We start from the raw sequence: 54,504 nt of genomic DNA, 5'->3' as shown, positions 1-54,504 counted from the left end.
CGCAGCATTTCCACCGATTCAATGTCCAGCAGGTTCGATACCGCCCAGGCATTGCGCGGCTGGTACACGCCGTCGATAAAGATGGCCACATGCGGATCATCGAAACTTTCGATGCCCGATGTGCCAATGCCGCGCACGGTGAAGGACGACGCGTTGTGGAACAAGCCCACATGCTGCAACTGCACCGCCGGGGCCAGCTTGTTCAGGTCCTCGAGGTTGACCGCGAACTTGCGCTCGATCGCCACACCCGAAAACGCGGTGACCGGAATTGGCACTTCCTGGACCGATTCCTGCTTCTTCTGCGCCGAGGAGATGACCGTCTCGATGCCGCCACGTTGCGAGAACAGGCTGCCATCACTGGCTTGATCCTGAGCCGGCGGATCCTGGGCGTAGGCCGCTCCCGCCCACAGGGCGAACAGCGGTATTGCACATGATGTTAGCTTCTTGTGTTTCATATCTGGGCCTCCCCTGGATGCTGCGGCATTCCCCGAAGCCGCAACCTGATTGATCGCAGAACCTGCAATTGCAGACTTTGTCATACCGCCCATCCAAGCTGAATAAAAAACAACAATGTCTGTAACAACACACGTCGTTTGTTTTTTATGTGTGTCTTCGTGGTCTCACATCGCCGCTGGTGTCTATGGGCCGAAGGAAACCGGGACGCACACGCATCGCTTGTCGGCAGTCAAGCGGCACGGTCGCATACCGTGATTTAATTTCCAATTAAAACAGCACGGTTGCTTTTTAAAAGCCCGGGATACTTTATCCGGCCGGCCATGACACTGCAGGTGACCGGGCAGCAACGAAAAAGCGCCGGCGTTGCCGCCGGCGCTTTCCGTTCAGGAACCGTCCCGGTTATGCGCCGGGACGGATTAGCAAGTCTGCGGTCCTAGAAGTCGGCCGTCAGCGTGATGCCGTAGGTCCGCGGCGTGGTGCCCTGCTCGAACGAGAACAGGTTCGACACCGGGGTAACCGACAGGCGTTCGATCTCGTTGGTGAGGTTCTTACCCCAGACCGAGACGCGGTACATGCTGTCCGGCGATTCCCAGGAGATCTGGGCGTCCACCAGCAGCATCGAGCGGCGATCCGACCGCGGCAGGAACACGCCGGCCGTGGCCATCTTCGAGGTATAGCTGAAGCTCTGGCCGATGCTGATGTTACCCATGTTCCCGATCGGGAAGTCATAGGTCCAGCCCAGATTGGCGATCAGCTTGGGCGCGAAACCGAGCTTCAGGTCGGAGAAGTCGGTGAACGCGATCCAGGTCCCGTTGGGAAGCTGGGTCGCACCCTGGCCACACAACGCGCGGCCGTTTGCGGGACTTGCAGACGGCTCGGGGCCATCAAGGTCGGCGCAGTAGTTCGTATACTTGATGTTGTTGTAAGCCAGATTGCTGTTGATCGTCAGGCCGTCGACCGGGACCGCGATCACTTCCAGTTCGAGACCGTAGGAACGGGCGTCGGCGTTGTTGGAAATGAAGGTTTCCTGGCCCGATGCGTTATCGGCCGGACGGATGACCTGGCGCTGCAGGCCCTTCAGCTTCTGGTAGTAGAGGTTGGCGTTCAACTGCAGCCGGCTGTCGAACCATTCGGACTTGAAGCCGATTTCGAAGTTGTCGATCAGCTCTTCGCCATAGGGCGAGTCGACGAAGGTGGTGTAGGCCGACGCGTTGTTGACGAAGCCGCCCGACTTGTAGGCGCGCTGCCAATAGGCGAACAGCATGAAATCGTCGGCCGCTTTCCAGTTCACGCCGACGCGGGGCGCGAAGTTGTCCCAGGTGTCGCCTTCGTCGTTGGTCCAGTAGGCGATACAGGGGCTGGCGATGGTGCCGGTGGTGCCGAGGGGCGAGCACTGCGGCGCGTTGCCCAGCGGGAAGCGCGAGAAGTCCGACCCCGGAGGAATGCCCGTGGTGGCCAGCGGCGTGTTCGGGGTTTCGAAGATGTTGAACTTCTTCTCCCACGAATAGCGGACACCGGCGACCACGCTCAACTCATCCGTGAAGTGGACTTCAAACTGGGTGTAGGCCGCCCAGGTCTTCCGGTCCTGGCCGTTCTGGTAGTAGTTCAGCAGCGGGTTGTCGTAGGTGTGCTTGCCGGTGAACGGTGTCCAGAGAATCTGGCCCAGATGATAGCTGTCGAACAGGTAGAACAGGCCGGCGATCATGTCGACCGTCTCGGAGAAATCCGACACGAAATGCGTTTCGAACTGATACGTCTCGTAGGACTGAAACCGGGTCGACGAGAAGAAGTCGACGCTGGTGCCGTCGGTGTCCGTGTTGATCAGATCGCGCTGATGCTGGTAATTCGCCAGGAAGCTGAACGTACCGAAGTCGGTGGTGTAATCGACGTTCAGCGTGGCCGTGTAGCTGTTTAGTTCGCTGTTGTTGTAGGGCAGGCTGTAGCCGACCTCATACGGGTCGTTGCTTTTGTCCTTTGGGATGCCCTGCTCGGCATCGCCGAAATAATTCTTGGTCAGGCCGGGATACAACACTTCCATCAGGCTGGTGTTGCAATTGTAAGCCGTGGGCGTACCGGTTGTGCCGTCGCAAAGACTGTTGGCCGGTGTCCGCGGATCGTAGGACGGGTTGAGCGAGGTCGTGCCGTCGCCGCGCTGGCGGATGAACTCGGTGGTCAGCGTGATATCGAGCGCATCGTTCGGCGTCAGGCGGAAGCTGGGGCGGAAATAGACATATTTGTTGCCCTGGATTCGCGTGCCCTTCAGATCCTCGTCGATGTGGGTGAGGGTCTGGCCGTTCTCGACGCCGTCGACGATGACGCCGTCATTCTTGAAGAAACCGGAATCCTTGAAGAACTGGGTTGCCAGGCGCATGGCGAACTTGTCTTCGACGATCGGCACGTTGCCGATCAGGCCGACAACCAGCCGGCCGGGATTGCCATATTGCAGGCTGGCCTTGCCGCTGTATTCGGTGACGTCCGGCTTCTTGGTCGTGAGCGTGATCGCGCCCGAATAGGCGTTGCGGCCATAGATGGTGCCTTGCGGACCGCGCAGCATTTCGACTGTTTCGATGTCCAGCAGGTTGGACAGCGCCCAGGCGTTACGCGGCTGATACACACCGTCGATGAAGATCGCCACATGCGGATCATCGAAGCTCTCGATGCCCGACGTGCCGATGCCGCGGACGGTGAAGGACGAGGCGCCGTGGAACAGGCCCACATGCTGCAACTGAACCGACGGGGCCAGCTTGTTCAGGTCCTCGAGGTTGACCGCGAACTTGCGTTCGATCGCGACGCCCGAGAACGCGGTGACCGGAATTGGCACGTCCTGGACCGATTCCTGCTTCTTCTGAGCCGAGGAAATAACGGTCTCGATGCCGCCGCGCTGCGAGAACAGGCTGCCATCACTGGATTGATCCTGAGCCGGCGGATCCTGGGCGTAAGCCGCTCCCGCCGTCAGCATCGCGGCCATCACGGCCAGCGAAGTGGTTGATTTCATGAACTTCATAAGCGTCTCCCCCGGTTTGAAACTGCCTGAAGGCACCCTTTGCGAGCACCCCGTCCTGGCTCTGGACAACTTTGCGTTCTTGCCGGTTCTTACATCACGGTGCAGTCAATAAAAACAATAAACGTCTAGTCTGCTTTTAATCGTCACTGTCTGTGATATTTTTGCATCTCCTGCTGGTTTTTTTCTGATGGCCCTGCCGGTATCGACTGCGCACAAAAAAGCGCCGGCGTTGCCGCCGGCGCTCATCCGTTTCCGGTACCGGACCGGCTGACAGCCGATCCGGTATTATGGCTTGCAGTCCTAGAAGTCGGCGGTCAGCGTGACGCCGTAAGTCCGCGGACGGGTGCCCTGCTCGAACGAGAACAGGCTCGACACCGGCGTCATGGACAGACGCTCGATCTCGTTGGTCAGGTTCTTGCCCCAGACCGAGACCTTGTACTGACCGGTCGGCGATTCCCAGGAGACCTGGGCATCGACCAGCAGCATGGCACGGCGGTCGGCACGCGGCAGGTCCGCATTGGCAGCAACCGTCATCTTCGACGTGTAGCTGAAGCTCTGGCCGATGCTGACGTTACCCATGTTTCCGACCGGGAAGTCATAGGTCCAGCCCAGATTGGCGATCAGCTTGGGCGCAAAGGTCAGTGCCGTGTCGCGGTAATCGGTGGCAACGATCCAGGTGCCGTTCGCCAGCTGGGTCTGCGCACCGCAGACCGGACGCTGGCTGGCCGGGTTCATGGTCGGCTCGGGGCCGTCCAGATCGGCACAGTAGCTGGTGTACTTGATGTTGTTGTACGCCATGTTGGCATTGATCGTCAGACCGTCGACCGGGACCGCGATCACTTCCAGTTCGAGGCCGTAGGAACGGGCATCGGCGGCGTTGGAGATGAAGGTTTCCTGGCCGGTGGTGTTGTTGGCCGGACGGATGACCTGGCGCTGCAGGCCCTTCAGCTTCTGGTAGTAGATGTTACCGTTGAACTGCAGCCGGCTGTCGAACCACTCGGTCTTGAAGCCGCCCTCGAAGTTGTCGATCAGCTCTTCGCCGTAGGGCTGGACGAACGTCGTGTACTCGGAGGCGTTGTTGACGAAGCCGCCCGACTTGTAGGCGCGCTGCCAGAAGGCGAACAGCATGATGTCGTCGGTGGCCTTGAAGTTCAGGCCGATGCGGGGCGCGAAGTTGTCCCAGCTGTTGTCCACCGGACCCCAATAGGCGACGCACGGCGTACCGGCAGTGCCCTTGGTGCCGATCGGCGAGCAGAAGTTGTTGGGATCACCCACCGGGAACTTCGACCAGTCGGAGTTCGGGTCGAGGCCCTGGTTGGCCACGGTGTTGTTCGGCACCGAATAGACGTTGAACTTCTTTTCCCACGAATAGCGGATACCGGCGACGGCGCTCAGCTGGTCGGTGAAGTGCACCTCGAACTGGGTATAGGCCGCCCAGGTCTTGCGCTCCTGGCCGTTCTGGAACTGGGCCATCTTCGGATTGTCGTAGGTGAAGTCGCCACTGCCCGGCGTCCAGAGCAGCTGGCCGAGCTGGTAGGTGTCGTACAGGTAGAACAGGCCGGCGATCATGTCGACGGTCTCGGAGAAGTCCGACACGAAGTGGGCTTCGAACTGGTAGGTCTCGTAATCCTCGAAACGGGTCGACGAGAAGAAGTTGATGTTGGTGCCATCCGTGTCGGTGTTGATGGTCGACCGCTGGAAGGCGTAATTGCCGAGGACGCTGAACGTACCGAAATCGGTGGTGTAGTCGGCGTTGAGTGTCGCCATGTAGCTGTTCAGGTCGGAATCGTTGTACGGCAGGTTGTAGCCCACGCGGTACGGATCGGCGGTCTTGTCCCGATCGATGCCGACGCGGCCATCACCGAAATAGTTGCGGTTGAAGCCGGGATACAGCAACTCGAAGACGCTGGTGTTGCAGTTGTAGGCGGCCGGCGTGCCCGCAGCGTCGCCACAATTGGTGTTGGCGGGCGTACGCGGATCGTAGGACGGGTTGAGCGAGACCGTGCCGTCGCCGCGCTGGCGAATGAACTCGGTGGTCAGCGTGATATCCAGCGCGTCGTTCGGCGTGAACCGGAAGCTGGGGCGGAAGTAGACAAACTTGTTGCCCTGGATCCGCGTGCCTTCGATGGACTCGTCGATTTCGCCAGTACCGAGATCAACGATGCCGTCGTTCTTGTAGAAGCCCGAGTCCTTGTAGAACTGGGTTGCCAGGCGCATGGCAAACTTTTCCTGCACGATCGGCACGTTGCCGACGAAGCTGACGATCAGCTTGCCCGGATTGCCGTACTGCAGGCTGGCCTTGCCCGTGTAATCGTAAAGGTCGGGACGCTGGGTCTTCAGCGTGATGGCGCCGGAATACGCATTGCGGCCGTAGATCGTGCCCTGCGGGCCGCGCAGCATTTCAACGGATTCGACGTCGAGCAGGTTGCCCAGCGCCCAGGCGTTGCGGGGCTGGTACACACCGTCGATGAACACCGCGACGTGGGGATCGTCGAAGCTCTCGACGCCCGACGTGCCGATGCCGCGAACGGTGAAGGACGACGAGCCGTGGAACAGGCCGACGCTCTGCAGCTGAACCGACGGGGCCAGCTTGTTCAGGTCCTCAAGGTTGACGGCGAACCTGCGCTCGATCGCGTCCGCCGAAAAGGCGGTGACGGGAATCGGAACTTCCTGGACCGATTCCTGCTTCTTCTGCGCCGAGGAAATGACGGTCTCGATGCCGCCCTTCTGCGAGAACAGGCTTCCGTCCTGGTCCTGCGCATAGGCGCCGGCGCTGGTCGCAAGCGCAACCGCCGTGGACAAGGATAAGAGTGATACTGGTTTCTTCACGAAACTCCCCTTGGATTGAGGCTAGAGGAGCGCGTTGCGCCCCCCGCCGCCGGATGCGGATTTTCTGGTTTTTTTCGTTGGGGGCGGTCTTACACCGCAGTCTAAAATCTACAAAAAGAAAAAATAATTCTGGAAGCTTGTTATGGCCGGTTTCTCGATAGTGTGGCTTTTGCGCCACACGGCGCCTTGGCGCGAGCGGCGAGTGTGTACCGCGGCGCGGCGCCGCTGTCCAAGCCAACTCCCGGTCAGCGATGCCTTTTTTCTTTACCTTTGCGCGGTACTTTGTGGCGCGCTAGGCTTCGCCGCGAACCGAATGGATGGATCAGGGGAGACCGTCATGTCAGATGCCGCACAACGCGCGCTCGATCATATCGACATCTACACCACCATGTCCCGCTACTGCCACGGCGTGGACCGCTGCGACATTACCGTGCTCAAGTCGGCGTTCTGGCCAGATGCGACCTGCAACTATTCCGACCAGGACATCGACGCCATGACCTGGGCCGAGAACTGCGTCGCTGGCATCAGCCAGATGGAGCGCACCTTGCACACCATCGGCAACCACTGGATCCAGCTCGACGGCGACAGGGCGACGGGCGAGACCTATTGCCTGGCCTATCACCTGCTGAAGAACGAGCAGGGCGTGTTGACCGACATGCTGGTCGGCGGCCGGTACCTCGATCATTTCGAGAAGCGCGGCGGCGAATGGAAGATCACCAGCCGCCACTATGTCATGGACTGGAACCACAACATTCCGTCCACCGGCAACTGGACGACGGGCATGCTCGGCGGCCTGAACACCGGCGCGCGCACGCCGAACGATCACTACGACCGCATCTTCGGCTGATCCGATGGAAACCATCGATTGGTTTGCCTGGCGGATCATCATCGGCCTGGGCTGCATGTGGCTGGGCGGCGGCATCTTCATCGTCAAGGGTCTGCCGCGCCAGCTGAAGCCAGGCCCGCAGCCGACGGCGCCCAAGGGCACGCCGGAGCGGTTCGGCCTGTTCTGGCTGGACCAGTATTGCTACATCGGTCTGACCCTGCTGATCGGCGGCCTCGTGCTGGTGCTGGTCAGCGTGGTCGGCGGGCGCGGCTAGCGGCATGGATTTCGACTTCCGCACGCTCGAGCGCATGGACCGGTACAAGCTGCTGGTATCGTCCATCGTCCCGCGCCCCATCGCCCTGGTCACCACCGTCAGCAAGGACGGCATCGTCAATTCGGCGCCGTTCAGCTTCTTCAATGCCGTGAGCAGCGAACCGCCGCTGGTGGTGCTGGGGCTGGAGGTGACCGACTATGCGCCGCGCAAGGACACCGGCGACAATATCCGCGACACCGGCGAGTTTGTCGTCAGCCTGGTCAGCGAGGCCATCGCGCCAAACATGAATCTGTGCGCGGCGGACTTCCCGGCCGATGAGGACGAGATGGCCGAGAGCGGCCTGACCGCCATGCCCAGCACCATCGTGAAGCCACCCTATATCAGGGAATCGCCGGTCAGCTTCGAGTGCAAGCGCATGACCACCATGGAAGTGGGCACCGGCAACCGCGTCGTCATCGGCGAGGTGGTCTACATGCATATCGACGACCGGTTCATCGACAGCGAGAAGATGTATGTGGACGCCCCGGCCATGCAGCTGATCGGCCGCATGCACGGCCGCGGCTGGTACGTAAAGACCGGCGACGCATTCGATATGCCGCGCATCGACTACAAGGTCTGGGCGGCCGAGCGCGACAGGAAGAGGGGACCACAGGGATGAACACGCCGGGCATACCGATCACACTTTTCTACGCGGGCATCATGGGACTGCTGGCCGTGGCGCTGGCCACCCAGGTGCTGTGGGCGCGCATCAACGCCAAGAAGCTGCCGGACTGGAAGCCCGACACAACCATGCGGGTGCAGGCCAATTTCGTCGAGAACGTGCCGCTGGCGCTGATCCTGCTCTATCTGCTCGAAGCCGGCGGCGCGCCCCAGCCCATGGTCCATGTGCTGGGCGGCTCGCTGGTCATCGCCCGCCTGCTGCATGTGTGGGGCTACAGCAGCAATCCGGGTGCGACCTATCCGCGCCTGATCGGCGCCCAGGTCACGTTCCTGCTGATGTCGATCATGGGATTCGGCGCCATCTACCTGTCGGTCGCGCCTCACCTCTAGGGCTCAGCCGAGCGCACGATCCCGAATGAAAAAGGGCGCGGCCTTCACAGGCCGCGCCCTTTTCATGGCGTCGCAGGAAGGCTTACTTGCCCTTCCAGTTTGGCTTGCGCTTTTCCGAAAACGCCTTCGGGCCTTCGATGAAGTCCTCGCTGTCGCGCATCTTCTGGCTCATCGGATAGACTGCGTCGATGGCCTCTTCCAGGGTCGGCGCGTCGAAGCCCTTGTAGACCGCCTCCTTGGTGGCGCGGACCGACAGCGGCGACGCTTCCAGGATCTCGGCGGCCCAGCGGCGCGCAGCGGTCATCAGGTCGGCATGCGGCACGACCTCGTTGACGAAGCCGAGGCGGAAACCGTCATCGGCGCTCATGCGCTTGCCAGTCAGCATCATGCCCATGGCCTGCTTCAGCGGCATGGTGCGCGGCAGGCGGTGCACGCCGCCGGCGCCCGCCATCAGGCCGACCCGCACTTCCGGCAGCGCGAACACGGCCTTGTCGGAGGCGACGATGATGTCGCAGGCCAGCGCCACCTCGAAGCCGCCGCCCATGGCGACGCCGTTCACCGCCGCGATCACCGGTTTGAACAGGTCGAAGCGCGAGGTGATGCCGCCGAAGCCGGTGCGCACCTTCCAGCGCTTGCCGCCGGCCGCCTGATACTTCAGGTCGTTGCCGGCCGAGAAGGCCCGGTCGCCGGCGCCGGTGACGATGGCCACCCACAGGCTGTCGTCATTGGCGAACTCGTCGAACGCCGCCTGCATCTCCTCATGCATGGGCGAGTGGCAGGCATTCATCACGTCGGGCCGGTTCATGGTCAGGATGAACAGGTTGCCGTCGCGTTCGGTCTTGATGAATTCGTAGCTGGACATGCACGCTTCCCCGTTGCGAGATGTGGCGCCGAGCCTGCGGAATTTCCCTTGCGATGCCGGGGAAAATGCCCTTTGTTGGCGCGGCCTGTAAGTATTCCCGGGGAGATAAAGCACATGAAGAACGGCAAGGTCAAACTGGATATAGACGGTCCGGTCGCGGTCCTGACGCTGAACGATCCGTCGGCGCTGAACTCGGTTTCCGTTCCCATGCTGGAAGACATCCAGGCCGCGCTGGATGCGCTGGAGGCCAAGGACAGCGGCGTGCGCTGCGTCATCCTGACCGGCGAAGGCCGCGGTTTCTGCGCCGGCGCCAATCTGGGCGGCGGCATTTCCAAGGAGCCCGGTTCCAGTGACAGCGACGCGGGCGACGTGCTCGAGCGCTTCTATCACCCCATCCTGAAGCGCCTGCGCGACCTGCCCTTCCCCATGATCACCGCCGTCAATGGCGTGGCTGCCGGCGTCGGCATGAGCTTCGCGCTGATGGGCGACATGATCCTGGCCGCCAAATCCAGCTATTTCCTGCAGGCGTTCCGCCGCATCGGGCTGGTGCCGGATGGCGGCTCGACCTATCTGCTGCCGCGCCTCGTGGGCCTTGCCCGCGCCAAGGAGCTGTCGCTTATGGCCGACAAGCTGCCCGCGCCGACCGCGCTGGAATGGGGCCTGATCAACCGCGTCTATGAAGACGACGCGCTGATGGGCGAGGCCAGGAAGCTGGCGACCGAACTGGCCAACGGTCCCACCGTGGCGCTGGGTCTCATCCGCAAGCTGTACTGGAACAGCCCGCTCAACACCTATGACGACCAGCTCGACCTGGAGCGCCAGAGCCAGAAGGTCGCCGGCCGCACCGAGGATTTCGGCGAGGGCGTGAAGGCGTTCTTCGAGAAGCGTCCCGCCCAGTTCAAGGGCAAGTAGCCGGATGACCGACGGTCCCCTCGCCGGCCTGCTGGTTCTCGACCTGACCCGTGTGCTGGCGGGGCCGTACTGCACCATGGTGCTGGCCGATCTGGGCGCTCGGGTAATCAAGGTCGAGACGCCGGGAACCGGCGACGACAGCCGCCATATCGGCCCGTTCATCGAAGAGAAGTCGGCCTATTTCATGTCGCTGAACCGCGGCAAGGAGAGCATCGCGCTCGACCTGAAGGCCGAGGACGACCGCGCCATCTTCGAGGACCTGCTGGCCCGCGCCGACATCCTGGTCGAGAACTACCGGCCGGGCGTGATGGAGAAGCTGGGCTATGGCTGGGACCTGCTGCACGAACGCTTCCCGGCGCTGATCTATGCCGCCGCCTCTGGCTTCGGCCACAGCGGCCCCTACAGGACCCGTCCCGCCTACGACATGGTCGTGCAGGGCATGGGCGGCATCATGAGCATCACCGGCCATCCCGGCGGACCGCCGACCCGGGTTGGCAGCTCGGTGGGCGATATCACCGCCGGCCTGTTCGCCACCATCGGCATCAACGCCGCACTGTATCACCGGGCATCGACCGGCCAGGGCATGAAGATCGACGTGGCCATGCTCGACTGCCAGATCGCCATCCTCGAAAACGCCATCGCCCGTTATGCCGCGACCGGCGAGGCGCCCGGCCCGCTGGGGGCGCGGCACCCGTCGATCACGCCGTTCGCCGCCTATCAGGCACAGGACGGCTGGATCATCATCGCCGCCGGCAACAACGGCCTGTTCGAGAAGCTGTGCGGTGTACTCGGCCGTCCCGAGCTGCTGGCCGATCCGGACTTCGCCAGCAACGACATGCGGACCCAGAACGTGGACCGTCTGGCCCACGAGATGGAGTTCACCCTGCGCCACCAGCCGGTCGCGCACTGGATGGACCTGCTGGAACAGGCCGGCGTCCCCTGCGGCCCTATAAATAATGTGGAGCAGGCGCTCAACGATCCCCATGTCCGCGCCCGCAACATGGTGGTGACGGTCGACGATCCGGTGACCGGCCCGCTGGAGATCGCCGGCAACCCGATCAAGCTGTCGGCCTTCGGCGACCCTTCAACCCGCGGCCCGGTCCCCGACCTGGACGGCGGCCGCGCCGCGATCCTCGCCTGGCTGGGACGCTAGAGCGCGCAACCCAACCTTCACGATGGTGCAATAGCCGTATCGGCCATTCCGTGATAGGAATTCGGCATGAGCAGCGATCCACTCAAGCTGCCGCCGCCGCAGCGTGAAACATTCCTCAACCGGGCGCTCGACCGGGTGCGCCGCGCCTGGAACGACGTGCGAGACGGCGCGGTCGCCATCGCCGCCGGCGGCGACATCGGCGCCGACCTTCCCGCTGCCAAGCTCGAGGCCGTGCGCCGCCAGATCGCCGACTGCATCGCCGGCCCCGGCGGCGAATTCGCCGCCCGCGCCCGCGCTGCCGGATTGGGCCGGCTTTACCTCTCGTTCGACGACACCGGGCGCCGGCGCTTCCTCACCCTGCTTGCCGAACGCTTCGCCACAGACGCCGACGCGCTGACCGTCGGCGTCACCGCATGGCGCGAGGCCGGCACCGTCGAGGCGCGGGTCAAGGCCGAGCGCCTGATCAAGGATGCACTGACCCCGCCCCGCCTGCGGCTGCTGCGCCAGTTCAACGCCCTGCCGCAGGGCGTCAAGTTCCTGGTCGACCTGCGCGCCGACCTGCTGACGCTGCGCGACATGTCGCCACAACTGGCGGCGCTGGACGACGATCTGCGTGAGTTGCTGGTGTCGTGGTTCGACCTGGGCTTCCTCGACCTGCGGCAGATCACCTGGCAATCGCCCGCGGCGCTGCTGGAAAAGCTGATCGCCTATGAGGCTGTCCACGAGATCAAGTCGTGGGAAGACATGCGCAACCGGCTTGAATCAGACCGGCGCTGTTTCGCCCTGTTCCATCCGCGCATGCCCGACGAGCCGCTGGCCTTCGTCGAGGTGGCGCTGGTCAAGGGACTGGCGGGCGATGTCCAGGCGCTGCTCGACCGCGACGCCCCGACGGGCGACCCGAAGGCCGCCGATACCGCCATCTTCTATTCGATCTCCAATACCCAGAAGGGTTTGCAGGGCGTCAGCTTCGGCGAACACCTGATCAAGAAGGCGGCCGAGGCGCTGGCCCATGACATGCCCGCGCTGAAGCAGTTCGCCACCCTGTCGCCGGTACCCGGCTTCCGCCGCTGGCTGGACAAGGCCGCCGCCACGCATGCCGGCGCGATCTTCCAGCCGGGAGACGCCGAGCGCTATCGGGGCCTGGCGTCGCTGGCTCATGGCGACGTGGCAGAAGACCCGGAAATCCGCGATTTTATCCATCGCATGGCCGGCTGGTATTTCGCCCAGCGCACCCGCCGGAATCAGCCGATCGATCCGGTTGCCCGCTTCCACCTGCGCAATGGGGCGCGGCTCGAGCGGCTCAACTGGCCGGCCGACCGTTCGGCCAACGGCTGGCGCCAATCCTATGGGCTGATGGTCAATTATCTCTACAACCTCAATCGCGTGGAAACCAATCATGAGAGCTACATACGCGACGGAACTGTGGTAGTGTCCCGTCCGTTGAGGGAACTGACACAGCGAACGCGTACCCTTGAACCATAGATTTTGGGTGCCATGGTCTTTCCATGCACAACAAAATGGTTCAAGGGAGGGGGTTTGGTGCGCAGTTGTTGTTTGTAAGATTCCATTGGATGTGCAAAAGTTGCTCGTCCTGTAGCCGTCTCTGGGAAGAGGAGTAAAGTCGAATGAAAGGGATGTGGAAAATCGTTTTGCCGGTTGCCGTAATGGGCCTGGCACTTTCCGCTTGCGAAAAGAAGACCGAAGAAGCTCCGGTCGAAGCACCGGCGGTTGAGGCACCGGCTGAGCCGATGCCGGAAGCGCCGATGGATCCGGCCGCCGAAGCTCCGATGGACGCTCCGGTCGATGGCATGGCGCCGCCGGCTGACGAGTCCGCGCCGGAAGAGACCAAGGAAGGCGCGCCGACTCCGTAAGGACGGCACCTTCTTGAGTTCAGGAAAGGGCTTCCGGATCATCCGGGAGCCCTTTTCGTTTGCGCCACCGGGATCGGGCGCGCCTTCGCCATAGGGTGCGGCGATCACGACCGTTATAGTGCCGCGTCATGGCAATGCTGGGCTACCTGCGGACACACCCGTTCTCGACGATGGCCCTGTGCAATATCGTCGGCGATCTGTGCTATGTGGGCTTCGCCTTCGATGCGGAACAGGCGGTAAGCCTGCCCAAGCTGGCCGGCGCCCTGTTCACCATCCTTGCCCACACCATCCTGCTGGCCTATGGCGACGATCAGGCGCGCCATATCGCCGGTGAAAAGGGACGGTTGTCGGTCATCGTGCTGGCGCTGCGCGGCCGCGCCCAGCGCCTGCTGGCCGGCCTGCCCGACGCGCTGAGGAAGTGGGCGCGGGTCAAGCCCATCGGCGTCAGCTTCGCCATGCTGGCGCTGAACGGTGCCGGCCTGCTGCTCGACGCGGCGTGGCGCGGCGATCAGGCGGGCTGGGCAGGCGCCTCGCAACTGGCGCTGGGCGGCTGCATCATTATCGGCTGCGGGTGTTTCGCCGCCGCCGACCTGGTGCGGGGCCAAAGGGCTGCCGACATCCTGACCACCGCCGCGCCCATGGTGCTGACCCTGGCCACCATCGCCAGCTGGGTGCTGGCGGCGGCGACGCTGAATCCGTTCCTGATCCTGTCGATCGCGGCATTCGCCCTATCGAACCTGGCCGGCTATTTCACCCGCATCGAGAAACCGAACCACGCAGGCGGACTATGACGGCCCTCTATCCCGACATCGAGCCCCACGCCCGCGGCATGCTCGATGTGGGCGACGGTCAGTCAATCTACTGGGAGTCGTGCGGCAACCCGTCGGGTCGGCCCGCCGTGATGCTGCATGGCGGTCCCGGATCCGGATGTACCCCCGGCATGCGTCGAATATTCGATCCGCACGCCTACAGGATCATCCTGTTCGATCAGCGGGGCAGTGGCCGAAGCCGCCCCCATGCCAGCGCATCCGAAGCCGACCTGTCGGTCAACACGACCGACCACCTGATTGCAGATATGGAGACGCTTCGGAATCACCTGGGTGTGGCACGCTGGCTGGTATGGGGCGGATCGTGGGGATCAACCCTGGCGCTGGCCTATGCCCAAACGCACCCTGCCCGCGTTCGCGCTCTCATATTGTGTAGCGTCACCACCACGACACAAACGGAAATCGACCGGATCACGCAAGGCGTCGGCAGGTTCATCCCTGACGCATGGAGGCGATTCCAGGAGGGTATTCCCCCACAGGAACGCACCGGCCACGTCATCGCGGACTATCATCGGCTGTTGGTGGATCAGGATCCGGCAACCTGCGACAAGGCAGCGCGGGACTGGTGCGACTGGGAGCAGGCCGTGCTTGCGGCGGCCACCGACCTTGAGCCACATCCCCGGTACGACAGCCCGGTCTTTCGGCTCGGCTTTGCGCGGCTGGTGACCCATTACTGGCTGCATGCCGCCTGGCTTGAGGACGGCGTGCTGTTGCGAGGAGCCAGCACCCTCGCAAACATACCGGGCATCATGATCCACGGCCTGATGGATATAGGCAGTCCGCTGATCACAGCACGGCGCCTTGCCGGAAAGTGGCCCGGCAGTGAACTGGTGGTCATTGGCGGAGCCGGTCATGACACGCGGAGTCCCGGCATGAACGAGGCCATGGTCGCGGCTACAGACCGCCTTGCGACGCTGCTTTCCTGACCGGACGCCGACAGCCAACAGATATGCAGCCGTCGACCTGAGCCTCAGTTGCGGACGGCGAGGCCGCGCTGCTTCAGCCGCCAGACCAGAAGATCAATCCTGTCCTGTCCGAAGAACGGCTCGCCCTCGAACACCATGGTCGGCACGCCCCAGTGCCCGGCCGCCTCGAGCGCATTCTGGTTGGCGGCGATTCGCGTATCGTAGCCCTCGGGGTCGGCATCGATCGCCGCGTCCAGTTCCTCGATCGCCAGTCCGGCGCGCAGGACCGCGTCCCGCAGGTGATCGCCCTCGTTCCAGCCTCGCGTGCCGCCCCACAGTAGCGCCGAAACTTCATAGGCGAACTCGATGCCGCGGCCGCTGTCTGCGGCCGCCTGGCCCATGCGGGTCAGGCGGCGGATATAGGGCTGGCCCTCGGCGATCTTCAGCGTCGCCATGTCCTGCACGATGGGGTCGGGCTTGGGCCAGCGAAACGGCAGACCCAGAAATTCGGCCAGCCTCGGCGCATCGCGCTGGACGTATTTCACCCAGGCCGGATTGACGCTGGTGAAGAAGTCCGCCTTGCGCACCGCGAGCGGATAGACCGGCCGGAACACGATCTCCAGGTCGTAGCGTTGCCGCAGCTCGGCAAGGCGGCGTGTCGCCAGATAGGAATACGGGCTGCGGAACGACCAGTGGACATCCACCGACAGGGTCATGAGGGCGACCGCAGCGCGCCCACGACGGCGTCCGGCTCAAGCCGCCTGGTATAGTCGGGATCGACGAAGGCGTGGAGCACCCGGCGGTCGGCATCGACCACATAGGTGGCGGGTATCGGCAGTGTCATGCTGTCGTCGCCGTTGAACTGCGCCAGGTCGAGCCCGAACGACCGGTAGAGGTCCTGCAGCGCCGGCGTCAGCGTGAATACCAGGCCGAAAGCCGCCGCCACCTTGTTGCCGGTGTCGCTGAGCACGTCGAAGCTGATCGCGTTCTTCTCGGCCGTGCTCATGGCGGTGTCCGGCAATTCCGGCGAGACGGCGACAAGGCGGGCGCCCAGATCGGTGATCTCGGGCAGCTTTTCCTGCAGGGCGCGCATTTCCAGGTTGCAATAAGGGCACCAGCCGCCCCGGTAGAAGCTGATCACCACCGGCCCCTGCGCGACCAGGTCGGCAAATTTCACGGTAGCGCCCCGGTGATTGGGCAGCTCGAAATCGGGCACGGTATCGCCCACCTTGAGCGCGCTGTCGGCGATGCCCGACGCGATCAGCTCGCGGGTTGCCGCCGCCATGATGGCGCGCCGCTCCTCGGGCAGCGAGGCCGCGCGGGCGCGTATCGATTCCAGTTGTTCATCCAGGCTCATGGCTCATCCCCTTTGGTTGCAGGGGACCACCCTTATCATATGCGCCGAGAATTGGCAGCCGGTGCCGACAGCCGGCTCGGCATGCTGCCCGATGGGCTGATGATGTGACGCGGAGGGAGAGGCCGCTATGGGCCGGGTACGGCGGGTTGCCTGTTCGTCAGGGAACCGGTTGAAGTGGCGCGCCCGGAGAGATTCGAACTCCCGACCCCCAGATTCGTAGTCTGGTGCTCTATCCAGCTGAGCTACGGGCGCCTGCTTCAGGCGGCGGAACCTACTCAAATCGTCCGGGCATTGCAAGCGCCGACGCCGGGCGTCGGAACGATTGCTCTTGAACCGGCTGCGCGGCGGCCGACCTCTGGCAAAAGAATTGGGAGAGCAGGGCGATGGAGCGGTGGGAATGCTTGTGGGGGCCGGGGCGAATGCCTAAGATCGCCGGGACCTTTGAAACTTCCCCCAGCCGTATCATGCCCCTTCCGATGAGCCGCTGCCTGGTGGTTCTGGCCGCCCTGATCCTCGCCAGCTGCGAAAGCGGCGGGCCGTGGCCGAACCTGGCCGATGTCCCGCCCGAGGTGAAGCCCGGCTTCCAGCAGGCGTCAACCCTGACGCCCACGCCGCCGCCGCCGGCCTCGACCGACGAGGCGCAGGCCGCCATGGCAAACGCGGCGGACGCGATTACCGACCTTGGCATCAGGCTGGACCAGCGCCGCGACCGCTTCGCCCGGTTACAGCGCGACCTGGCCAGCCAGTCGGGGCTGCTCGATGCCGATATTGCCGCTGGCAAGGGCGCGTCCGCCGATGGCTGGAGCAAGGCCCAGGCCGACCTGTCGCGGCTCAATGCCGACGTGGCCACCTTGCGCGACCTGCGCGCCGATGTGGGCGCCGATGCCGCCGCCGGCGGCGGCATCGTCGCCGACCTGGAGCCCGCCGGCCGCGCCGCGCTGGACGACGCCGCCAAGGCCCGGCTCGAGACCCTGCGCACCGCGCTCGACAGGGTGCTGGCCGGATTGGGGGCGCTGGACCGGGACATCGCCGAAGCCACGGCACGCTGGCAGGACAAGTCCTCGGCGCAGGCCGCCACCCTGGACAAGGCGCCGCCACCGCTTGCCGGTGCGCAGACCGCCATGGAGCCCGCCGCCGGACCGGCGCGGCCCAGCGTGCGCAAGCCCAGGCCGAAAAAGCCCGCCGCGGCACAGGCCAGCGCGCCGCGCGACAGCGGCGACCGCTTCAAGGGCCGCCAACCGCTGGTGACATTGACATTCGAGGATCCGGACCTGGATTTCGAGACCAGGCTGCGCGGTCTGATCGACAAGGTGCGCGCCCAATATCCGGACATCGCGTTCGACATCGAGACCGTCGGCGCGCCGCCCGCCCAACTGGGAAAGGTGCGCGGCATGCTGAAGGGCCTCGACATTCCCAGCGACGTGTTCGTCACCCCGGTCACGGCCGGCGCAGTGCCCGCCATCAAACTCTACCCCAGGTAAACCGCTCAGCCGTAGAGCTGCCGCCACGACGGCTTGTCGCCCAGCGGCCCGGCGGCGAACACCGCGCGGGCCATGGCGCGGGCCAGGCAATCGGCGGCCATGGCGCCGGCTTCGGCCAGCAGGCGCGGCGTTACCTCGCGGCGCAGCGTGCCGGTCGCCACCGCGAACACCGTATCGCCATCGAACGGCGTGTGCGCCGGGCGCACCGCGCGGGCGATGCCGTCCTGGGCCATCATGGCAAGCCGTGTCGCCTGCGCCTTGGTGAGATCGAGATTGGTGGCAACCGCCGCGATCACCGTGTTGGAAACCGGCGGCGGTCCGGGCGGAAAGCCATCGGGCAGCGGGCCGTCGATGCGGCCGGGCGCGCGGCCGCCCCACTCGCCGTCCAGCTCCAGCGCCCAGGCCCAGAACGTGCCGCCGGGCATCACCATCTCGCCGAACGGATTGGCCCCGACGATGGCGCCGACCTGCAATCCATCGCCGCCGAACGCCGAGGCGCTGCCCAGCCCGCCCTTGAGCGAGCCGGCCTTGGCGCCGATGCCCGCGCCCACATTGCCCAGCGGGAAATCCCGGCTGGCCGCCTCGCAGGCGGCGCGCCCCAGCGCCGGATAGGGATTGGCCTCGCCCCAGTCCTTGTCGCCGCCATTGGCCAGGTCGAACAGGATGGCGGACGGCACCACCGGCACGGCCCGCGGGCCCAGCGGCAGGCCGATGCCCTGCGCCGACAGCCAGCCGGTGACGCCGTCGGCGGCGGCAAGCCCGAATACCGAGCCGCCGCTGAGCACCAGCGCATGGAACCGCTCGACCAGCGTGTCGGCGGCCAGCGCCTCGGTGTCGCGGGTGCCGGGCGCGCCGCCGCGCACATCGACCGCCATGGTCATGGGCCAGTCGGGCAGCAGCACGGTGGTGCCGCTGCGCAGGCCGAGGTCGCCGGCGTTGCCGACTCTCAGTCCGTCCAGATCGGTGATGAGATTACGCGGTCCAGGCCTTATCATGCCGCCACCGTACCGCCCCGCCCGATGGCAATCAAAGGATGATCATGACCGCCCGCTTCCTGCTGACCGGCGTCCTGCTGCTGCTGCCGTTCTCGGCGCTCGCCGACGCCGCCAATCCTCCCGCCGCCCGTTCGCCGGTGAACGCGGCAACGCAGATGGTCGCCTCGGCCAATCCCTATGCCACCGATGCCGGCCTCGAAATCCTGCGGCGCGGCGGCAGCGCCGTCGACGCGGCGATCGCTGTAGAGCTGGTGCTGACCCTGGTGGAGCCGCAATCGTCGGGCATCGGCGGCGGCGCGTTCCTGCTGTACTGGGATGACCAGGCGAAGACCCTACAGGCCTATGACGGACGCGAGACCGCGCCATCGGCCGTCGACGAGACGCTGTTCCTCGATGCGTCCGGCGGCCCGCGCGGCAAGAGCGACGCGGTTCCCGGCGGCCAGTCCGCCGGCGTTCCCGGCGTTGTCCGCATGCTCGCCATGGCCCACAAGGCGCATGGCAGGCTGGGCTGGGCCGAACTGTTCCAGCCGGCGATCAAGCTGGCGCGGGACGGCTTCGTGGTCTCGCCCCGCTTCACCTACCTGATCAGCAACGACAAGCACCTGAAGAAATTCCCCGAGACCGCCGCCTATTTCTTCGACGCCAAAGGCGAGCCGGTGCAGCCGGGCACCGTGCTGAAAAATCCGGCGCTGGCCAACACGCTGGAGATTCTCGCCGCCGACCCGGAGGCGTTCTACACCGGCCCCATCGCCGCCGACATCGCCGCGGCCATCCAGAACACGCCGATCAATCCGGGCAAGCTGACCGAACAGGACATTGCCGGCTATCAGCCCAGGCTGCGTGAGCCGGTCTGCGTCCCCTACCGGGTCTGGAGAATCTGTGGCATGGGTCCGCCCTCGTCGGGCGGCATTGCCGTCGGCCAGACGCTGGGCATCCTGGAAGGGCTGGGAATCGACAAGGTCCGGCCGATGAGCGCCGAAGCCGTCAACCTGTTCGCGGAATCCGCCAGGCTGGCCTATGCCGATCGGGCCACCTGGCTGGGCGACACCGACTTCGTCCACGTGCCGGTCGCCGGACTGATCGATCCCAGCTATATCGCCAGCCGCCGCGCGCTGGTCACGCCCGGTTCGGTGATGCCGGATGCACCCGCCGGCCTGCCGCCCGGCGCGCGGGAGGCATACCGGACCGTGGAGCCGTCAGAAATCCCCGCGACCACCCACTTTTCCATCGTCGACCGCTGGGGAGGCACCGTCGCCATGACGGCGAGCATCGAGGACGCCTTCGGCGACCGGATGATGGTACGCGGCTTCCTGCTGAACAACGAGCTGACCGATTTCAGCTTCGCGCCCGAGGCCGGCGGCAAGCCGGTCGCCAACCGGGTGCAGGGCGGCAAGCGGCCGCTGAGTTCCATGTCGCCCACTATCGTGTTCGACGCCGAAGGCCGGCCGGTGGCGACGCTTGGCTCGCCGGGCGGACCGTTGATCATCGGCTTTGTCGCCAAGACGCTGGTGGGCGTGCTGGACTGGAAGCTGAATATCCAGGATGCCATCGCGCTGCCCAATCTGGTCTATTTCGGGGGCAACCTGATCATGGAGCGCGACAGCGCCCTGTGGCAGCAGAAGGATGCGCTGGCCGCCATGGGCTATCAGATGCGCGAGGGTTCGCTTGTCAGCGGCCTGCACGGTATCGTGATCCATTACGACGACAACGGCGGCCGGACCCTGGAAGGCGGCGCCGACCCGCGGCGAGAAGGCACGGCAGCGGGCGACTGAGGCCTACAGGGCCTGCAGGATCTCTTGCGCCAGCGACCTGATCTCGCTGGCGGCGACGCTGGAGGGCTGCGATTCGGTAACGCCCTGGCCGTCCAGCAGGCTGGCGGCGAACGCCATGCGGTTGCCCAGGCTGGTGCCGGCGACCGGCAGTTTGTCCTGGTGAAGCCGGATGCGCATTTCGTCGGCCATCCTGCCGCGCGGCGGCACCCGGTTGAGCACCAGCAGCACCCTGGCCTTCTCGCGCTCGGCCATTTGCAGGGTGGCGCGCATCGCCCAGACATCCATGGGACTGAGTTGCACCGGGACCACGACCAGGTCGGCCTCGCGGATCGCGAGCCGCGCCGCGGTTTCGGCATGAGGTGGGCTGTCGATCAGGATGATGTCGGCGGTGCCCTTGGCACGGGAGATTTCGTTCGATGCCTTCCATCCCTCGAAACTCGAGAAACCGATCGCTTCCCGCTTGCCGTGAAGCTGCTCGCGCATCTCGAACCAGGCGGTCAGACTCTTTTGCGGATCGACGTCGAACAACGCCACCGTCTTGCCCATGCCGGCGAGCGCCACGCCAAGATGCGCGGCCAGCGTGGTCTTGCCGGCACCGCCCTTTTGCTGGGCAATGGCAATTGTCTTGGCGGCCATGAATGTTCCTCGTGGACACTGTCCAGCCGGGGACTCTAGCCGAGGCTATGCTGCATTGCAACATGGGCGCGGCAGTGCCCGGCCGTCTCAGCCCGTCGCACGGCGCAGCGCAACGTCGGAGCGCAGCGGCAGATGCAGCCGGAAGATGGTGCCGCCGGAATCGGACTTGGCCAGCCGGACCTCGCCGCCATGCGCGTGGGCGATCTCCTGGACGTTGACAAGGCCAAGCCCGGCGCCGTGGGCGTGGGTGCTGCCCTTGAAAGGTTTGAACAGGTTCTCGCGGGCGTGCTCGGACAGACCCGGCCCGGTATCGGTGACTTCGATGACCGATTCGGCGCCCATGTCGTAGCAGCGGATGGCGATCTCGCCGAATCCGTCGCCGATGGCCTCGACGGAATTGCGCATCAGGTTCTGCAGCGCACGGAACAGATGCTCGGGGTCGCCATCCACCTCCATGTGCGGGCTGACATGGTTGAGGAACATGGGATTCGAATCCTCGGACAGCCCCACCGACCGGCCGACCTCCTCGGCCAGCGGTTGCAGGGCGAACCGCACCGGGCGCGGCACGAGTTCCTGCGGCCGGCCGAATCTGAGCGTGTCGGTACAGAGTTCGATGGCGCGGTCGATGGCGCGCATCAACGTCACCGAGATGGTGCGCACGCCAGGGTCTTCGTTGTGCGACAGCCGGTCGGACACCAGACGCGCGGTGGCCAGGATATTGCGCAGGTCGTGATTCACCTTGGCCACGGCTTCACCCAGCGTGGCCAGGCCTTGCCGCTGCGCCAGCGCATGGCGAATCTGCTCTTCCATGGCGCGCAGGCTTCGCTGCAGCGTGCCGATTTCGTCCCGGCGACGCGATTCCCCGATGACGCGGCGTACGTCCTCCGGCGCCGCGCTGAACTCCGCCACATGGGACGCCAGGCCCTGGAGCGGCCGCACGAGCACGCGCAACAGGGTGAAATAGACCAGCGCCACCATGAAGGCCGACACCAGCAACGACAGCAGCAGCAGGTGGCGGACATGGACGGCAAGCGCCGCCGCCAGCGGGGCCTCGTCGAAAACGCTGGTGACGAAGCCGGGCCCGTTCCTGGCCGGCCCGGTGGTCCGGACCAGGCCCTTGCTGCCGCCGAAATATGTCGCCAAGCCGTCCCGGACCAGATCCAGCCGGGAGGACGCGCGCAGGTCGTAATAGGCGCCCAGCGGACCTTCCGGCTCGTTGCCCAGTACCAGCACGCGGCCGTCGCCGCGCTCGTATCTGACGCTCACGATCATGGCGGTGGCGAGCGCTTCCCGTTGCAGCGCCGAGGTCGAGGCCGCCGCGACCGCAAGGCTGGCGATCTGCGATTCCCACAGCCGGTCGTCCAGCCAGTCGCGGCGAAAGTCAGCGACCGACGCGACAACGATGACCGCATCGACAAATGCTACGAACAGAACAGTCAACACCAGCAGCCGTGCCGACAGGCTATGGACCATTCGGGCCCCCAGAAACACACCACTAAATCGTTCGTATGATAGCAGAATTTCGCAACTGCGCTGCAATTACAGTTGCCCTGCCGGAATCGTTGCGACAGCGCAATACCCTGCGGTCCCGTCATGGTGCCGCTTCAGGCGCCGCTTGACCCCCGGCGGCAGCGCGGCAGGATGTTGCCCCCCGTCTCCGGGCGATTGACTTGCTTCAGGTCACCCCTTATACAGCGCCTTCGAATCCGGCAGCGGACGAATACGGAGTTGACATGAAACGCACTTACCAACCTTCGAAGCTGGTCCGCGCCCGGCGGCACGGCTTTCGCGCGCGCATGGCCACCGTTGGCGGCCGCCAAGTCCTGAAGGCGCGCCGCGCCCGGGGACGCAAGCGCCTCAGCGCCTGAGTGGCCTGGCCGGCGGCTACGCCGGCCTTCCCCCAATGGCTGACACCGACACGGAAATGGTCGCCCTGGACCGCTTGAAGCGGCGGGGCGATTTCCTGCGTGTGGCCCGGGGCGCCAAATGGGTCGCACCCGGACTGATTCTGCAGGCCGCGAAGCGTCCTGCCGGCGATCAGGCCGCCGCCCGCATCGGTTTCACCGTCAGCCGCAAGGTCGGCGGCTCGGTCGAACGCAACCGCGCCCGGCGGCGTTTGCGCGAGGCCGCGCGGCTGGTCATGACTGCCGCGGCGCGGCCCGCTATTGATTATGTGCTGATTGGCAGGCATACAACGCTCACCCGCTCGTGGCCCCAGCTGATCCACGACCTCGAAACCGCCCTCAGCCGCATCCGGATCGACGAGACCGCACGATGAGAACGGCCTTAAGCGCCCTGCTGGCCTTGCCGGTGAAATTCTACCGCTATTTCATCTCGCCGCTGCTGCCGCCGAGTTGCCGCTATACGCCGACCTGTTCGGAATATGCACTGGAGGCGCTGCGGCTGCACGGACCGTTCCGCGGCACATGGCTCGCCCTGCGCCGTCTGGGCCGCTGCCATCCCTGGGGCGGCCACGGCCACGATCCCGTCCCTGCCGGATCCGGGCAGGACCGCCACCCTCACCATCATGCACCAAACGGGAGCCAGCCGAGCTGATGCAGTCCGAAGACACCAGGAACCTCGTGCTGGCCGTCGTCATCATCCTGGCGATGATGATCGGCTATCAACTGCTGATCGCCAAGCACGTGGCCCCGCAGCCCGACACCCGCGCGCAGCAGAATGTCGCCACCGGCGCCGATTCGGCGTCCGCTCCCGCCATCGCCGGCCCCGATCTGGGTGCCGCACCGGCGGCAGTGCCCGAGGACAGGACAGCGGTGCTGGCCCGGGGCGACCGCGTCACCATCAAGTCGCCGCGCCTGAACGGCTCGGTGCGGCTGGAAGGCGGGCGCCTCGACGACCTGACGCTGGTGGGTTACCGCCAGACCATCAAGAAGGATTCGCCCGACGTCGTCCTGCTCGCGCCTGCCGGCACGGCGGCGCCGTATTACGTGGATTTCGGCTGGCAGAACGTGCAGGGCGGCAGTGTGGCCGTGCCGGATGCAACCACCGTCTGGCAAGCCGGCGGCGATGTGCTGTCGCCCGGCAAGCCGCTGACCCTGACCTGGGATAACGGCCAGGGCCTGGTGTTCAGCCGCATCTACACCGTTGACGATAATTACATGATCTCGGTCACCGACACGGTCGAGAACACCACCGGCGCGGCGGTCTCGCTGCAGCCCTACGGCGCCATCAACCGGGTCGGGATTCCGGAGACCGTCAAATCGGCCATCGTGCACGAGGGTTTCCTGGGCGTGTTCCACGAAACGCTGGAGCATGAAAGCTACGACGACCTCAAGGAAGACGCCCAGGAAGGCAAGCTCAAGGACGACCGGCAGGCCTTCCGCAAGGCGAGCACCGGTGGCTGGCTGGGCATCACCGACAAATACTGGCTGGTGGCCTATGTGCCCGACCAGAAGCAGACATTCAACGGCTGGTTCGACTACCGCAATGCGGGCGGCCGCGACGTCTTCCGCTCGCTCCATACCGGCGCGCAGACCGTCGTTCCTGCGGGCGGCTCGGCCTCGACGGCGGGCCGCCTGTTCGCCGGCGCCAAGGAAACCAAGCTGATCGACGCCTACGAGGAACAATATGGCATCGTGATGTTCGACCGGGCCATCGACTGGGGCTGGTTCTACTTCCTCGCCCGTCCGGTGTTCTGGCTGCTGGAGCTGCTGAAGGGCTGGGTGGGCAATTTCGGCCTCGCCATCCTGGCGATCACCGTGGTCATCAAGCTGGCGTTCTTCCAGCTCGCCAACAAGTCCTACATCGCCATGGGCAAGATGCGCAAACTGGCACCGAAGATGACGGCGATCCGCGAGCGCCTCAAGGACGACCCGGTGAAGCAGCGCGAAGAGGTGATGAAGCTGTACCAGACCGAGAAGGTCAATCCGGTCGCCGGCTGCCTGCCGATCCTGGTGCAGATCCCCGTGTTCATCGCGCTCTATCAGGTGCTGATGGTGTCCATCGAGATGCGCCACGCGCCGTTCTATGGCTGGGTCCACGATCTGTCCGGCCAGGATCCGCTGCTGATCACCAACCTGTTCGGCCTGATTCCGTGGCAGCCGCCGTCGTTCCTCGCCATCGGCCTGTGGGCGGCGATCATGGGCGTGACCATGTATGTGCAGCAGCAGCTGAACCCGCCGCCGCCGGACCCGATCCAGGCCAAGGTGTTCCAGTTCCTGCCGCTGATCTTCATCTTCCTGTTCGCCAGCTTCCCGGTGGGTCTGGTGATCTACTGGACGTGGAACAACCTGCTGACCATCGCCCAGCAATGGGTGATCATGAAGCGGCACGGCGCGTTCGAAGAATCCACGTGAGCGACGACGGCGAGAATGGCGTCGGCGACGCCCTCGAACGCGGAAGGCTGCTCTTCGCCAGCGAGTGCACCTTCATGCTGGGCGTGGCCGGGCTTGCCCAGCTGCCCGAGCCTGGCCCGACCGAGATCGCCTTCGCCGGCCGCTCGAATGTGGGCAAGTCCAGCCTGCTGAACGCCCTGACCGGCCGCAAGGACCTGGCGCGCACCTCCAACACGCCCGGCCGTACCCAGCAGCTCAACTACTTCTCGCTGGGCACGCCAAAGCTGGGGATGCTCTACCTGGTCGACCTGCCCGGTTACGGCTATGCCAAGGTGCCCAAGCCCCAGGTCGATGCGTGGATCAGGCTGCTGAAGGCCTATCTGCGCGGACGGACGACCCTGCGGCGGGCCATGCTGCTGATCGACGCCCGGCACGGCATCCTGGCCGCCGACCGCGAGATCATGACCATGCTCGACGACGCGGCGGTGTCCTACCAGGTGGTGCTGACCAAGATCGACAAGGTGAAGGCCGGCACCCGCGAGGCGCTGATCGCGCTCACCGAGACCGAGGCGCGCCGGCACGTGGCCGCGTTCCCCGAGCTGGTGGTGACCAGCAGCGAGACCGGCGAGGGCATTCCCGAGTTGCGCGCCGCACTGGCCGCGCTGGCGGAGTAATTCGCCCCACTGGCACCCGTCACGTCCATCCGCTATAAACCGCGCCGGAATCGGGAGAAAGAACCCATGGCCGAGTTGCCCGCCGGATACAGCGAATTGCTGACCGCCACGACCCTGTCGGAAGCGCTGCCCTTCATGCGCAAATATGCCGGCGCCACCATCGTGATCAAATATGGCGGCCACGCCATGGGCGACCGCACCCTGGCCGACGAGTTCGCCCGCGACATCGTGCTGATGAAGCAGGTGGGCATCAACCCGGTGGTGGTGCATGGCGGCGGCCCGCAGATCAAGGAAATGATGGGCCGCCTGCGCATCCAGAGCGAGTTCGTCAATGGCCTGCGGGTGACCGACGAGGCGACCATGGAAGTGGTCGAGATGGTGCTGTCGGGCCGCATCAACAAGGAGATCGTCGCGGCGATCAACCGGGCCGGCGGCGGCGCCGTGGGCCTGTCGGGCCGCGATTGCGACATGGTGCGCGGCCGCAAGGTGAAGATGAAGCAGCGCGATCCCGACAGCAACATCGAGCGCGAGCTCGACATGGGCTTCGTCGGCGAGCCCGAATCGGTCAACCCGCATGTGCTCGACGTGCTGGCCCGCTCGGACCTGATCCCGGTGATCGCGCCGATCGCCTATGGCGACGGCGGCGAGACCTACAACATCAACGCCGACACCTTCGCCGGCGCGGTCGCCGCCGCGCTGGGCGCGCGCCGGCTGCTGATGCTGACCGACGTGAAGGGCGTGCTCAGCAAGGACGGCGAATTGATGACCAACCTGTCGCCCGAGGCCGTCGCGACCATGATCGCCGACGGCACCGTCTCCGGCGGCATGATCCCCAAGGTCCAGACCTGCGTGGACGCGGTGACGGGCGGCGTCGATGCCGCCGTCATCCTCGACGGCCGGGTGTCGCACGCCGTGCTGCTCGAGCTGTTCACCTCGGTTGGCGCGGGCACGCTGATCGGCAAAAGCTGAGGTTTACAGCACCCTCGGCTTTCCCTATTCTCCGCCGCGATCAAGGCACCCGTAGCTCAGCTGGATAGAGTGCTGCCCTCCGAAGGCAGAGGTCACAGGTTCGAATCCTGTCGGGTGCGCCAATCAACCCAGACTGAATCGATGGTCCCGGAAACGCGGCCGGTCCCGCCGGCGCGCGGAAACCCTGGGCGCCGCCTGCCTGTCGCCGCCGGCCGGCAAGGGTCGCCCGGCCATTGCCGATCAGCCGCGCAACGCCGGGGCGTTGACTTGCGGGGTCAGCATTCGTAAAGGCAGGGCACGGAAGATGGCACGGCGCGCAAAGCTGGCGGTGCAACGGGGAGATCCGGTTATGCAGTACGATGACGTTGTCTATGGCCGCCGCAGTATCCGCGGCTACAAACCCGTTCCGGTCGCCAGGGAACTGATCAGGGAAGTGATCGAGATGGCCATGCGGGCGCCATCCTCCCTGAATACGCAGCCGTGGAACTTCTATGTGGTCTCCGGCGCGCCGCTCGACCGGATTCGGGCCGGAAACACCGAGCGGATTCTGGCCGGCGTGCCGGAATCGCGCGAGTTCCGCATGCATGGCGGATACGAGGGCGCCCACAGGGATCGTCAGATCGGCATCGCGAAACAGCTTTTCGCGGCCATGGGCATCGAACGCCACGACAAGGAAAAGCGCCAGGACTGGGTGCTGCGCGGCTTTCGCCAGTTCGATGCGCCCGTTTCCATTGTCGTCACCTACGATCGGTCGATCCACGGCGGCGACATCGGGCCGTTCGACTGCGGCGGGGTCACCAACGCCCTGGTCAATGCGGCCTGGTCCCGCGGCCTGGGATGCGTCATCAACAGCCAGGGAATCATGCAGTCTCCCGTGGTGCGCGAGCATGCCCGCATTCCCGACGACCAGGTCATCATGACCTGCGTCGCCATGGGCTATCCCGACGATTCGTTTCCGGCGAATGCCGTGGTCTCTCAGCGCAAGTCGGTCGAGGACGCCGCGGTCTTCATCGGTTTCGACGACTGACGGATACCCAGGTCCTGCGGCGGCACGGCGCGCCGATTGGCCGGGCGGACCGCAATGCCGCCATATCGCCACGAAGCTGAGACGATCCTGTCATGCGACGGTCCTATGGTCCGCCCCGCAAGGAGGCGACCATGTCGTTCAAGGCTTATGTGATGATGCGGCGGCGCGGGCCCAATCCGCAGGGCGATTTCATCGAACACGCGCAACGGGCGGCCGATCTGCCGGACGCAGCGACCTGGGAAGAACTGCGCGCTTATCTGCTAGTGCGCGACGCCTGTCCCGGCGCCATCGACTCGGCGCGGTCGGTGTGGAAATGCTACCGCGCCCAGCGGCGCCGGACCCGGCGCCGCGCACTGCTATCTCGGCGTCCGCTGCTTCATATGCAGCGTCCAGGCGACGAACGCCAGCACCAGCCCGCCGATGCCGGCGATGGCGCCGGCAACCGCCATCAATAACGGGACATTTCCCTCGACGCCCGCATCGTTGAGCGCAAAGCCGGCAGCGGCGACTAGAAAGCATGCCGCCGCGGCGATCAGCCCCAGGCCATGCGGCGCCTGTAGAAGCCGGGATCGACCAGCAGCTTGCGCTGGTCGACAGCGGTGAAGTGCGCCAGGACCTTGGCCGCCTCACCGCGCGCGCTTCGCGAGACCGGCACGCGCAGCAGGCCCCTGGAGACGCCGATCCGCACCATCGTCACCTTGTATGCCGATGTCACCACCGTACCGAATTCGATGGCGAGCGGGTTCTCTGGCAGCATCTGGACACCTTCGAATCTGAACATGCCGGTGGTGACCAGGCCGAAATAGGTGCCGCCCACCACCAGGGCATTGTCGGTGAAGATGACCTCGAGTCCCACTGGCGGGATGGTTCTGGGCAACGTGTAGTCATTGGAATAGCCCTGGCCGGCGCGCCGCTCGTCGTTGCGCCGGAATGCCTCGGCCTCGGCTGGGGTCACGATCCAGCGGCCAATATCCTTCTCGCCGCGCCGCGCCGCCGCGATCAGCCGCGCGCCCCAGAGGAAGTTGAAGAACATGAAAAAACAGATCAGGCCGACCGGAATGGCGATGCCGATCTTCAGCCCGCTTGCCATTGTCTCGTGACCCAGCGCGTTCATCTCCGCCAAGCCCCACCAGATCGACAGCACCGACAGCGCGACGCCCGCGGCACAGATCCCCATGTTCCGCCGCGTGTGGCTCAAGCCCCTGTTGCGCATGGCGACCTTCTCACGCAGTCAGACGATCTACCAGTCTGCCCCCACGGCCCGGGCGGAAACAAGGCCCGCATGGCCGGTGCCAGCGCGCCGCCATTGCGCTAGGATGGCGTTGCCCGCGGGGACGGGCGCCTATTGAAACCGGGAGACTTTTCATGGCATTCGGCGCGGACACGACAACCGACGAGGTAATCGCCGGCATCGACCTCAGGGGCAAGCAGGCGCTGGTTACCGGCGCCTCCACCGGCCTCGGCGAGGAGACGGCGCGGGCACTGGCCTCGGCCGGCGCGGCGGTGACGCTGGCGGTGCGCGACAAAGCCAAGGGCGAGGCCGCCGCCGAGCGCATCCGCAAGGTGACCGGCAACCAGGGCATCGACGTGGCGCAAGTCGAGCTGTCGGTGCCCGACAGCGTCCGCGCCTGCGCGAAAACGTGGCTGGCCGGACACGGACCGCTGCACCTGCTGGTCAACAATGCCGGCGTCATGGCCTGTCCGCTGACGCGGACGGCCGAGGGCTGGGAGATGCAGTTCGCCACCAACCATCTGGGTCATTTCCTGCTGACCAACCTGCTGGCGCCCGCGCTGAAAGCCGGCGCGCCCGGCCGCATCGTCAATCTCAGTTCGGCCGGTCACCGGTTTGCCGACGTGAATTTCGTCGACCCGCACTTCAACCATCGCGACTATGACAAGTGGTCGTCCTACGGCCAGTCGAAGACCGCCAATGTGCTGTTCTCGGTCGAGTTGACCCGGCGGCTGGCGCCCTACGGCATTACCGCCAATGCAGTGCATCCCGGCGGCATCCAGACCGAGCTGGGGCGCCACCTGACCGATAGCGACATCGAGGCGCTGATGGCGCGGGTGAAAACCAACGCGGGCAGCGGCGAGTTCAAGTTCAAGACCATTCCGGCCGGCGCCGCGACCAGCGTCTGGGCGGCGACGTCGCCTGAGCTGGAAGGCCGGGGCGGGCTGTATCTGGAGGATTGTCACGTGGGTGAGCTGAAATCCGGTCCGGCGGCGTCATCGGGTTACTTCGCCTATGCCACGGATCCGGCCAGCGCGGCACGCCTGTGGGCGCTGTCCGAGGCAACGCTGGGCGAGACATTCGACCTGGGCTGATCGCAGCCGGGCCGATCCTGATCCACCTCAGGGAACTTCCGCCCGGGACGGGCTTTGTGGGTGCATGACTGCTCCAGGAGCGTGACATGCCCCGCACCCACCTGCTCGCCGCGCTGGCGGCGATTTCCCTGGTCACCGGCGGCCCGGCATTTGCCGTCAGCGACGACATTCACAAGCCCCTGTCCTCGCCGGACGGCACATCCGCCTGCACCGACGACCCGGCGCTGATCAACGATGTCACGGTCTATGATCCAGGCTGTGTCGAGGGCACCAGATCGCTCAAGAACCAGCCGGAGAAGGACAAGGCAGACGTCCCCCCTCGCGGGAGCAGCATGGAGTCACCGGTCCCGCCCGATGTCGGCGTACCGGCGCCGGCTCCGGAGATCGTACCCACGCGGGAGCCAAGGTAATCCGCGGTGAGTTCCGTGGCCGCGGCGCGAAATCCTACCAATCGGACGGAGCGCAGGCTAGGGTTGGCCGGATTGGTCCTTGGACCCCCCTATCGGAGAAGACGGCTTGGCCCAGGATCGACATTCCCTCGCCGCGCGCGACACCCCTGACCTGCGCAAGGTCGATTCCCATCCCGACCATTGGTATCCGCTGGCATGGTCCAACGAACTGGCCGCCGGCAAGACGTTGGGCCGACGCCTGATGGGCGAGCCGGTGGTGCTCTACCGCGGCGCCTCGGGCACGGTCTTCGCGCTGGAGGATCGCTGCGCCCACCGGCAGGTGCCGCTGAGCGTCGGCGTGGTCGACGGCGACGTGCTGCAATGCGGCTATCACGGCTGGGCCTACGATTGTTCGGGCAAGTGCGTCGATGTCCCCTATTTCGGCATGGACAAGCTGCCCAATGGCGTGTGCGCCTATCCGGCACGGGAGATCGACGGCCTGATCTTCGTGTTCCCGGGCGACCCTGCCCTTGCCGACCAGCAGGCGCCCGCCGCGCTGGGATCGGCGACGAACCGCCGCTACAAGACCCGCAAACTCAACCGCGAAGTCGCCTGCCACTACACGTTCATGCACGAGAACCTGTTCGACATGAACCACCAGTTCCTGCATCGCCGGAACATGGGCACCATCAAGGCGAAGTGCCTGGACCGGCGCAGCGGCGACGACTGGTGCGAAGTGGATTACACATTCAGCCGCACCGAAGGCCGCGCCAGCCTGGGCGAAACCGTCATCGTCGATCTTGTCCGCGCCAAGGGCGACAAGAAGGACTTCGGCGACCTGATGACCATCCGCACCCAATATCCGTATCAGCGCCTGAAGGTGTGGGTGGGCCGCGAACTGGGCGGCGACCGCGACCCGGTGCTCGATGTGTGGCTGGCCTACACACCGCTGGACAAGGAGCAGCGCACCAACCGGACCTTCGGCTACCTGTCGGTCATGAAGCCGCCGGTGCCGGGCCTGATCCACGTGGCATGGCCGTTCGTGACCTGGTTCACCGAGCGCATCTTCGCCGAGGACAAAGCCATCGTGGAACTTGAGCAGGCCGCCCACGATGCCCAGGGGACCGACTGGAACAACGAGGTATTCCCGGCCATCCGCGATCTGCGCGAGCTCCTGGCCCGCCAGGGCCGGCCCGGCGAACGCGCCAACCGTCCCGCCGCCGCCGAATAATCCGAAAAATCTCCCGGCTGGCTGGCCCGCCATCGCAGACGCGCCATATACAGCGCTCACACTGGAACCTCTTCACCAAGCAGGGAGTCAGGCATGAGCACGTATGGAACAGCCAAGTGGCAGGGCGGCATCCGGAACGGCAAGGGCGCCATTTCGACAAAAAGCGGGGCGCTGGGTGATTACCCCTATGGTTTCGCCAGCCGGTTCGAGGGCAAGCCGGGCACAAATCCCGAAGAACTGATCGGCGCCGCCCATGCGGGCTGCTTCACCATGGCGTTGTCGCTGATTCTCGGCGAGGCAGGCTTCACCGCCGAGCGCATGGAGACGAAAGCCGATGTAACCCTGGTCAAGCAGGACGACGGCTATGCCATCACCGCCGTTCACCTGTCCCTGACGGGCAAGGTGCCCGGCGCCACTCCGGCCAAGTTCGAGGAACTTGCCGGCAAGGCGAAGATCGGCTGTCCGGTCTCCAAACTGCTGAAGGCCGAGATCACGCTCGACGTGACGCTGGAAAACTGACGCGGCCGGTCAGGCGGGCGGCCTGAGCCTGAGCAGCGCGGCGCCTTCGCCGTCCGTGAGGACATAGATCAACCCGTCGGGACCGGTTCGCACGTCGCGGATGCGCTTTTTCATGTCCTTGAGCATGACCTCCTCGCCGGTGACCTTGCCGCCTTGCATGTCGACCCGGTGAAGGCTGCGCCCCGCGAGCGCGCCGACAAACAGATCGCCATCCCATTGCGGAAACGCATCGCCGCGATAGATCGCCAGGCCACAGGGTGCAATCGACGGGGTCCAGCCGATGATGGCGTTCTCGGTGCCCTTGTATTCCTTGAACGGCGTAATGTGGGCGCCCGAATAATCGACGCCTTTCGTGGCCAGCGGCCAACCGTAATTGCGGCCTTTCACAATGACGTTGAGTTCGTCGCCGCCGCGCGGACCATGTTCATGCGCGTAAACAACGCCGTCCGCCGGGTCGAGCACCATGCCCTGCGGGTTGCGGTGGCCATAGGTCCATATTTCGGGCCTGGCATCCTTGCGGCCGGCGAAGGGATTGTCGGCGGGGACGGTGCCGTCGTCGTTGATCCGGACGATCTTGCCGAAATCGCTGGCCAGATTCTGCGCCTGCTCGCGGTATGTGAAGCCATCGCCGTTGGTGATCAGGAGCGTGCCGTCTGGCAGCCAGACCATGCGCCCGCCGTAATGCACGGCGGCGGTGTGCGCGGGCTTGCTCTCGAACACCACCTTCAGATCCTTCAGCGCTTCCCGGTCAAGCCGCGCCCTGGCCACCCGCAGCGTATTGCCGCCTTCGCCCTTGTGGGCATAGGACAGGTAAACAAGGCCGTTCTCGGCGAAACGGGGATGGGCCAGCGCCTCGAACAGGCCGCCCTGTCCGTCAAATTCCACCGCCGGAACGCCTGAAATCGGTGCCGACATCCTGCCGTCCCGGATGGTCCGGAGCGTGCCCTTGTGTCCGGTCAGCAGCATGGCGCCGTCGGGCAGAAAGGTCAGGCTCCAGGGCCGGTCGAGACCGGTGAGCACCGTCTCGACGACGTACTCCTTCGCCGCTGCCGAGGGTCCTGCGATCCAGACCATCAGGCAGCAGGCCATGACGGCCACAAGTGAACGCCGTCTCCTGTTTGTCATGGACATCTTTCCCTCGACCCCCAAAGATCGACCCACATTACCGCATGGCACACAAAAGGGAACCGGGAGGAACGAGGTGGGGATTATCTGGCGCATCCTGGCCTTCGCGGTCACCGTGCCGGTCACCGCGGCGGTGGCGGTGGCGCTTCACAGCCAGTTTGTCATGGCCGGATTGCGCGGCCTGGGCGCCGAGATCGGCGCCGGTGTGGCGCTCGACATGACGCTGCACGACGTGCTCGGCATGGCGCCGATCTATGCCATGTTCATCGGCGCCGCGCTGCTGCTCGGGTTCCTGATCACCGGCTGGCTGTGGCCCAGGATCGGCCTCGGGCGCACCGTCAGCTACGCCATCGGCGGCGGCGCGGCCATGGCGGTGATGCTGGTGATCATGCGGGAGGCGCTGGGAATCACCATGGTGGCCGGCGCACGCACCCCGGCCGGCTTCGCCGCGCAATGCGTGGCGGGCGTGCTGGGCGGCGTGCTGTTCGCGCTGCTGTCGCGCCGTCAGGCCGGCCGCGCCACGCCCATGTAGAAATAGGTCATGGGCCGCAGCCCGGGACGGTAGCTGGCCTCCAGTTCGTCGATCCGGAATCCGGCAGCAGTGATGATCTGGTCCATCTTGCGGTTCAGGTTGCAGCCGCCGGCAATGGCGGGCCACACCTTGTTCAGCCGGTTCTGCCAGACCACCACGCCAGGATCGGGCGCGTGGCCATGCTCGACGAAGAACAGTTCGGCGCCCGGCTTCAATACCCGGCGCACCTCGCGCAGCGCGGCCGAGGGATCCGGAATGGTGCACAGGGTCCAGGTGATGACGGCGCAGTCGAAGCTGGCGTCGCCGAAGGGCAGGCTCTCGCCCGATATCTGCTCGAAATGAACGGGGAACGCCACCAGCGAGGCCTGCCTTGCCGCCATCTCGCCCAGTTCCACGGACGGATCGACTCCGGTGACGCTTTCCACGCCCGGGCCGTAATGGGGCAGGTTGAGACCGGAGCCGATGCCGATCTCGAGGACCTTGCCGTGGGCGCGCGGCACCAGTCGGGCGCGTTCCTCGGCGATGACGCCCATGGACATGCAACAGTTCAGCAGCTTCGGCAGAATACGCGACTCATAAAAGCCCATTGCTCTCCCCCAGCCTCTCGCGCCGACGAGGGCCCCATGGCCGCCTGGAGGTCGGCGCCTCCTCCCCGGCCGGGATGATACCACGGCCGGCCGGACTCGTCTCTGGGCCTACCTGGAGAAATCGACGACAATCTTGCCGACGACGGTCTGCGCTGTCATGGCCGCGAAGGCGTCCTTCGCCTGGTCGAAGCCGAAGCTGGCCCCGATCACCGGCTGGAGTCTGGCCGCCTCGATCGCCTCGCACATGTCCTCGAACCAGTCGCGGCTGCCCACCGAGATGCCGTTTACATGCGCGCTCTTGCCCATGATGTAGGCCGTCGGCATCTCGCCGCCCGAGCCGCCGGTCAGCACCCCGATCACACCGATGAAACCGCCGATGCGGATGGCCTTCAGCGATTCCAGCATGGTGCCGACGCCGCCCACCTCGACGACGATGTCGGCGCCGCCGCCCTTGGTGAGCTTCTGGACCTCCGAGCCCCATTTGGGCGTGGTCCTGTAATTGATCAGCTGGGTGGCGCCCAGTTGCTTCGCCTTCTGCAGCTTCTCGTCCGACGACGAGGTCGCCACGACTTTTGCGCCGGCCATGCGGGCGAACTGCAGCGCGAACATGGAGACGCCGCCGGTGCCCTGGACCACCACCGTGTCGCCCGCCTTCAGCGTGCCGGTGCAGAACAGGGTGTTCCAGGCGGTGAGCGCCGCACAGGGAAGCGTCGCCACTTCGGCGTCGGTCAGATGCGACGGCACCTTCGACACGCCGCGCTCGGCAAGGCACATATATTCCTGCAGGCAGCCGTCGAGGCCCGCGCCCAGCGCGGTGTTGACATAGTCGCCCTTGCGCGGCCCGGTCAGCCAATCCTGGAAGAACATCGGCGCCACCCGGTCGCCCACCTTCACCCGGGTCACGCCGTCGCCGATCTCGATCACCTCGCCGCAGCCGTCCGAGCACGGCACCACGGCCGGCAGGCGCGGCGCGGCGTACTGGCCTTTCACCACGGCGGTGTCGCGGTAATTGAGGCTGGCCGCCTTCATCTTCAGCAGCACCTGTCCGGGTCCCGGTTTGGGGATGTCCCGCTCCACCAGCTTCAGGTTCTCCCAGCCCGGCTCCTCGGACACCCACGCGCGCATCGTCGCCATCTCACTCTCCCTTGTTGCTGGCCGCGATCATATCGGCCAGCCCGTAAACCGCCACCGCGTTGTCGCGCAGAAACGGCGCCCATAGCGCATCGCGCAGGGGCAGGTCGTCCATCTCGGCGAAAACCCGGTCCCAACCCAGCAGCGGGTAATAGCCGGCGAAGAGCAATTTCCCCGGCGCGCGCTTGTTGCAGAAATCGATCACGTCGCGCGGGTAATATTTCGGCGCGAAGGCCGAAGTCGAATAGAACAGATTCGGCCATTTCAGCAGCAGCTTGCACACCAGTCCGGTCCACGGTTCGCCGCCGTGGCGCATCACCACCTTCAGCTCGGGAAAGAACCAGGCGATTTCATCGAGCAGGCCCGGATGCTGATATTTGTAGGGCACCCGCGGCCCCGGCACGCCGACGAACACATTGACCGGAAGTCCCAGCTCGATGCACTTGGCATAGACCGGGTACCATTTCTTGTCGTCGATGGCAGCGGGCGGGTTGATGAAGCCGGGCGCAACCGTGACCGATTTCACATTGCGGTGAAGCGCCGCCGCCCGTTCGATGGCGCGCACTGCATCCATGCCCCGGTTGCAGTCGATCCACACCTCGCCGATGAACCGGTCCGGCCAACGCTCGAACAGCGCCAGCGCCGGTTCGGGATTGTCCGGGTCGATCCTGATCTGCGAAATCCCCACATGGTTCGCGTCCATGGCGGCAACGACCCGCGCCGGATCCCTGGCCTCGTCCTTCCGGCCGCCGCCGTCGCCGAACAGATATTCGACCGGACTGCCCTTGGCCGGCGCATCCTTCACCGGCGACGCCAGCCGGCTGCTCCACGGTTGGCCCTCGCCGAGCGGCAAGGACACCATCAGGTCGATGGCGGCAATCGACGTTGGACGCGGCATGAGGCATCTCCCCGGATCTTCCTTGATGCTAATGCGCTTTCGGCCTCGGCGGTATCCGGCTTGTGCCGTATCGTCCCGGAAGGCAATAGTTGCCGCTCACCTTTCCGCAGCGAGGTCCGCCCTGGTGCGAACCAGCCAACCGGGCGTTGCCCGCATGCCGCCGACCGCATTTCTGGTACTCGCCGGAATCGCCATCGTCTGCCTGGCGGCCGAGCCGCTGGCGCTGCTGCCCTTGCACATCCAGCGCAACTACAACGAGGGCTGGGGTGCGCTGTTCACCGACATCGCCCTGTCTGGCGGCGCCCTTTACCCGCCGCCCGGCGCCTTCATCTCCAACAATTATCCGCCGCTGTCGTTCTACATCGTCGGTGCGCTCAGCCCTCTGGTCGGCGACCACGTCATCGCTCTGCGGCTGATCGCACTGGTCTCGTATCTGGCCGTCACCGTCTGCGTCTGGCGTGCGGTTTTCCTGCTGTCGGGCTCCCGGCGCTGGGCGCTGGCGGCCGGCATGCTGTTCCTGTTCTACGGCGTCAGCGTGTTCCGGGATTATTTCGCCATGGCCGATCCGCAATGGCTCGCCCATGCCGTGGCCACGCCGGCGCTGGTGCTGCTGCTGCGCCGGCCCGTTTCGGCATTGCCCGGCCGCGACATCGTCGCGGCGTGCCTGCTGATGCTGGCGGCGGGCCTGATCAAGCACAATCTGCTGGCTTTGCCTGCGGCGACGACCCTGTGGCTCGCCTGGCATGACAGACGGCGCCTGGCGATCTGGCTGGTGGCGGGCATTGCCGGCGCTTGCGGCATTCTGGCGCTGTTGTACGCCATGTATGGCACCGACGTCTTCGCCAGCGTGGCGGACCATCACCGCGCCATGCGGCTTGCCAATGTGATCTTCCTGCCCTGGGAGCAGCGCGCGCTGCTGCCGGTCGGCGTGGGCGCGCTGGTGCTGCTGCGACGCCGCGCCGACCCGCGCATCCGGCTGGTGCTGATATTCGCCGTCATTGCCGGATTGTGGGGCGCGTTCCAGCGGCTGGGCGAAGGCGTCGCCTACAATGCCCAGTTCGAAATGTTCGTCGCCCTGACCATCGCCGCCGGTGCGGGCATGGCGACGCTGGAGGCTGACGGCGTCCGCTGGCCGCGCCCGGCCTGGCTGCGCCGGGCACTGGTCCTGATGCTGTTCCTGCCGCTTGCGCAGCAGGCCGGACTGATGCTCGCCAAGGCGCCGGCGCGGCTGGCGCACCTGCCGGAGAACCTGCAGCATTGGCAGGCACTGCGCGCCGCCGTCGATGCCGAACCCGGTCCCGTCGCCTGCGAGCGGCTGGCGGTGTGCTATTGGGCCGGCAAGGGCTTCGAACTCGACTTCTTCAATTACGGCGAACGTCTATATGCCGGCGTCGCCAGCCCCGGGGACTTCGAGGCGTTGCTTGCCAGCCGCCGGCTGCGCCTGATCCTGGTGGCCAAAGAGATGTTCGGCGCCGACGACCGGCCCGTGTTCCCCCAGCCCTCGGTCGACGCCATGCTGCGATACTACCGGGTGGAGCAGAGCCCGGTGGCCGATTACCAGATCATGCGGCCCAGATCCTGACGCTGCATGAACATGCGGCATGCCGGAGCCTTGACTGAACGAGTCGCTCAGGCGTCCTCGTCTTCCTGCTTACGCACACTGGACGAGGGCGACCGCAACGCCTCGAACCCGCTGCGCAGGTGCAGATCCCGCTGCGGGAACGGAATTTCGATGTCGTATTTCTTGAGCGCCGTATCCAGCGCCCAAAGATAGTCGGCCCGCACCCGGCCGGGCCGTTTCACCGCCGGCGGCTTGAGCCAGACCACCAGCTCGTAATCGACGCTGCTGTCGCCGAATCCCACCATCCACACGTCCGGATCCCTGCCTTTGTCGTCCATGGTGTGCTCCACGGATCTGGCGGCCTCGATGCCCGCCTTCTTTACCAGTTCCTTCTCGGTACCATAGGCCACGCCGAAGGGCACGCGCAGGCGGCGGTAGTCCTCGCGCAGGGTCCAGTTGGTCATGCGGCCGCTGACGAACTCGGAATTGGGGACCAGGATATCGACGTTGTCGTTGGTGGTGATCAGCGTGCTGCGGATGTTGATCTCCTTCACTTCGCCGGTAATCCCGGATTCCAGTTCGACGAAGTCCCCCACCTTCAGGCTGCGCTCGACCAGCAGCATGATGCCCGAGACGAAATTGCTCACCAGGGTCTGCAGGCCGAAGCCCAGGCCGACACCGATGGCGCCGGCCATGAACGCCAGATTGGAGAAGTCGAGCCCGAGCATCGACAGGCCGAGCAGGAGGCTCAGCGCGATGATGACGTAGTGAATCAGCCGGCCGAGTGTATAGAGCGATGCCGGGCTGATGCTTCGGTTGCCGGTGGCGAAACGGAGCAGGGTCCGCTGCAGCAGCCGCGACAGCCACCATGCGGCGCAAAGGACGACGATGACCTGGATCAGTCCCAGGCTCGTCACCTCGACCCGGTTGACCTTGAACAAGGTGGCCGTGGCCAGATACGACAGCCAGTGCCAGCTCAGTTCGAGAACGTGCCAGACTTGGTCCACCTAGAGCCAGCCTTTCCGCTTGAACAACACCAGCAGTCCAGCGCCCACCACCACCATGATGCCCAACAGGACGTAATAGCTGTAACGATACTGCAATTCCGGAATGTTCTGGAAATTCATGCCGTAGATGCCCGCCAGGAACGTCAGCGGGATGAAGATCGACGCCACGATGGTCAGCACCTTCATGATCTTGTTCAGGCGGTGCGACGCCAGCGAGATGTAGCCCTCGACCATGTCGGAGGACAGGTCGTAATAGAGGCCGGTGAGGCTCGACAGACGCTCCAGCTTCTCGAGCATGTCCCGCAATTCGTGCTTGAGTTTCGCCGGGATGCCTGGCGGCGGATCCTTGGCCAACTCGACGAACATCTGCGCGTGATAGGTGGCAATGCGCCGCATCCGGGTAAGATTGGACTTCAGCGCCATCAGTTCGGCCAGCAGCGCGTCGCGGGGGTCGTCCGTCACTTCCTTTTCAAGCCATTCCAGCCGCTCTTCCACGGCCAGCAGAATCCCGAGGAACCGGTTCATGACGATATCCACGAGCCGCAGCGCCGTCACGGCGGCGCCCTTGCCCAACATGGAGGTTTCCTCCAGGGTCGCGTTCCACAGCTTGTCGATGCTGGGCGAGAACGCGCTGTGGCGCGTCACCAGAAACCGCTCGCCGATGAATATGGCGATCTGGATCGTGCCGAAGGCGATATCGCGGGTTTTCGCGTCCAGCCCCTTGATGAGCAGGAAGGTATGATCGTCGAACGCCTCGGACTTGGGCGGATGGCGCGGCGACAGGGCATCCTCGATGGCGGTGGAGTGAATCCCGAATTGGCGCAGCGCGGCGGCGTCTTCCTCGGGCGATGGCTCGGCAAGGTCCACCCAGATCAGCGAACCGGGCGCAGCACGCCATTCGTCGATCAGTTCCAGTCCACCGAAGCGGGTGCCTGTCACCGGATCGAACAATTGTGCCTTGGCCAAACCACGCCTCCTTCTCCCACGCCGATGGCGGGTCCTGGACCGGAGGGTGCCGCCTGGCGACAGTTTCTCCCGGTCAATCCTTCAGCATGTTCATGGCGCCCTGGCGCTCGCCGGGCTTCAGTTTCAGGAACAGGGTGCGCGCCTTTCTGATGTCGCCCGCATCGCCGGTTTCCGACGCAGTGCGCAACGCCACCACCGTCGGATGCGCGGCGCTGAGAAGAAAGGTCAGCGCCTTGGCAAGGCGGCCCATGGCGGCGCGGTCGATGGCGGTTTCGGACATGATAGCGCTTCCGATGCGATTTCCGGTCAGGTTCTTCTAGTCTACTTCCCGATCATCATGGCGGCAATTTTCTCCAGGCGCGAGCCGAACGGCGGACGCAGCGCGCCGCCGAAATTCAGTGCCGACTGCTTCAACACCGATTTGGCGTGGCTGAACGTCCGGAAGCCCGCCTCGCCGTGATAGGCGCCGATGCCGCTGGGGCCGACGCCACCGAACGGCAGTTCCTCCACCGCCACATGCAGCAGCGTGTCGTTCACCGTCATGCCGCCCGCCGTGGTGCGCTCGATCACCCGGCGCTGTGCGGACGCGTCATTGCTGAAATGATAGAGGGCAAGCGGCCGGTCGTGGGCGTTGACGTAATCGATGGCCTCGCTCAGGTCGCCGTAAGTCATCACCGGCAGCACCGGGCCGAAGATTTCTTCCTGCATCACCTTCATGTCATCGGTGGGATCGAAGATCAGGGTGGGGGCGATCTTGCGCTGGTTGCCCAGTTCCTCGCCGCCGGGATTGATCTGCTCGATCCGGGCGCCCTTGGCGCGGGCATCGTCAATCAGGCCGTTGATCCGCTCGAAATGCCGGTCGGCGACGATGGAGGTGTAGTCGGGATTCGCGGCCAACGTGGGATACATGGTGGCGATCTGGTCCGACAGGGCACGGCCGAACGATTCGGCCTTGCCGGCCGGCACGAAGGCATAGTCGGGCGCGATGCAGGTCTGGCCGGCATTGAGCATCTTGCCCAGCGCGATGGAGCCGGCGGCCTTGCCCAGGTCGTAGTCGCCGCCGACGATGACCGGCGACTTGCCGCCCAGTTCCAGTGTCACCGGCACCAGGTTCTCGGCGGCGGCCATCATCACGCGCCGGCCAGTGGCGGTGGAGCCGGTGAACATCAGGTGATCGAATTTCTGGCGGCTGAACTCGGCCGCCACGTCGGGGCCGCTCTCGACCACCGCCACGCGTTCCTCGCCGAACACCTCGGCCAGCATCCGCGCCAGCAGCGCGGCAACGCCGGGCGTAAACTCGGACGGTTTCAGCATCACCCGGTTGCCTGCCGCCAGTGCCTGGCCCACCGGCACCAGCGACAGCTGGAAGGGATAGTTCCAGGGCGCCATGATGCCGACAACGCCGAGCGGCTGGTAATGCACCCGCGCGCTGGCGAAGGGGTGCTGCAGGCGGTTCAGCGGGCGGTTGGACGGCGCCATCCACGACGCAAGGTGTTTCCCCGAGTGCTTCAGCGACATGATCGTGGCCATGGTCTCGGCCAGCAAGGTCTCGTGCCGGCTCCGGTTGCCGAAGTCCTCGCTGACCGCCTCGCCCATCGGGTCGCGGTACTTGCGCACTTGGCCCGCGAGCGCCGCCAGATGCGCCTTGCGGTCTGCCAGGCTTGGAGGTCCGTCGCGCAGGAACGCCTTGCGCTGCAGGTCGAGGACGTCGCCGATCGGTCGGTTCATCGCAGTCTCCTTGGCTCGGCTGTCATTCTACGCGATGTTACCGGGAAGTAAAACGCGGCAAGCCACCAAAGCGCCCACCGCTTTCCGCCATTTGGCGTAAACTGTGAAGGCGACTCGGGAGAATGCGGACATGACCGGCAATGCTCAGGCGTATGAACTGCTGATGGTGGGCGTGGGCCTGCTGGTAGCCGATACGGGCACCATCCAGGACCGGCTGCGCTCGGCGCTACTGGAGTTCCACGAGCTGGAGGCGTCGGACTTCTCCTCGGAGGAAACCCGGCACAAATTCGCCTATCTGATGAAGGCGCTGGGCGTGGACAATGCGGGCCGTGACCAGGTCGGCGCCAGTCTGGACCGGTTGAGCGACGACGAAGCGATGCAATATGCCCGCCGCGTCTACGATCTGTTCCTCGACACCGCCCGGGATTATTTCCGCAAGGGTTAGAACTGGTCTAGGCTCCCGCCCTCACGACAAGGGAGGATGCGATGTTCGGGCAATTGATCAGACTGAAGGTGAAACACGACAAGGTGGCGGAATTCGAGGCGCTCGTTTCGACCCTGGTGGCCAATATCCGCGCCAACGAGCCCGAGCCGAAGACCTACGAGGTGCGCCGGGGCGCCGAGCCGCTCAGCTATGTCTACTTCATCTCGTTCCCCGAGGCCGGCGCGTACCAGAATTATGCCGATGCGCCCTATCACCGGAATGCGGCGCCGGCGATCATGGCCTGCCTTGATGGCGACCCGGTCTACGAGACGCTTGAAGCGTTCTACTAATGTTCCTAATCTCGCGGGACTCTGTCAGCGGGAATGATGTCCATGCAGGTCTGGTCGGTCGGCATTGAAGGCTATCGCAGTGTCAGGCGACTGCGTTTTCCGCTCCGGCGCCTGAACGTCTTCATCGGAGAGAACGGCGTCGGCAAGACCAACCTCTATCGCGGCCTGCAGCTGGTACAGGCGGCCGCGTCCGGCACGCTGACCCGCGAGCTCGCGGCCGAAGGCGGCATGGAAAGCGCCCTGTGGGCCGGGCCCCGCAAGAAGAACGAGCGGGCGCGGATCAAGCTCCGCGCCGAACTGGGCGCGATGGGAGCCGATTACGCCTATACCGCCGAAACCGGGCTGGTCCAGCAATACGAAGTCGGAGTGGGGCTTCGCATGCCCACCGGCGCGGGCTTCCTCCTCGAGCCGCAGATCAAGACGGAGTCGCTGGCCTTCGTGGGAGGCCGGCGGCCGGTAACCATGCTGGAGCGCCGTGGACCGCACGGCTTCGCCCGCGACGAGGAAGGCAAACGCCACGACCTGGACGAGGACCTGCTGCCCAGCGAGACTGCGCTGGGCAGCCTCAACCATCCGGGCCAGTTCCCCGACCTGCATCTGGTGCGCGCGGCCATGCTGGGCTGGCGTTTCTATCACGCCTTCCGTACCGATCCGGCCTCGCCGCTGCGGCATCCGTGCCTTGCCGTCACCACGCCGACCCTGTCCTCGGACGCTTCAGACCTGGCGGCGGTTTTCGCCACGCTCACTCATATCCGCGAGGACACGGTCGATCTGGACGAGACCGTGGCCGACGCCTTTCCCGGCGCGCGGCTGATCGTGCCCGAGCCGGGACAGACCGCGTCGTTCGGCATGACCTATGCTGAATTTCCCAATCGCGTCTTCGGTGCGGCCGAGCTATCGGACGGCACGCTGCGCTTTCTGGCGCTGGCGGGCGCGCTGCTGGGATACCGGCTGCCGCCATTGGTGGCGCTCAACGAGCCGGAGACCAGCCTGCACCCGGATCTGCTGCCGCCGCTCGGCCGGCTGATCGCCCGGGCCGCGGAACGGACCCAGGTCTGGGTCGTTACCCACTCGCAGATCCTGGCCGATACGCTCGAGTCAGCCGCAGGGGTCCGGCCGCGCCGGGTCTACAAGCGGACTGGCGAAACCCTGATCGACGGGATCACCACACTGGGCGAGGTGGACGACGAGGATGAGTGAGTGCCATCATGCCCGCCCGCATCAAGGAGACCCCCATGGCCCGCGTGCATGTCATCACCAAGCCCACCCCGCATCAGGTCGAGATCAAGGCCGGCCGGCACAGCATCGCCGGCGACGAACCGCACGGCATGGGAGGCGGTGACGCAGGTCCCGCGCCCTATGACCTGATCCTGGGCGGGCTGGGCGCCTGCACGGCGATCACCCTGCGCATGTATGCGGCACGCAAGGGCTGGCCGCTCGAGGAGGTGACCGTCGACCTGTCCCACAGCCTCGAGGAAAAACGGTCTCAGATCAGCCGCCGGCTGCATCTGAAAGGCGATCTGGACGCCGAGCAGCGCGCCCGCCTTGCCGATATCGCCGAACGCACGCCGGTCACCCTGACCCTCAGGGACGGCGCGAACATCGAGACGACACTGGCGCCGGCGGAAGAAAGCCCCGCGCATCTGAGCGAACGGCTGGACGAGGCGCTGGAGGAAAGCTTTCCGGCGAGCGACCCGCCCGCCGTCAGCCCCGGGACCGACTAGCTGCGGCCGCCCGACACTTCGACCCATTGCCCGGTCGTCCATTCGGCGGCGGGCGAGGCGAAGAACGCGGCAACGGCCGCCACGTCCTCGGGATAGCCGATCCGGCCCAGCGGGATGGCGGTGTCGGCATAGTCCTGGGCGGCTTTCTCGTCCCAACCCAGCGACTCGGTCAGCAGGTCAGTATAGATTTCGCCCGGGGCGATGCAGTTCACGGTGATCTTGCGGGGCGCCAGTTCCACCGCGAGCGTCCTGCTCATGCCGATGATGCCGGCATTGCCCGTTCCGTAGGCGCCAAATCCCGGATAGGGCCGTAGCGCGGCGATCGACACCACATTGATGATCCGGCCGCCATCGCCCATGCGCTTCGCCGCCTCCCGGGCGCCCTGGAATTTGTGGCGCATGTTGAGTCCGATCTGCTCGTCCCATTTCTCCATGGTGATCTCGTCGAGCGAATAGCCGCGCCGGTCCGTATTGCCGCCGGCGTTGTTCACCATGATGTCGATGCGACCGAAATGGGCGACCACCGCGTCAAGCGCTTCGGGCAGGGTTTCGGTCAACATGATGTCGCCGGTCAGTCCCAGACCGCGACGGCCGCGGTCCCCGATCTCGCGGGCGACGGCGTCCACGTCGGCCTGCCGCCGCGCCAGCACGGCGACGTCGGCGCCGCATTCGGCCAGCGCCAGCGCGATGCCTCGGCCGATGCCGCGACCGCCACCGGTCACGAGTGCCACCTTGCCGTCGAGGCGAAATCGGTCATGCATGGTCACAGCGCGGCACTCCATATCGTCACAGGTCGGGAGGCGCATCTAATCATCCGCTCCCCGCCATTGAAAGCCGGATTGACGCAGGACGGCCCGATCATATGATCCGGTTGCCGGAGGAGTTTGCACATGACCGAATTCGATACCGAGGCATACCTGAAGCGGATCGGCCTGGCGGCGGCACCCACACCGAGTGTTGACGGGCTCCGCAGCTTGCAGCGGGCCCAACCCCTCGCCATCCCGTTCGAGAATTTCGACATCCTGCTGGGCCGCGGCATATCGCTCGATCCCGCCACGATTTTCGACAAGCTGGTGCGGCGCCCGCGCGGCGGCTATTGCTTCGAGGTGAACAGCCTGTTCCTCGCGGCGCTGCAGGCATTCGGTTTCGAGGCCCGTGCCCTGCTGGGGCGGGTGCACATTGCCGGGCCGGTAGGCGGCCGCACCCACCAGCTGAGTCTGGTGCGGATCGGCGGCGAGGACTGGATCGCCGATGTGGGCTTCGGCAGCGGCACGGCGCTGGCGCCCATGCGGCTGTCGCTTGACGTCGAGCAGGACCTGAACGGGTCGGTGCGGCGCTACGTGGCCAACGACGTCTACGGCATCATCCTGCAGATGCGCGGCGAGGAAGGCTGGTCGAACCTCTACAGCTTCGACATGGGCCATGTGATCGACAGCGACCGGGTCCTGGGCAACCATTTCACCTCGACCCATCCGGCCTCATTCTTCACCTGGGCGCGGGTGGCGACGCGTCCCACGCCCGATGGCCGGGTGTCGCTGATGGACTACACGCTGCGCAAGGTGGCGGGCGGACAGGAAACCGTCACCTGTCTCGAGGAGGGCGAGCCCTATCTGGCGGCCCTGAGGGAGAATTTCGGGATCGACCTGGGAGTCCGCTACGAGGAGATCAAGCCGATCGCCGGCCAGGGCGCCGACTTCACCGTCTGAGCGTCAGCGGCGGGTGAACTGCCAGTAAAGCGGGTGATCGGGACCCAGCTTGCCGCGATCGTTGAGTGCTGCAGCGAAGCCTTCGACGGTCTCGGTGCGGGTGATGTCCGAATAGCGGAAATCGCAGATCAGCACCCGCCTGGCCACCCGCCACTCGCCGCCGCGCTTCTCGAAATCATCGAGGTACCGGCCACCGATGAACTGGACCTCGGTGTCGCCGGCGATGTTCAGGGTGGTGCTGCCGCCGAGGAAGTAGCATTCGGCCTTGGCCGAGTTTGCGCCGGTCAGGCTGACGCTCTGGCCCGAGATGGCGTGCCACGGCCGGCAGCCCGATTCCCGGCTGATGGTGATCAGCACCTTCACGAACTCGTCACCCCGGCCGCAGAAAAAGCCGTAGTCAATGTCGGCGTCGGGCCAGAACACCTGGGCCAGCAGAGGCTCGTCGTCCCAATCCAGCGCCCTGCCGTAGCGCACCTGCTGGTCGCGAATGGCCTGCAGGTCGTCGAGTTCGGCAAGGCGCCGCGCCATGGCCTCGATATCGTAGGTCGTCGTGCTCATGCGTCCTCCCCAGAACTTGAGCGAGAACGCCGTTCTTCCCAATGGCGTTCCCTCGTCTTCCCCAGTTGATTAGGATGACTGCGTTGGGGACCGGGGAGAAGCATTAATTGAGCGATCTGAAACTGAGCGTGATCATCACCAGCCAGGACTGGGCAACGCCGCACCTGGCCGAGATCGACGCCACCGCACTGCACGGGCTCTATATCGCCGACCATCCCTCGTTCCCGGTCACGGAATCCTGGACCTGGCTGGCCTATGCCGCGGCCAGGACAAGCCGGATCAAACTCGGCACCCATGTAACCGGCGCACCGTTCTATCATCCGACCCGCCTCGCCAAGCAGGTGGCGAGCGTCGATGCGCTGTCGAACGGCCGGGTGATTCTTGGCATCGGCACCGCCTACGAGGTGGCCGACTTCAGGCCTTACGGCTTTCCCATGCCCGGCTTCAGCGACCGGGTCGAGCTCCTCGAGGAAACCATCGTCATCCTCAAACAGCTGTTCACCGGCAAGATCGATGGTTTTGACGGCAAGTTTCACACCTATGAGGGCGAGGCCGAGTTCGCCCCGGTGCCGGTGAACGGCTCCGTGCCGATCTGGATCGGCCTCAACAAGGCGGGCCTCGCCCTGCAGGTGGCGGCGCGCCACGCCGACGCCGTCAACACATGGCAGCTGTCGCCCGCCCAGGTGCGGGAGATCGCCGGGCCGCTGAAGGAGGCGGTCGAAAAAGCCGGCCGCAAGCCGGAGGACGTGGCGATCACCTGCGACGTGGTGATGGCGCGCGGCGCCGATGAGCGCGGCGCCGAGCAGCTCGCCCACCGCATCCGCGACATGGCGCGCGGCTGGGGCAGGAAGGAGTCGGTCACCGACTGGGGCGTGGGCGGCGTGCTCCACGGCGACGGCGACGCCATGCTGGAACAGCTCGGCCGGTTCAAGGAAGTGGGCTGCACCGAAGTAACCGTGTCCTGCTCCAGCATCGAGGACGTGCGCTGGGTGAACGAAAACGTGGCTAAGCGGCTGCCATGACCCGCCTCTACTTCGCCTATGGCCGCAACATGCATCCCGTCATCATGGCGCAGCGCTGTCCGGCGGCTGGCTTCATCGGAGCGGCCTCGCTGCCGGATTACCGGTTGCTGATCAACATCCGCGGCGTCAGCACGGTGGTGCCCGAGGCGGGCGCCACCGTGCACGGCGTGCTGTGGCGGCTGACACAGGCCTGCGAGGCGGCGCTCGACGAGATCGAGGGCGTGGCGCGCGGCAGTTACCGCCGCGCCACGGCGCGGCCGGTCGCGGATTTCGAGGTGCTGGAGCCGGCGCTGATCTATATCGCCAGCAATGCCGAGCCCTCGCTCCCGCGCGAAGGCTATCTGGAATCGCTGGAAGAAGCCGCCCTCCATCACGGCTTTCCCGAGGCCTACCGGCTGTATCTGTCCGGCCTGCGAACGCGGCCGTGACGCACGGGCGCCGATCCAGGCTGCAAGACCGGATCAGCCGCCGTGTTATCCGTGTTCGATCCGGCGCAGGCAGCGGTGCCAGCGCCGAAAGAGTTTGCCACGCAGCCGCCTGCGGCTAGATTGCGCGCACCCGAAGGAGGCCACGCCGATGAAAGCACGCGTCAAATGGATCGAGGACCGCAACTTCCTGGGCGAGTCCGATACCGGCCATGCGGTGGTCATGGGCAGCATGGGCGGCAAGACAGGCGTCGCCATCGCGCCGACTCCCATGGAGCTGATCCTGTTGGGACTGGGCGGCTGCACCTCCTATGACGTGGTGCACATCCTCGAAAAGGGCCGCCAGACGGTGTCCAGCTGCAACCTGGAAATCGACGCCGAGCGCGCCGGCGAAGACCCCAAGGTGTTCACGAAGATTCATCTGCACTTCGTGGTGACAGGCGCGGGGCTGAACCCGGCGAAGGTGGAACGCGCCATCGCCCTGTCGGCAGAAAAATACTGTTCGGCCTCGGCGATGCTGGCGAGAGCCGTGGCCATCACCCATGATTTCGAGGTCATCGAGGCCTCGTGATGACCCGCCGGTAGCGAATTACCGTATCCTTCCCCATACTTGCCGGCGGGAGGGATTTCATGAGCACGATGATCGACTATTGCGCAATCGCCGACCCAAGCATCTGGGCCGACGAGCGGGGGCTGCTGGCCCTGCTCGACGACATGCGCCGGAACGCGCCGGTCGCCTGGGTGGAGCCCCCCGGATTCCGGCCGTTCTGGGCAATCTCGCGCCACGCCGATATCATGGAACTGGAGCGCCAGAGCGACCGCTTCCTGAACGGTCCGCGCGCGGTGCTGCAGAGCATCGACCAGGAAGAGGCGGTCCGTGCCTTCACCGGCGGCAGCGACCAGTTGCTGCGCACCCTGATCCACATGGACAACCCGGACCACCGAATATTCCGCGCCATGACCCAGGAATGGTTCCAGCCGCGCAGCCTGGGCAAGCTGCAGCAGCGCATTACCGAGCTGGCGAAGCGTACCGTGGACCGGATGGCGCAGAGCAAGTACTGCGACTTTGTCGCCGACGTCGCGGTCTGGTACCCGCTGCAAGTCATCATGATGATTCTCGGCGCGCCGGAATCCGACGAGCCGCTGCTGTTGAAGCTGACCCAGGAATTGTTCGGGCCGCAGGACCCGGACATGCAGCGGCAGGAGGCCGACGCGCCCGACATGGGGACGGTGCAGCAGTTCTTCGCCTATTTCTCCGCCATGACCGACGCCCGCCGCGCCAACCCCCGGGACGACGTGGCGACCGTGATCGCCAACGCCACCATCGACGGCCGACCGATTGGTCATCTGGAGGCCATGTCCTATTACATCATCATCGCCACGGCCGGGCATGACACCACCAGTTCGGCCACCTCGGGCGGCCTGCTGGCGCTGATGCGCAACCCGTGGCAGTTGGCCAGATTGCGGGACGATCCGGCGCTGATCCCGTCGGCGGTCGATGAGATGTTCCGCTGGACCACCCCGGTGAAGCATTTCATGCGCACCGCCACCGAGGACTACACGTTGCGCGGCCAGAATATCCGCAAGGGCGATGCGCTGATGCTGCTCTACCACGCCGCCAATCGGGACGAGGAGGTGTTCGAGGCGCCCAACGAGTTCCGCGTGGACCGCTCGCCCAACCGCCACATCGCCTTCGGTTATGGTCCGCATCTTTGCCTCGGCCAGTACCTCGCCAAGATGGAAATGCGCGCGCTGTTCACCGAGCTTGTTCCCCGGCTGGAGCATGTGGAACTGGACGGTTATCCCGCATGGGTCCAATCCAGTTTCGTCAGCGGCCTGAAGCGCCTGCCGATACGCTATGTGCTGACGGATGGATAGTTTAGAATAATTCTAATTTAACTTGCCTTGCGGTGCGCCATGCCCTATCTTGCGAGTCATTCGCAACAAAGGGTGCCGCCATGCCGAGAGATCTGATCAAGACCGCCACCTTCGCTGTCCTGCATTTCCTGGTGGGATTCGCCGTGACCTATGCCTTCACCGGCTCGGTCGCCGTCGCCACCGGCGTGGCGCTGGTCGAGCCGGCAATCAACACGGTGGTGTTCTTCTTCCATGAGCGGGCCTGGCGGATGACGGACCAGCCCGGCACCGATGCGGTTATCCTCGGCGGCCACGCGCACGGCTTCTGAACCTACGCGCGAGAGGCCGGATCGGGGTGCACCCTGCCCCGCGGAATCAGCTCCGGCATCCAGGTATCGAAATAGGCCGACAGCTTGCCGTAATTGTTGTCCTCCATGATTACCTCCTTGCCGAGCAGGCACCCCAGAATGACCGCGTGAAGCCGGTCGGTCCGAATGCGTGATCTCGTCCTGAAATGGGTCGAGGCCCGGCGGATCACCCGGTCCCGGTGGCCGCGCCAGGAGCCCATCAGCAGGGCTTGCAGCGGCACGCTGGAATTGAGCCTGATGGCATGCTTTTGCATCCGGAAGATCGCCCGGTCCGCCGGCGTAATGATGTCCTGCCAGTCGATCCCGTCGGGCGCCCGCTCGGATTCCGCGGCCTCCTGGTCCGTACGGCGCAAAACGAGTTCCCCCCGTCCGCCGGCGTCGGCTCGGTAAATATCTCCCGACCGCCAGAGATGATGCGCGGCATCCGGTGCGGTCCGGCAGGGCACGCCCATGTGCCGCTCGGCCACCTTGCGCGATGTCTCGTCGCGCACGAACAGGATGCAATCGGGGTGATCCCGGTACGCCGCGCCGCAAGCGGCGGCGTTCCCCATGTCCCGGAAGTGCACTGTCTGGGGAAAGACCACGACCCGGTTATGCGGGAATCGCCGCAGGATATCCTGCCTGACCGATTCGTGTTCCGGCCACAGATCGCCAAGATTGCCGCCGCCATGCATCAACAGCACGTGGCGATCGGTGACCGCATCCAGAAACCGCGCATAATCCTTGGAACTGAAGCGGTGGGTCACCTGCCGCATGTGCCGGGCGAGAAGGCGCTCGGTCCCGGCGAAGATCAGCAGGTCGCCCACGTTCAGGTGAATGGGAATGTCGAGGTAGATCACCGGCGCATCTGCCGGGATCGCATCGACCAGCGCACCCAGCCGCTGTTTCAGTGCGCCCATCGCCGCGGCCCGTTCACTGATGCGCGATTCGCCCTTCTGGCGGACTGTTTCCCGACCAGTCACTCCGTCGTCGCCCTCCGGCCCGTTGAACCTGCGATCATTAAGACCGGACAGGCCGCGCGGATTCAACCGTTACGAGAGTTTTCCGCTCGCCACCGGATAGACCCGGTCCTGGCCGATCATCCACGCATGAAACGATTCCGTGAACAGGGACCCGTACGCCCGGTCGAGCACATCGAGGCCGCCCGTATAGGCGCCAAAGGACGGCAGGATCAGCCGCCGGCCGTCGGTAGCGAAGCAACGCCGCCGCAGCCCCCGGCCGCGCACCACCACCCTGGCCGCGGGATGCAGATGGCCCGCCACCTCCCCCGGCTGTGTGCCTGGCTGCGGCAGATGCCGGAACAGCAACGGACCGCAGGCCAGCGAGGCGGCGCACCAGCCGCCCAGACCCTCCGGCGGCTGGGGATCGTGGTTGCCCTCGATCCAGTACCATTCGTGTCCGGCGGTCAGCGCGCGGATACGGGCCACGTCCCCCGCCGACAGCCTGCCCGCCGCGCCCAGATCGTGGAAACTGTCGCCAAGGGCGATGACCGTTCTGGGCCGGTAATAGGCGCAGGCCGCCTCCAGCCGTTGCAAGGTCTCGCGCGTGTCATAGGGCGGCAACAGCACGCCGCGCCGCGCCGCGAAGGACGAGCCCTTTTCGAAGTGCAGGTCGGCGACAGCCAGCAACCGCTCCTCCGGCCACCACGCCGCGCCCGAGCGGTCGAATACCAGCGCGGCGCCGTTCACCGAGGCCATCGCCGTTTCGTTCGGGGCCGCGTCAGCCATTCAGTATCTCCATGAACTCATCGGCCACCTCGGACAGCAGGTCCTCGTTCGCCTCGCCGGCGATCGACTCCTTGCCGATCTCCATCATCAACGGCACGGCCAGCGGCGAAATCTGCGCCAGCCTGCGGTGCAGGATGCGCCCCGCAGGCCGTATCCGCTCGAGCAGCCGGCGCATGCGCGCCAGGTCCAGCAGGCCGGACGAGACGTCCTCGCGGGTCGCCTGCAACAGGATATGGTCAGGCTCGTGCCGCCCCAGTACATCGTAGATCAGGTCCGAATTGACCATCATCTGGCGGCCGCTTTTCTCATGGCCCGGATAGCGCCGGTCGATCAGGCCGGCAATGGTGGCGCAGGTGCGGAAGGTGCGCTTCAGCAGGTTGGACTCGGCCATCCACGCATCGAGCCCGTCGCCCACGCCTTCGTCCGAGAACAGCGCGCCCATGTCGACCGTAGACATATCGCCCAGGGACCAGACCGCCAGCGCGTAATCGTTGGCCATGAAGCCCATGGGCCGCAACCGCATCTTTTCCAGCCGCTGGGTCAGCAGCATGCCGAGGGTCTGGTGGGCGAGGCGTCCCTCGAACGGATAGCACGCCATGTAGTGACGAGAGCCGCGGGGGAACGTCTCGACCAGCATCTGATCGGCGCCGGGGATCGACGATTTGGCGCGCTGGAGATCGAGCCACCAGTTCACCTGCCCGGGCAGGAAGCGCCACTGCGACGGATCGGCCAGCAGGGCGCGCACCCGTTCGGCGAGAAAGGTCGACAGCGGGAATTTGCCGCCCTGGTACGACGGCACCATCGGCTCCTTCTCCTCGGTCTTCGAGGCATAGGCCTCGTTCTCGGCCAGGCCCTCGAAGCGCCAGACCTGGCCGGCGAACAGGAAGGTGTCGCCGGGTCGAAGCTGCTCGATGAACCATTCCTCGACCTCGCCGATATGGAACCCGGCGCGGCCGACAGGCTTTCCCGCCACATGGGTCACCGCCGGCGCGGCGCCGGCCTTGCGCCCTCGCCCGCCGCGCCGGATCGAGCGCAGCTTGATCATCGGCGCCTCGACGATGGTGCCCACATTCAGCCGGTATTGCTGCGCCGCCTTGCGCGAGGCGATGGTGAAGCGCCCGTCCTGCAGCCGCTCCAGCTTGTGATATTGCTCGTAGCGCTGGAGCGCATAGCCGCCGGTTGCCGCGAAATCGACGACCCGCTCGACGGTTTCGCGGTCCAGATGGGCATAGGGCGCGGCGGCGGTGACCTCTTCGTAGAGCGTCGCCATGTCGAACGGCTCGGCGCAGCCGCGGCCGACCAGGTGCTGGGCCAGCACGTCGAGGCCGCCGGGACGCGGCAGGTCGCCGTCCTGGATGCCGTCCATGATCGCCTGCTTGGCCGCCACGCATTCCAGCACCTCGAACCGGTTGGTGGGCACGAACAGCGCCTGCGACGGCTCGTCCAGCCGGTGGTTGGATCGGCCGATCCGCTGCATCATCCGCGACGAGCCTTTCGGCGCACCGAGCTGGATCACCAGATCGATCGCACCCCAGTCGACGCCAAGCTCCAGCGTCGAGGTGCAGACCACCGCGCGCAGCTTGCCCAGGGTCATGGCCTGTTCGACCCGGCGGCGCTGCTCGACCGACAGCGAGCCGTGATGCAGCGCGATGGGCAGGTTCTCGTCATTCAGCTGCCACAGCGCCTGGAAGCTGGCCTCGGCCTGCGAGCGCGTGTTCACGAACAGCAGCGCCGAGCGCACCGCCTTGATCGCCGCCATGATGTCCGCCATGGCGTAGGCGCCGCGGTGGCCGGCCCACGGAATCCGCTCGCGGGTGCGCAGGATGGCCACGTCGGGCGGCGCACCCGGATCGGCCACCACCAGTTCGGCCATGCGGGCCTGCCCGGCGACTTGAGGCACCAGATAGCGCCGCAGGCGGTCCGGATCGGCGACGGTGGCCGACAGGCCCACGCGCCGCGCCCCCGGCGCGATGCGCGCCAGCCGGCCAAGACCCAGCGCCAGCAGGTCGCCGCGCTTGGTGTTCTCGATGGCGTGCAGCTCGTCGAGCACGATGGTGCGCAGGCCGCCGAACAGGTCGCCCGCGTCCTTGTGCGACAACAGCAGGGCGAGCTGTTCCGGCGTGGTCAGCAGGATGTCCGGCGGATCGCGGCGCTGGCGCGCGCGCTTCT

58 protein-coding genes, 2 tRNA genes and 1 pseudogene (2 of these 61 only partly in view) are annotated in these 54,504 nt (G+C 65.6%); 37 read left to right on the top strand and 24 right to left on the bottom strand.

Annotation, left to right across the window (positions count from 1 at the left end):
* The 3 genes from WJU21_RS10835 to WJU21_RS10825 all read right to left on the bottom strand — a co-directional run.
* Window positions 1–455 carry the 5' portion of a TonB-dependent receptor gene (locus tag WJU21_RS10835; protein WP_346323423.1) on the bottom strand. 2,113 nt of this gene lie to the left of the window's left edge, so the window shows 455 of its 2,568 coding nt (coding positions 1–455); the start codon lies at window positions 453–455; the stop codon falls past the left edge of the window.
* Window positions 456–889: 434 nt separating this feature from the next.
* Window positions 890–3,460 carry a TonB-dependent receptor gene (locus WJU21_RS10830; protein ID WP_346323422.1) on the bottom strand — a complete coding sequence of 857 codons (2,571 nt, stop codon included), beginning with the start codon at window positions 3,458–3,460 and terminating at the stop codon, window positions 890–892.
* Between the two features lie 300 nt (window positions 3,461–3,760).
* Window positions 3,761–6,289: a TonB-dependent receptor gene (locus WJU21_RS10825; RefSeq protein WP_346323421.1), complete on the bottom strand. Its 2,529-nt coding sequence runs from the start codon at window positions 6,287–6,289 to the stop codon at window positions 3,761–3,763.
* 337 nt (window positions 6,290–6,626) lie between these two features.
* Here WJU21_RS10825 and WJU21_RS10820 point away from each other — a divergent pair, with 337 nt between their 5' ends.
* The 4 genes from WJU21_RS10820 to WJU21_RS10805 are packed head-to-tail and all read left to right on the top strand — an operon-like array spanning window position 6,627 to window position 8,439.
* Window positions 6,627–7,136, top strand: coding sequence for a nuclear transport factor 2 family protein (locus WJU21_RS10820; RefSeq protein WP_346323420.1), 510 nt, complete (start codon window positions 6,627–6,629; stop codon window positions 7,134–7,136).
* A 4-nt stretch (window positions 7,137–7,140) separates the two neighbouring features.
* Window positions 7,141–7,389 carry a hypothetical protein gene (locus WJU21_RS10815; RefSeq protein WP_346323419.1) on the top strand — a complete coding sequence of 83 codons (249 nt, stop codon included), beginning with the start codon at window positions 7,141–7,143 and terminating at the stop codon, window positions 7,387–7,389.
* Between the two features lie 4 nt (window positions 7,390–7,393).
* Entirely contained in the window at window positions 7,394–8,047 is a 654-nt protein-coding gene (locus WJU21_RS10810) for a flavin reductase family protein (RefSeq protein WP_346323418.1), read from the top strand.
* Window positions 8,044–8,439, top strand: a complete 396-nt coding sequence (locus tag WJU21_RS10805) for an MAPEG family protein (RefSeq protein ID WP_346323417.1) — start codon at window positions 8,044–8,046, stop codon at window positions 8,437–8,439. Before WJU21_RS10810 ends, WJU21_RS10805 begins: the two co-directional genes overlap by 4 nt.
* An 82-nt stretch (window positions 8,440–8,521) precedes the next feature.
* Here the strand turns inward: WJU21_RS10805 and WJU21_RS10800 are convergent, their stop codons facing one another.
* Complete coding sequence (locus WJU21_RS10800; protein WP_346323416.1) at window positions 8,522–9,301, bottom strand: enoyl-CoA hydratase-related protein; 780 nt, start codon at window positions 9,299–9,301, stop codon at window positions 8,522–8,524.
* A gap of 114 nt (window positions 9,302–9,415) precedes the next feature.
* Between WJU21_RS10800 and WJU21_RS10795 the strand changes: the two genes are divergently transcribed.
* From WJU21_RS10795 to pip, 6 genes are all read left to right on the top strand, one after another.
* Entirely contained in the window at window positions 9,416–10,213 is a 798-nt protein-coding gene (locus tag WJU21_RS10795) for an enoyl-CoA hydratase/isomerase (RefSeq protein WP_346323415.1), read from the top strand.
* 4 nt (window positions 10,214–10,217) lie between these two features.
* Window positions 10,218–11,366: a CoA transferase gene (locus tag WJU21_RS10790; RefSeq protein WP_346323414.1), complete on the top strand. Its 1,149-nt coding sequence runs from the start codon at window positions 10,218–10,220 to the stop codon at window positions 11,364–11,366.
* Between the two features lie 66 nt (window positions 11,367–11,432).
* Window positions 11,433–12,848 (top strand): malonyl-CoA decarboxylase, encoded by a 1,416-nt coding sequence (locus WJU21_RS10785; protein WP_346323413.1) that lies wholly within the window; start codon window positions 11,433–11,435, stop codon window positions 12,846–12,848.
* Between the two features lie 143 nt (window positions 12,849–12,991).
* On the top strand, window positions 12,992–13,237 hold the full coding sequence (locus tag WJU21_RS10780; RefSeq protein WP_346323412.1) for a hypothetical protein: 246 nt from the start codon (window positions 12,992–12,994) through the stop codon (window positions 13,235–13,237).
* Between the two features lie 128 nt (window positions 13,238–13,365).
* Window positions 13,366–14,028 carry a hypothetical protein gene (locus WJU21_RS10775; RefSeq protein ID WP_346323411.1) on the top strand — a complete coding sequence of 221 codons (663 nt, stop codon included), beginning with the start codon at window positions 13,366–13,368 and terminating at the stop codon, window positions 14,026–14,028.
* Window positions 14,025–14,990 (top strand): prolyl aminopeptidase, encoded by a 966-nt coding sequence (gene pip / locus WJU21_RS10770; RefSeq protein WP_346323410.1) that lies wholly within the window; start codon window positions 14,025–14,027, stop codon window positions 14,988–14,990. The genes WJU21_RS10775 and pip overlap by 4 nt, the downstream gene beginning before the upstream one ends.
* Before the next feature lie 44 nt (window positions 14,991–15,034).
* Here pip and WJU21_RS10765 read toward each other — a convergent pair whose 3' ends face one another.
* From WJU21_RS10765 to WJU21_RS10755, 3 genes are all read right to left on the bottom strand, one after another.
* On the bottom strand, window positions 15,035–15,685 hold the full coding sequence (locus WJU21_RS10765; protein ID WP_346323409.1) for a DsbA family protein: 651 nt from the start codon (window positions 15,683–15,685) through the stop codon (window positions 15,035–15,037).
* Window positions 15,682–16,326 carry a peroxiredoxin-like family protein gene (locus WJU21_RS10760; RefSeq protein ID WP_346323408.1) on the bottom strand — a complete coding sequence of 215 codons (645 nt, stop codon included), beginning with the start codon at window positions 16,324–16,326 and terminating at the stop codon, window positions 15,682–15,684. Before WJU21_RS10760 ends, WJU21_RS10765 begins: the two co-directional genes overlap by 4 nt.
* A 175-nt stretch (window positions 16,327–16,501) precedes the next feature.
* Window positions 16,502–16,578 (bottom strand) — tRNA-Arg (locus WJU21_RS10755).
* A 224-nt stretch (window positions 16,579–16,802) separates the two neighbouring features.
* Between WJU21_RS10755 and WJU21_RS10750 the strand changes: the two genes are divergently transcribed.
* Window positions 16,803–17,807 carry a hypothetical protein gene (locus WJU21_RS10750; protein ID WP_346323407.1) on the top strand — a complete coding sequence of 335 codons (1,005 nt, stop codon included), beginning with the start codon at window positions 16,803–16,805 and terminating at the stop codon, window positions 17,805–17,807.
* A gap of 5 nt (window positions 17,808–17,812) precedes the next feature.
* Here WJU21_RS10750 and WJU21_RS10745 read toward each other — a convergent pair whose 3' ends face one another.
* Window positions 17,813–18,802 (bottom strand): P1 family peptidase, encoded by a 990-nt coding sequence (locus WJU21_RS10745; RefSeq protein ID WP_346323406.1) that lies wholly within the window; start codon window positions 18,800–18,802, stop codon window positions 17,813–17,815.
* A gap of 44 nt (window positions 18,803–18,846) precedes the next feature.
* On the opposite strand from WJU21_RS10745, the gene ggt reads away from it, so the two are divergent.
* On the top strand, window positions 18,847–20,574 hold the full coding sequence (gene ggt, locus WJU21_RS10740; protein WP_346323405.1) for a gamma-glutamyltransferase: 1,728 nt from the start codon (window positions 18,847–18,849) through the stop codon (window positions 20,572–20,574).
* A 3-nt stretch (window positions 20,575–20,577) separates the two neighbouring features.
* Here ggt and parA read toward each other — a convergent pair whose 3' ends face one another.
* Window positions 20,578–21,210 (bottom strand): ParA family partition ATPase, encoded by a 633-nt coding sequence (gene parA / locus WJU21_RS10735; protein WP_346323404.1) that lies wholly within the window; start codon window positions 21,208–21,210, stop codon window positions 20,578–20,580.
* A gap of 87 nt (window positions 21,211–21,297) precedes the next feature.
* The gene (locus WJU21_RS10730) at window positions 21,298–22,683 is read right to left on the bottom strand and encodes a HAMP domain-containing sensor histidine kinase (RefSeq protein ID WP_346323403.1); all 1,386 of its coding nucleotides are present in this window, start codon (window positions 22,681–22,683) and stop codon (window positions 21,298–21,300) included.
* 260 nt (window positions 22,684–22,943) lie between these two features.
* Between WJU21_RS10730 and rpmH the strand changes: the two genes are divergently transcribed.
* The 9 genes and pseudogenes from rpmH to WJU21_RS10685 all read left to right on the top strand — a co-directional run bounded on the left by rpmH (window position 22,944) and on the right by WJU21_RS10685 (window position 28,630).
* Window positions 22,944–23,078, top strand: coding sequence for a 50S ribosomal protein L34 (gene rpmH / locus WJU21_RS10725; RefSeq protein ID WP_346323402.1), 135 nt, complete (start codon window positions 22,944–22,946; stop codon window positions 23,076–23,078).
* A gap of 35 nt (window positions 23,079–23,113) precedes the next feature.
* Window positions 23,114–23,488 carry a ribonuclease P protein component gene (rnpA, locus tag WJU21_RS10720; RefSeq protein WP_346323401.1) on the top strand — a complete coding sequence of 125 codons (375 nt, stop codon included), beginning with the start codon at window positions 23,114–23,116 and terminating at the stop codon, window positions 23,486–23,488.
* Window positions 23,485–23,703, top strand: a pseudogene (gene yidD / locus WJU21_RS10715) (membrane protein insertion efficiency factor YidD); the annotation flags it as partial. The gene rnpA and the pseudogene yidD, both read left to right, overlap by 4 nt.
* A 62-nt stretch (window positions 23,704–23,765) precedes the next feature.
* Entirely contained in the window at window positions 23,766–25,526 is a 1,761-nt protein-coding gene (gene yidC, locus WJU21_RS10710; RefSeq protein ID WP_346323400.1) for a membrane protein insertase YidC, read from the top strand.
* Window positions 25,523–26,179 (top strand): ribosome biogenesis GTP-binding protein YihA/YsxC, encoded by a 657-nt coding sequence (gene yihA, locus WJU21_RS10705; protein WP_346323399.1) that lies wholly within the window; start codon window positions 25,523–25,525, stop codon window positions 26,177–26,179. Before yidC ends, yihA begins: the two co-directional genes overlap by 4 nt.
* 66 nt (window positions 26,180–26,245) lie before the next feature.
* The gene (gene argB, locus WJU21_RS10700; protein ID WP_346323398.1) at window positions 26,246–27,148 is read left to right on the top strand and encodes an acetylglutamate kinase; all 903 of its coding nucleotides are present in this window, start codon (window positions 26,246–26,248) and stop codon (window positions 27,146–27,148) included.
* Window positions 27,149–27,193: 45 nt separating this feature from the next.
* Window positions 27,194–27,270: transfer RNA gene (locus tag WJU21_RS10695), tRNA-Arg, on the top strand.
* A 227-nt stretch (window positions 27,271–27,497) separates the two neighbouring features.
* Window positions 27,498–28,175 carry a nitroreductase gene (locus WJU21_RS10690; RefSeq protein ID WP_346323397.1) on the top strand — a complete coding sequence of 226 codons (678 nt, stop codon included), beginning with the start codon at window positions 27,498–27,500 and terminating at the stop codon, window positions 28,173–28,175.
* Window positions 28,176–28,306: 131 nt separating this feature from the next.
* Window positions 28,307–28,630, top strand: coding sequence for a hypothetical protein (locus WJU21_RS10685; protein WP_346323396.1), 324 nt, complete (start codon window positions 28,307–28,309; stop codon window positions 28,628–28,630).
* 77 nt (window positions 28,631–28,707) lie between these two features.
* Here the strand turns inward: WJU21_RS10685 and WJU21_RS10680 are convergent, their stop codons facing one another.
* Window positions 28,708–29,388, bottom strand: a complete 681-nt coding sequence (locus WJU21_RS10680) for a hypothetical protein (protein WP_346323395.1) — start codon at window positions 29,386–29,388, stop codon at window positions 28,708–28,710.
* Between the two features lie 152 nt (window positions 29,389–29,540).
* Between WJU21_RS10680 and WJU21_RS10675 the strand changes: the two genes are divergently transcribed.
* From WJU21_RS10675 to WJU21_RS10660, 4 genes are all read left to right on the top strand, one after another.
* The gene (locus tag WJU21_RS10675) at window positions 29,541–30,500 is read left to right on the top strand and encodes an SDR family NAD(P)-dependent oxidoreductase (protein ID WP_346323394.1); all 960 of its coding nucleotides are present in this window, start codon (window positions 29,541–29,543) and stop codon (window positions 30,498–30,500) included.
* Window positions 30,501–30,586: 86 nt separating this feature from the next.
* Entirely contained in the window at window positions 30,587–30,910 is a 324-nt protein-coding gene (locus WJU21_RS10670) for a hypothetical protein (protein WP_346323393.1), read from the top strand.
* Window positions 30,911–31,016: 106 nt separating this feature from the next.
* The gene (locus WJU21_RS10665) at window positions 31,017–32,120 is read left to right on the top strand and encodes an aromatic ring-hydroxylating dioxygenase subunit alpha (protein WP_346323392.1); all 1,104 of its coding nucleotides are present in this window, start codon (window positions 31,017–31,019) and stop codon (window positions 32,118–32,120) included.
* A 93-nt stretch (window positions 32,121–32,213) separates the two neighbouring features.
* Window positions 32,214–32,639 carry an OsmC family protein gene (locus WJU21_RS10660; protein ID WP_346323391.1) on the top strand — a complete coding sequence of 142 codons (426 nt, stop codon included), beginning with the start codon at window positions 32,214–32,216 and terminating at the stop codon, window positions 32,637–32,639.
* Window positions 32,640–32,648: 9 nt separating this feature from the next.
* Here the strand turns inward: WJU21_RS10660 and WJU21_RS10655 are convergent, their stop codons facing one another.
* Window positions 32,649–33,764, bottom strand: a complete 1,116-nt coding sequence (locus tag WJU21_RS10655) for a PQQ-dependent sugar dehydrogenase (RefSeq protein ID WP_346323390.1) — start codon at window positions 33,762–33,764, stop codon at window positions 32,649–32,651.
* 76 nt (window positions 33,765–33,840) lie between these two features.
* On the opposite strand from WJU21_RS10655, the gene WJU21_RS10650 reads away from it, so the two are divergent.
* A complete protein-coding gene (locus WJU21_RS10650; RefSeq protein ID WP_346323389.1) occupies window positions 33,841–34,296 on the top strand; it encodes a hypothetical protein in 456 nt (151 codons plus the stop codon).
* Here WJU21_RS10650 and WJU21_RS10645 read toward each other — a convergent pair.
* From WJU21_RS10645 to WJU21_RS10635, 3 genes are all read right to left on the bottom strand, one after another.
* On the bottom strand, window positions 34,269–34,883 hold the full coding sequence (locus WJU21_RS10645; RefSeq protein ID WP_346323388.1) for a class I SAM-dependent methyltransferase: 615 nt from the start codon (window positions 34,881–34,883) through the stop codon (window positions 34,269–34,271). The genes WJU21_RS10650 and WJU21_RS10645 overlap by 28 nt on opposite strands.
* 108 nt (window positions 34,884–34,991) lie before the next feature.
* Complete coding sequence (locus tag WJU21_RS10640; protein WP_346323387.1) at window positions 34,992–36,017, bottom strand: NAD(P)-dependent alcohol dehydrogenase; 1,026 nt, start codon at window positions 36,015–36,017, stop codon at window positions 34,992–34,994.
* Window position 36,018: 1 nt separating this feature from the next.
* Window positions 36,019–36,912, bottom strand: coding sequence for an amidohydrolase family protein (locus WJU21_RS10635; protein WP_346323386.1), 894 nt, complete (start codon window positions 36,910–36,912; stop codon window positions 36,019–36,021).
* Between the two features lie 154 nt (window positions 36,913–37,066).
* On the opposite strand from WJU21_RS10635, the gene WJU21_RS10630 reads away from it, so the two are divergent.
* Window positions 37,067–38,494 (top strand): hypothetical protein, encoded by a 1,428-nt coding sequence (locus WJU21_RS10630; RefSeq protein ID WP_346323385.1) that lies wholly within the window; start codon window positions 37,067–37,069, stop codon window positions 38,492–38,494.
* A 47-nt stretch (window positions 38,495–38,541) separates the two neighbouring features.
* Here the strand turns inward: WJU21_RS10630 and WJU21_RS10625 are convergent, their stop codons facing one another.
* From WJU21_RS10625 to WJU21_RS10610, 4 genes are all read right to left on the bottom strand, one after another.
* Entirely contained in the window at window positions 38,542–39,480 is a 939-nt protein-coding gene (locus tag WJU21_RS10625; RefSeq protein WP_346323384.1) for a mechanosensitive ion channel domain-containing protein, read from the bottom strand.
* Complete coding sequence (gene corA / locus WJU21_RS10620; protein WP_346323383.1) at window positions 39,481–40,446, bottom strand: magnesium/cobalt transporter CorA; 966 nt, start codon at window positions 40,444–40,446, stop codon at window positions 39,481–39,483.
* Window positions 40,447–40,519: 73 nt separating this feature from the next.
* On the bottom strand, window positions 40,520–40,726 hold the full coding sequence (locus WJU21_RS10615) for a hypothetical protein (RefSeq protein ID WP_346323382.1): 207 nt from the start codon (window positions 40,724–40,726) through the stop codon (window positions 40,520–40,522).
* Between the two features lie 41 nt (window positions 40,727–40,767).
* The gene (locus WJU21_RS10610; protein WP_346323381.1) at window positions 40,768–42,174 is read right to left on the bottom strand and encodes a coniferyl aldehyde dehydrogenase; all 1,407 of its coding nucleotides are present in this window, start codon (window positions 42,172–42,174) and stop codon (window positions 40,768–40,770) included.
* A 130-nt stretch (window positions 42,175–42,304) separates the two neighbouring features.
* On the opposite strand from WJU21_RS10610, the gene WJU21_RS10605 reads away from it, so the two are divergent.
* Genes WJU21_RS10605 through WJU21_RS10590 form a run of 4 tightly spaced genes read left to right on the top strand, consistent with a single transcriptional unit; the run spans window position 42,305 to window position 44,672 of the window.
* The gene (locus WJU21_RS10605; protein ID WP_346323380.1) at window positions 42,305–42,619 is read left to right on the top strand and encodes a hypothetical protein; all 315 of its coding nucleotides are present in this window, start codon (window positions 42,305–42,307) and stop codon (window positions 42,617–42,619) included.
* 41 nt (window positions 42,620–42,660) lie between these two features.
* The gene (locus tag WJU21_RS10600) at window positions 42,661–42,948 is read left to right on the top strand and encodes an antibiotic biosynthesis monooxygenase (protein ID WP_346323379.1); all 288 of its coding nucleotides are present in this window, start codon (window positions 42,661–42,663) and stop codon (window positions 42,946–42,948) included.
* Window positions 42,949–42,990: 42 nt separating this feature from the next.
* Window positions 42,991–44,148, top strand: coding sequence for an AAA family ATPase (locus tag WJU21_RS10595; protein WP_346323378.1), 1,158 nt, complete (start codon window positions 42,991–42,993; stop codon window positions 44,146–44,148).
* On the top strand, window positions 44,145–44,672 hold the full coding sequence (locus WJU21_RS10590) for an OsmC family protein (protein ID WP_346323377.1): 528 nt from the start codon (window positions 44,145–44,147) through the stop codon (window positions 44,670–44,672). Before WJU21_RS10595 ends, WJU21_RS10590 begins: the two co-directional genes overlap by 4 nt.
* Here the strand turns inward: WJU21_RS10590 and WJU21_RS10585 are convergent.
* Entirely contained in the window at window positions 44,669–45,478 is an 810-nt protein-coding gene (locus WJU21_RS10585; protein ID WP_346323376.1) for a glucose 1-dehydrogenase, read from the bottom strand. The two genes, WJU21_RS10590 and WJU21_RS10585, sit on opposite strands and share 4 nt — an antisense overlap.
* Before the next feature lie 84 nt (window positions 45,479–45,562).
* Between WJU21_RS10585 and WJU21_RS10580 the strand changes: the two genes are divergently transcribed.
* Window positions 45,563–46,378 (top strand): arylamine N-acetyltransferase, encoded by an 816-nt coding sequence (locus tag WJU21_RS10580; RefSeq protein WP_346323375.1) that lies wholly within the window; start codon window positions 45,563–45,565, stop codon window positions 46,376–46,378.
* 3 nt (window positions 46,379–46,381) lie between these two features.
* On the opposite strand, the gene WJU21_RS10575 is transcribed toward WJU21_RS10580, so the two are convergent.
* Window positions 46,382–46,936: a nuclear transport factor 2 family protein gene (locus tag WJU21_RS10575; protein WP_346323374.1), complete on the bottom strand. Its 555-nt coding sequence runs from the start codon at window positions 46,934–46,936 to the stop codon at window positions 46,382–46,384.
* Window positions 46,937–47,043: 107 nt separating this feature from the next.
* Here WJU21_RS10575 and WJU21_RS10570 point away from each other — a divergent pair, with 107 nt between their 5' ends.
* The 5 genes from WJU21_RS10570 to WJU21_RS10550 all read left to right on the top strand — a co-directional run bounded on the left by WJU21_RS10570 (window position 47,044) and on the right by WJU21_RS10550 (window position 50,569).
* A complete protein-coding gene (locus WJU21_RS10570; RefSeq protein WP_346323373.1) occupies window positions 47,044–47,958 on the top strand; it encodes an LLM class flavin-dependent oxidoreductase in 915 nt (304 codons plus the stop codon).
* Window positions 47,955–48,386 (top strand): gamma-glutamylcyclotransferase family protein, encoded by a 432-nt coding sequence (locus tag WJU21_RS10565; protein ID WP_346323372.1) that lies wholly within the window; start codon window positions 47,955–47,957, stop codon window positions 48,384–48,386. Before WJU21_RS10570 ends, WJU21_RS10565 begins: the two co-directional genes overlap by 4 nt.
* Window positions 48,387–48,534: 148 nt before the next feature.
* Window positions 48,535–48,954: an OsmC family protein gene (locus tag WJU21_RS10560; RefSeq protein WP_346323371.1), complete on the top strand. Its 420-nt coding sequence runs from the start codon at window positions 48,535–48,537 to the stop codon at window positions 48,952–48,954.
* A 59-nt stretch (window positions 48,955–49,013) separates the two neighbouring features.
* Window positions 49,014–50,261 (top strand): cytochrome P450, encoded by a 1,248-nt coding sequence (locus tag WJU21_RS10555; protein ID WP_346323370.1) that lies wholly within the window; start codon window positions 49,014–49,016, stop codon window positions 50,259–50,261.
* 80 nt (window positions 50,262–50,341) lie between these two features.
* Complete coding sequence (locus tag WJU21_RS10550) at window positions 50,342–50,569, top strand: DUF2061 domain-containing protein (RefSeq protein ID WP_346323369.1); 228 nt, start codon at window positions 50,342–50,344, stop codon at window positions 50,567–50,569.
* 2 nt (window positions 50,570–50,571) lie between these two features.
* On the opposite strand, the gene WJU21_RS10545 is transcribed toward WJU21_RS10550, so the two are convergent.
* From WJU21_RS10545 to WJU21_RS10535, 3 genes are all read right to left on the bottom strand, one after another.
* On the bottom strand, window positions 50,572–51,570 hold the full coding sequence (locus WJU21_RS10545; RefSeq protein WP_346323368.1) for a polysaccharide pyruvyl transferase family protein: 999 nt from the start codon (window positions 51,568–51,570) through the stop codon (window positions 50,572–50,574).
* A gap of 69 nt (window positions 51,571–51,639) precedes the next feature.
* The gene (pdeM, locus tag WJU21_RS10540; RefSeq protein WP_346323367.1) at window positions 51,640–52,335 is read right to left on the bottom strand and encodes a ligase-associated DNA damage response endonuclease PdeM; all 696 of its coding nucleotides are present in this window, start codon (window positions 52,333–52,335) and stop codon (window positions 51,640–51,642) included.
* Window positions 52,328–54,504, bottom strand: the 3' portion of a protein-coding gene (locus WJU21_RS10535) for a ligase-associated DNA damage response DEXH box helicase (protein ID WP_346323366.1). It continues 364 nt past the right edge of the window; 2,177 of the gene's 2,541 nt are visible here — the last part of the coding sequence; its start codon lies beyond the right edge, outside the window — the gene reads right to left on this strand; its stop codon occupies window positions 52,328–52,330. The genes pdeM and WJU21_RS10535 overlap by 8 nt, the downstream gene beginning before the upstream one ends.

Source organism: Emcibacter sp. SYSU 3D8 (assembly GCF_039655875.1).
Lineage (GTDB): Bacteria > Pseudomonadota > Alphaproteobacteria > SMXS01 > SMXS01 > RI-34.
The sequence above is the reverse complement of the archived record's forward strand: the minus strand, read 5'-3'. Positions and strand labels throughout refer to the sequence as shown.

Excerpts from the sequence above, each read along its gene's own strand:
- WJU21_RS10550 (WP_346323369.1), top strand. The coding sequence starts at position 50,342 with ATGCCGAGAGATCTGATCAAGACCGCCACCTTCGCTGTCCTGCATTTC.
- WJU21_RS10655 (WP_346323390.1), bottom strand. The coding sequence starts at position 33,764 with ATGACAAACAGGAGACGGCGTTCACTTGTGGCCGTCATGGCCTGCTGC.
- WJU21_RS10785 (WP_346323413.1), top strand. The coding sequence starts at position 11,433 with ATGAGCAGCGATCCACTCAAGCTGCCGCCGCCGCAGCGTGAAACATTC.
- WJU21_RS10685 (WP_346323396.1), top strand. The coding sequence starts at position 28,307 with ATGTCGTTCAAGGCTTATGTGATGATGCGGCGGCGCGGGCCCAATCCG.
- WJU21_RS10660 (WP_346323391.1), top strand. The coding sequence starts at position 32,214 with ATGAGCACGTATGGAACAGCCAAGTGGCAGGGCGGCATCCGGAACGGC.
- WJU21_RS10805 (WP_346323417.1), top strand. The coding sequence starts at position 8,044 with ATGAACACGCCGGGCATACCGATCACACTTTTCTACGCGGGCATCATG.
- WJU21_RS10790 (WP_346323414.1), top strand. The coding sequence starts at position 10,218 with ATGACCGACGGTCCCCTCGCCGGCCTGCTGGTTCTCGACCTGACCCGT.
- WJU21_RS10595 (WP_346323378.1), top strand. The coding sequence starts at position 42,991 with ATGCAGGTCTGGTCGGTCGGCATTGAAGGCTATCGCAGTGTCAGGCGA.
- WJU21_RS10775 (WP_346323411.1), top strand. The coding sequence starts at position 13,366 with ATGGCAATGCTGGGCTACCTGCGGACACACCCGTTCTCGACGATGGCC.
- ggt (WP_346323405.1), top strand. The coding sequence starts at position 18,847 with ATGACCGCCCGCTTCCTGCTGACCGGCGTCCTGCTGCTGCTGCCGTTC.
- WJU21_RS10555 (WP_346323370.1), top strand. The coding sequence starts at position 49,014 with ATGAGCACGATGATCGACTATTGCGCAATCGCCGACCCAAGCATCTGG.
- WJU21_RS10760 (WP_346323408.1), bottom strand. The coding sequence starts at position 16,326 with ATGAGCCTGGATGAACAACTGGAATCGATACGCGCCCGCGCGGCCTCG.
- WJU21_RS10815 (WP_346323419.1), top strand. The coding sequence starts at position 7,141 with ATGGAAACCATCGATTGGTTTGCCTGGCGGATCATCATCGGCCTGGGC.
- WJU21_RS10585 (WP_346323376.1), bottom strand. The coding sequence starts at position 45,478 with ATGCGCCTCCCGACCTGTGACGATATGGAGTGCCGCGCTGTGACCATG.
- WJU21_RS10605 (WP_346323380.1), top strand. The coding sequence starts at position 42,305 with ATGACCGGCAATGCTCAGGCGTATGAACTGCTGATGGTGGGCGTGGGC.
- WJU21_RS10780 (WP_346323412.1), top strand. The coding sequence starts at position 12,992 with ATGAAAGGGATGTGGAAAATCGTTTTGCCGGTTGCCGTAATGGGCCTG.
- rpmH (WP_346323402.1), top strand. The coding sequence starts at position 22,944 with ATGAAACGCACTTACCAACCTTCGAAGCTGGTCCGCGCCCGGCGGCAC.
- WJU21_RS10795 (WP_346323415.1), top strand. The coding sequence starts at position 9,416 with ATGAAGAACGGCAAGGTCAAACTGGATATAGACGGTCCGGTCGCGGTC.
- WJU21_RS10640 (WP_346323387.1), bottom strand. The coding sequence starts at position 36,017 with ATGGCGACGATGCGCGCGTGGGTGTCCGAGGAGCCGGGCTGGGAGAAC.
- parA (WP_346323404.1), bottom strand. The coding sequence starts at position 21,210 with ATGGCCGCCAAGACAATTGCCATTGCCCAGCAAAAGGGCGGTGCCGGC.
- WJU21_RS10645 (WP_346323388.1), bottom strand. The coding sequence starts at position 34,883 with ATGGGCTTTTATGAGTCGCGTATTCTGCCGAAGCTGCTGAACTGTTGC.
- pdeM (WP_346323367.1), bottom strand. The coding sequence starts at position 52,335 with ATGGCTGACGCGGCCCCGAACGAAACGGCGATGGCCTCGGTGAACGGC.
- pip (WP_346323410.1), top strand. The coding sequence starts at position 14,025 with ATGACGGCCCTCTATCCCGACATCGAGCCCCACGCCCGCGGCATGCTC.
- WJU21_RS10750 (WP_346323407.1), top strand. The coding sequence starts at position 16,803 with ATGAGCCGCTGCCTGGTGGTTCTGGCCGCCCTGATCCTCGCCAGCTGC.
- WJU21_RS10765 (WP_346323409.1), bottom strand. The coding sequence starts at position 15,685 with ATGACCCTGTCGGTGGATGTCCACTGGTCGTTCCGCAGCCCGTATTCC.
- WJU21_RS10580 (WP_346323375.1), top strand. The coding sequence starts at position 45,563 with ATGACCGAATTCGATACCGAGGCATACCTGAAGCGGATCGGCCTGGCG.
- rnpA (WP_346323401.1), top strand. The coding sequence starts at position 23,114 with ATGGCTGACACCGACACGGAAATGGTCGCCCTGGACCGCTTGAAGCGG.
- WJU21_RS10635 (WP_346323386.1), bottom strand. The coding sequence starts at position 36,912 with ATGCCGCGTCCAACGTCGATTGCCGCCATCGACCTGATGGTGTCCTTG.
- WJU21_RS10670 (WP_346323393.1), top strand. The coding sequence starts at position 30,587 with ATGCCCCGCACCCACCTGCTCGCCGCGCTGGCGGCGATTTCCCTGGTC.
- WJU21_RS10615 (WP_346323382.1), bottom strand. The coding sequence starts at position 40,726 with ATGTCCGAAACCGCCATCGACCGCGCCGCCATGGGCCGCCTTGCCAAG.
- WJU21_RS10565 (WP_346323372.1), top strand. The coding sequence starts at position 47,955 with ATGACCCGCCTCTACTTCGCCTATGGCCGCAACATGCATCCCGTCATC.
- WJU21_RS10575 (WP_346323374.1), bottom strand. The coding sequence starts at position 46,936 with ATGAGCACGACGACCTACGATATCGAGGCCATGGCGCGGCGCCTTGCC.
- WJU21_RS10810 (WP_346323418.1), top strand. The coding sequence starts at position 7,394 with ATGGATTTCGACTTCCGCACGCTCGAGCGCATGGACCGGTACAAGCTG.
- WJU21_RS10730 (WP_346323403.1), bottom strand. The coding sequence starts at position 22,683 with ATGGTCCATAGCCTGTCGGCACGGCTGCTGGTGTTGACTGTTCTGTTC.
- WJU21_RS10600 (WP_346323379.1), top strand. The coding sequence starts at position 42,661 with ATGTTCGGGCAATTGATCAGACTGAAGGTGAAACACGACAAGGTGGCG.
- WJU21_RS10745 (WP_346323406.1), bottom strand. The coding sequence starts at position 18,802 with ATGATAAGGCCTGGACCGCGTAATCTCATCACCGATCTGGACGGACTG.
- WJU21_RS10630 (WP_346323385.1), top strand. The coding sequence starts at position 37,067 with ATGCCGCCGACCGCATTTCTGGTACTCGCCGGAATCGCCATCGTCTGC.
- WJU21_RS10690 (WP_346323397.1), top strand. The coding sequence starts at position 27,498 with ATGCAGTACGATGACGTTGTCTATGGCCGCCGCAGTATCCGCGGCTAC.
- WJU21_RS10675 (WP_346323394.1), top strand. The coding sequence starts at position 29,541 with ATGGCATTCGGCGCGGACACGACAACCGACGAGGTAATCGCCGGCATC.
- WJU21_RS10560 (WP_346323371.1), top strand. The coding sequence starts at position 48,535 with ATGAAAGCACGCGTCAAATGGATCGAGGACCGCAACTTCCTGGGCGAG.
- WJU21_RS10680 (WP_346323395.1), bottom strand. The coding sequence starts at position 29,388 with ATGCGCAACAGGGGCTTGAGCCACACGCGGCGGAACATGGGGATCTGT.
- yidC (WP_346323400.1), top strand. The coding sequence starts at position 23,766 with ATGCAGTCCGAAGACACCAGGAACCTCGTGCTGGCCGTCGTCATCATC.
- argB (WP_346323398.1), top strand. The coding sequence starts at position 26,246 with ATGGCCGAGTTGCCCGCCGGATACAGCGAATTGCTGACCGCCACGACC.
- WJU21_RS10820 (WP_346323420.1), top strand. The coding sequence starts at position 6,627 with ATGTCAGATGCCGCACAACGCGCGCTCGATCATATCGACATCTACACC.
- WJU21_RS10610 (WP_346323381.1), bottom strand. The coding sequence starts at position 42,174 with ATGAACCGACCGATCGGCGACGTCCTCGACCTGCAGCGCAAGGCGTTC.
- WJU21_RS10800 (WP_346323416.1), bottom strand. The coding sequence starts at position 9,301 with ATGTCCAGCTACGAATTCATCAAGACCGAACGCGACGGCAACCTGTTC.
- WJU21_RS10830 (WP_346323422.1), bottom strand. The coding sequence starts at position 3,460 with ATGAAGTTCATGAAATCAACCACTTCGCTGGCCGTGATGGCCGCGATG.